The following is a 55,796-nucleotide window of genomic DNA, read 5'->3' on the forward strand; positions in this document are numbered from 1 at the left end:
AGCCGAATTACTCCGCCAAGCGATGCTCAACCAGATTGATCAAGGCGGTATGAGTGAGGGCGGGAGTATGAAATACGCCTATGCTCACCCCTTGTTCTGGGCTCCCTTCGTGGTTGTAGGGGATTGATTTAAGATCTATAACAATTGCTATTGATTACTTTGAGGGTTTTATGAAATTTATTCACTTCACGCTGGCTGCTGCCTTAGTTGCAATGACGCAAATGGCCTGCGCCGCTTCTTTAATTAGCGCAAAGGAAGCTGCATTGCCTCCAGCCTCTGGTGCATTAGCTACTCGCGGGATTTCTCGTGGGCCAGCTATCAAGCTTGCATCTCCAGAAGCGGATACTCCTGTAACTGCACCATTTGACTTTAAAGTCAGCTTTGAGCCGCGCGGTGATGCCAAGATTGATCCAAGCTCTGTCAAAGTGGTTTATATGAAATCCCCGTTCGTTGATTTGACACCGCGTTTGAAGAATGCCATTTCAGCAAATGGCATCGACTTTGCAAAAGCGGATGTTCCTCCGGGCACCCACACTATTCGTGTTTCAGTAAAAGACTCCGATGGCCGTGAAACTAATTCTGTATTGAACTTGGTAGTCAATAAATAATGAATTGTCCGTACTGCCTATCAGAGGTTTCTGAAGATGCCTACGTCTGCAAAACCTGCAGTCGTGATTTGTATTTGTTTAAGCCACTGATGGCAAAAGTAGCCGATCTAGAACAGCAAATTGCTCAGATACCCAATACCCAAGCCTATCAACTCAGAATTGAAGAGCTTGAGCTCTTGTTGGATGAGCAACAGCGCAAGCAAGTTAGGAGATCTGTTGGAAATTGGGTATCGGATATTCTGCTCTATCTGATCGTGCCACTGATTTTGCTATTGTTGGCGCATTGGTTGATTGCGGTTGTGTACGACACGAAGATGCTATATCTGCGGATAATTTCCATGGTTTTGCCGCTCCCATTTGCTTATGCATTATTTAAAGGGCATGCTCACAAATTGCTACCATGGTTCGTGGGCGTTGTTGTTCTGGCAATTGCTTCGGTCATTGGTATGAGTTGGATTACGAGTTTGGTTGATCACTCTCCTGTCTGGCCACAAAATCTCTTTGAGTGGAAAGAGGTGTTGGAATACTCAGCCAGCATCGCCTTTAGTTTCTTGACGGGCATGCTTTTAGGTGGTGTTGCCTACGCGAGTAAGCAGAGACGTCGTAAGGCGGCACTCTTGCAAACCCTTTCTGCGGGTAGTGCTTCGCTACAAAATATCCACGGACTGATGAAGTCGCTGCAGGAATATGGTGGTACCGTTGTAGCCCTGGGTACAACAGCAGTTTCCATTTATACCGGCTTAAAGGGCATCATTGGTAGCTAGGGTCTTACTCGCAATTGTCTTAAGCCATCTTGCCCTGAATGCATATGGGCAAGTATTTGATGTCCCGCATCAGTCTGATGCGCCCACAAGAACATTGTTGATGCCGGTCTCACAGCCAAAGGCAGTGGTCTTATTGTTCCCTGGTGGCGGCGGCATGTTGCGACTAAAGAAGGATGGCTCCACTAAAAGTCGACACACATTTGTGCGCTCCGCCAATCTTTGGGCTCAATACCGAATTGAAGCCGTTTTAGTGGACACACCCTATGATTTGGGCGATCTAAAGCGTGGCGATCGTCGCAATCAGCAAGATCATTTGGACCGGGTAGCTGAGGTTATTCGGTATTACAAAAGAAAAACCGATTTACCCGTTTGGATCTTTGGCCACAGCATGGGTACATCGACTGTTAGCAACTACGCAAATCAATTAAGTCCACAGTCAAAACAGTTAACTGGAATCATCATTGCAGGGACAATTAAAACAGCCTCGCTTGATGACAGTGTGGTGTTACCAGCATTAGCCATTCACCATGTCCAGGATGCTTGTCTTGGCTCCCTGTCGGAAAACTCTGCTCGCATTATCAATGGCAGACCTAAAAGCCTTACATCTCGACTAGAAATGATTGATGGTGGCATCACTGAAGGCAATGTTTGCGATTCCTTTGCATATCACGGCTTTAATCAAACTGAGCCAGAATTGATTCAGCGCGCTGCGCAGTTTATTCTGAGTCAATAACTTAGTGCGCTATCAGCAACTGCTGATTTGCTTGTACGACCAAAAATAGAGTCAACCCCACGCCTTTTTATTCGTTAAGAACGATCCACGTCCGTTTGGTGCGTGGATTTTTTATTGACCAATGGAGAAGAAATGACAAGAAATATTCAAAGGGGTATTCAGGGATTCGTGAGGACTGGCTTGACGACAGCAGTGATTGCATTGGCATCTTTAGGAATTGCAAATGCTGCGCCGATTAACGTCAATACAGCAACCCAAACCGAATTGGAAAGCATTAAGGGGATTGGGCCCGCAAAAGCGAAAACCATTATTGCGGAGCGATTAGATGGTGGTCATTTTCAGGATGCCAATGATCTACAGAAAAGGGTTCGTGGCATTGGAGTGCGATCGGTTGAAAAGATGGTGGATAACGGTTTAACCATTGAGGCTCCCAGCTCCTTTCGCGAGCCCAATGGCCGGACTAAAAAGGAGGGAGGGGCGACTAGCAGACGCCCTTCACGTCATCAAGCTAGTACTCGCAATCAGCAAGAGCCTGCGGCATCACGCCGCCGAAATTAAACCCTTTCGGGTCTAGGCTTGCTTGTGGCTAAAATGAAGCCATGAGTAAACCCGCTTATCTGACGATTTCACAAACTGTTGGCAATACACCTTTGGTGCGTTTGCAACGTATTCCTGGTTTAGAGAATGAGAATCGGAATAATGTCATCCTCGGTAAGCTTGAAGGAAACAATCCAGCGGGGTCGGTGAAAGACCGGCCTGCGCTGTCGATGATCATGCGCGCCCAAGAGCGCGGAGAAATTAAACCTGGCGACACCCTGATTGAAGCAACGAGCGGTAATACCGGCATTGCTTTGGCAATGACTGCAGCAATGCTCGGTTACAAAATGATTCTCGTCATGCCGGAGAGTCAAAGCATTGAACGCCGTCAAAGTATGGCGGCTTATGGGGCTGAATTAATTTTGACGGCTGCTTCGGGCGGGATGGAGTTTGCAAGGGATTACGCTTTGCAGCTTCAGCGTGAAGGCCGCGGCAGATTGTTGGATCAATTTGCAAATCCAGATAATCCAAGAGCCCATATCGAAACTACTGGTCCTGAAATCTGGCGAGATACCGATGGGCAAATTACCCATTTTGTTTCTGCGATGGGTACTACCGGAACGATTACCGGTGTATCAACCTACCTTAAGTCCATGAATCCCAATATTCAGATTATTGGCGCTCAGCCGGAAGAGGGTTCGCAAATTCCAGGTATTCGTAAGTGGGCACCAGAATACTTGCCTAAGATTTATGAAGGTGATCGAGTTGATCGCATTGAATATGTCACTCAAGCCGATGCTGAGGATATGGCGCGTCGTTTGGCTGCAGAGGAGGGTATCTTCTGCGGCATTTCTGCCGGTGGCGCTTTGGTGGTTGCCTTGCGCATAGCGCGTCAAGTCGAAAATGCAACGATTGTATTTATTGTCTGCGATCGCGGCGATCGCTACTTATCTACGGGTGTGTTTCCTGCTTAACTAGCGCGCACCCCCATTAGTTGGGCTTAGATTTTTTCTTGGCGCTAGATTTTTTAGCGCTTTTTATTTTTGATTTATCTAGGCTATCTTTAGCGCTTGAAGGTTTAGTCGTTGCATCCACTGGCACAGCGCTTTGATTCTTGTAGCCTAGCGCCTCAGCAAACTCTCCCACGCTTTGGGCATAAAAATAACTGCGGTTATATTGCACAATAGTCAGAAAATTATTTAAGCCAACAAAGTACTGTGCTTGATCAAGTCCATCCTTATCAGGGTAGGGCAGATCGATGATGAGAGCCTTGCTCTGAGGCTCTACACCACCACGCTGCAAATCGCCTTGTTGAGGGACCAAGATACCCTTTTCAATGAGCTCTGCAACCGTGTATTTCAGTTGAGGCTCTCCGTCAGCCAGTTGTTTAGCAGTGGCGATCGCATTTTCTTGAACAGGGAAGTAGATTGGCATGCCCGCTTGCCAGCCATGCATTTTCATAAAGTTGGCTACGCTGGCAATGGCATCCTTCGGGCTTTGTTTTAAATCGATGCGTCCATCCCCGTCACCGTCAACCGCAAAGCTACGGATGCTGCTCGGCATAAATTGGGGCAAACCAATTGCGCCTGCATAAGAACTATTTTGGTTGAGGCAGGTATTGAATCTTGCGGGATTCATGCCCTGGGTATTGTTCTTGGCAGGTAGTTTGCCTCCAGCTTCAGTCCAGCACATCAAAATCAATTCTTGGAGCTGGTCCTTAAAAAGTTGCTCGCGAGCAGCCTTATTTGGCGTATCTGGATAGCTAAAGGCCAGGGTAGACAGGACATCTTTGACTCGAAAATTCCCGGTTTGGCGACCGTAAATAGTCTCGATACCAATGATCGCCACAATCACAGCTGCTGGAACCCCGGTTTCTTGCTCGGTTTGGGCTAAAAAGACCTGATTTTCATCCCAAAATGTGCGTCCAGCCTTCAGGCGGACTGGCTCAACAAAGCGTTTGCGGTAAACCAGCCAGTTTTTCTTAAAGGTGCCGGATGGGGGTAATACCAATTTGCGGATGGAGGGAATCGTTTTAGCATCGAGAAAGCCCGTTTCTAGGGCTGGAAGCGGTATTTCTTGAGTCTGGGAGACCTGACTTAATAAGGCATTCAGATTTTGGCTATAGCGCGCCTCTATGGCTGCATCGTCCGCTTGGTTTACGATGGTCTGCTGGGGATTCGCCTGCTGTGTCGGGCTGCTTGTACAAGCGCCTAAGCTTAGGGCTAGCAGTAGGTAGGAGGCACGAAAGTGCATGCGCAGGGATTTAGGTGGTAGGTAATTAGGCACGTTTAATTAGACTATAAAAAATATTAGTTTTGCTATTGAGGATTTCAGCGAATGACAACAGGATACATAACTCATCCGGATTTTCTAAAACACGAGATGGGAAGTCATCATCCAGAGTGTCCCGAACGCATTCAGGCAATTAATGACCAGATGATCCGAAGCGGTGTCGATCGCTTTTTGCATCATCTAGACGCCCCATTGGCGAGCGAAGATCAGTTGGAGTTAGTGCATAGCCCAGATCATATTGCGTTTGTCAAAGAACAGGCCCCTCAATCTGGTTATGCCATGCTCGATGGTGACACCATCATGAATCCCCATACTTGGCAGGCAGCATTGCGTGCTGCCGGCGCTGCAATTGCTGGGGTCGATGCGGTCATGAAGGGTGAGGTAGAAAATGTGTTTTGTGCAGTAAGGCCTCCCGGTCACCACGCTGAGCCAACTCGCTCTATGGGTTTTTGTTTGTTTGATAACGTTGCCATTGCTGCGCGTTATGCCATGGAGGCCTATGGGATTGAGCGCGTTGCCATCATTGATTTTGATGTGCACCACGGCAATGGCACTGAGGCAGCATTCTTTAATGATCCCAATGTCTTAATGTGCAGCTTCTTCCAACACCCCTTTTATCCCTACAGCGGGCTTGATCACGCCAATAATATGGTGAACGTGCCCTTGCCAGCCGCTACTCGCGGTGATGTTGTGCGCTCAATTGTGGAAGAAAAGTGGCTACCAGCACTACGCAATTTTGAGCCACAACTCATCATTATTTCTGCTGGGTTTGATGCCCACCGCGAAGATGATTTGGGCCAAATGGGTTTGGTTGAAGATGATTATGTGTGGATTACCAAGCGCTTAAAAGAGATCGCCCATCAATTTGCAGATAACCGCATTGTGAGCTGCTTAGAGGGTGGCTATAACCTTTCCGCTTTAGGTCGTAGCGTAGTTGCCCATGTCAAAGCATTGGCAGATATTTAAAGATTCAAAGTAAAACTGTTATTGAAAGTAAAAGATGGCAAATATTTATGAACAAGGTTTAGATCGCAATCCTGCTAACTACACTCCAATTACGCCTCTGTTGTTTTTAGAGCGTTCGGCAGAAATCTATCCCAATAAAGTTGCGGTTATTCATGGGAAGTTGCGCCAGACCTGGGCTCAGACCTATGAGCGTTGCCGTCGTTTGGCAAGCGCCCTGCAAAAGCATGGCATTGGCCTAGGCGATACGGTTGCTGTCATGCTGCCAAATACACCCCCAATGGTTGAGGCGCACTTTGGTATTCCGATGGCAGGCGCGGTGTTAAATGCCTTAAATACCCGCCTTGATCCTGAGTCGATTGCTTTCATGCTCAATCATGGTGAAGCGAAAGTCGTGATTGTTGACCCAGAGTTTTCCGGGGTGATGAAAAAAGCGCTCGAGATTGCACGAAAAGAATCTGGCCGTGAGTTTTTAGTCATCGACGTCGAAGAAAAAGAGTACGACGTTCCTGGTGAAAAGTTAGGGAAGCTCACTTATGAGCAACTCTTGGCAGAAGGTAATCCAACCTTTGCTTGGCAAGTTCCTGCCGATGAGTGGCAGGCTATTTGCTTGAACTACACCTCAGGCACCACCGGTAATCCTAAAGGGGTTGTATATCACCATCGTGGCGCAGCGATTAATGCTGTTTCTAATGTGCTCGATTGGGATATCAATAAACATCCTGTGTATCTATGGACTTTGCCAATGTTTCACTGCAATGGCTGGTGCTTCCCTTGGACAATTGCCGCTCGTGCCGGTATCAATGTCTGCTTGCGCCGTGTGGATGCGCAACATATTTTTGCCGCCATTAAAGAGCATGGTGTTACGCACTACTGTGCTGCGCCGATTGTGCACAACTTATTAGTAAACGCACCAGATGAGCTGAAGGTTGGCGTTCCTGCGGGCGTCAAAGGGCTGATTGCTGGTGCCGCACCTCCTGCCTCCATTATTGAAGGTATGGAGAAGTTGGGCTTTGATTTAACTCACGTCTATGGCTTGACTGAGGTCTATGGTCCTGCTGCAGTTTGCGTTAAGCAAGATGAGTGGAATGATTTAGACATTAGTGAGCGTGCGCGCCTCAATGCGCGCCAAGGTGTGCGTTATCACATGCAACAGGCGATCGCGGTACTCGATCCCGAAACAATGCAGCCTGTTCCAGCCGATGGTGAAACCATGGGCGAGATTATGTTTAAAGGCAATATTGCAATGAAGGGCTACCTCAAGAACGATAAGGCCACCAAAGAAGCTTTCGAAGGCGGCTGGTTCCATTCTGGGGATTTGGCGGTTATGAATCCCGATGGTTATGTGAAGATGAAGGATCGCAGTAAGGACATCATTATTTCTGGTGGAGAAAATATTTCCTCGGTTGAAGTTGAGGATGTGCTCTATCGTCACCCAGCGGTGATTGCTGCTGCAGTAGTGGCCAAGCCGGATTCAAAGTGGGGCGAGACCCCGTGCGCATTCCTGGAAATCAAGCCTGGCATGGATGTCACGCCAGCCGACATCATCGCCCACTGTAAACAGCATCTGGCTGGCTTTAAGGTGCCTCGTGCAATCGTGTTTTGCGATCTACCAAAGACCTCAACAGGGAAGATTCAAAAATTTGAGCTGCGCAAGCAAGCAGGCTCGGCCACCGCTATTGATGTCTAGGTCAGTAGCGAGGGCGGTAAAATGAGGATTGCCCAAGTTTTTGAACGAATTTTGTATTAGTAGAAATGAAGGATTGTGAATTCAGATGAAGATCTTAGTTGCGGTAAAACGGGTGGTGGATTACAACGTCAAAGTGCGCGTGAAATCGGATAATTCTGGCGTCGATATTGCGAACGTCAAAATGAGTATGAATCCTTTTGATGAGATTGCCGTTGAAGAAGCGGTGCGCCTCAAGGAAGCTGGTGTAGCGACTGAAGTAGTCGTAGTCAGCGCTGGAGTCACGCAATGCCAAGAAACTTTACGTACTGCCTTGGCGATTGGTGCAGACCGCGCCATCCTAGTCGAGACCGATGCTGAGTTACAGCCATTATCCGTAGCAAAGATTCTCAAAGCGCTCTCTGAAAAAGAGCAAGCGCAAATCATCATCCTTGGTAAACAAGCAATTGATGACGATAGCAATCAGACTGGTCAAATGTTGGCTAGCCTCTTGGATATTCCACAGGCAACCTTTGCCTCTAAACTTGCGATCGCTGATGGCAAAGCAACAGTAACGCGTGAAGTCGATGGTGGTCTAGAGACTATTGCTCTCACATTGCCAGCTGTCATTACAACGGATTTGCGTTTGAATGAGCCACGCTATGTCACCTTGCCAAACATCATGAAGGCCAAGAAGAAAGTCATTGATATTGTCAAACCTGAAGATTTGGGTGTGGATATTGCCCCGCGCCTGAAGACGATTAAGGTGGAGGAGCCGCCTAAGCGCAGCGCTGGCGTGATGGTTGCTGATGTAGCAGCCCTTGTTGAAAAACTCAAAAATGAAGCGAAGGTGATTTAAATGGCCGCTCTTGTAATTGCTGAACACGATAATCAATCTTTAAAGGCTGCTACCTTGAATGCGGTGGCTGCTGCTCTGCAGTGCTCACCAGAGGTCGATATTTTGGTTGCTGGCAACGCATCGGATGCTGCTGCACAAGCGGCTTCCCAAATCGCTGGCGTACGCAAAGTGATTCAAATAGATGCAGCTAATTTGGCTGATCAATTGGCTGAGCCTTTGGCGGCTCAGATCCTTTCGTTGGCCAATGGTTACACCCATATCCTAGCTCCTGCTACTGCCTCTGGTAAGAATGTCTTGCCACGCGTTGCTGCCAAATTGGATGTAGCGCAGTTATCAGACATCACCAAGGTAGTGAGCGTAGATACTTTTGAGCGCCCCATCTATGCGGGCAATGCGATTGCTACAGTGCAAAGCTCAGACCCTGTCAAAGTGATCACAGTGCGTACTACCGGTTTTGATCCAGTAGCCGCGACTGGCGGATCTGCTGCCGTTGAAAAAGCTGTAGCTGCCCAGAGCGCAGACAAATCGACGTTTGTAGGTCGTGAGCTTACTAAATCGGATCGTCCTGAATTGACTGCTGCCAAGATTATTGTCTCTGGTGGTCGCGGTTTGGGTTCGGGCGAAAAGTATCAAGAGCTTGTAGTGCCATTGGCTGATAAGTTGGGTGCCGCTTTAGGGGCTTCCCGTGCCGCGGTGGATGCGGGCTACGTACCGAATGACTACCAAGTGGGGCAGACCGGCAAGATTGTTGCTCCACAGCTGTATGTGGCGGTCGGCATTTCTGGTGCGATTCAGCATTTGGCCGGTATGAAGGACTCCAAAGTGATCGTTGCGATTAATAAGGATCCAGAGGCCCCAATCTTCGGGGTGGCTGACTATGGTTTAGTTGCTGATTTATTCACCGCTGTACCTGAGTTAACAAAGGCGCTCTCTTAATTTGAGCGCTTTTTAAATCAATGCTGTATTCAATTTGAATTTAGAGGAGTTGTAATGCCATACGTTGCCCCTGTGAAAGACATGTTGTTTGCTATGAATGAATTAGCGGGGCTGGCTGATGTGGTGGCGTATCCATCCTATGCTGAGGCAGGTGCAGATATCGATTTGGCTCCAGCAATTTTGGAGGAGTCGGCTAAATTCAATCAAGATGTCGTGGCGCCACTCAATTGGCCTGGCGATCAAAAGCCAAGTTCACTAAAAGATGGGGTTGTCACTACTTCACCTGGATTTAAAGAGGCTTTTGAACAATTTGCTGCTGCAGGTTGGCAGGGCGTAATCCACCCCGCGGAATTTGGTGGTCAAGGCTTACCAAAACTCATTGCAACAGCGTGTTTTGAGATGGTTCACTCTGCAAGTCTTTCATTTGCTTTATGCCCAATGCTGACAGATGGTGCGATTGAGGCTTTACTTACTGCTGCAAGCCCAGAGCTACAAGAGCAATTTGTGCCAAACATGATTTCTGGCGAATGGACTGGCTCAATGTGTTTGACTGAGCCTCAAGCCGGTTCCGATTTATCGATGGTGCGCTCTAAAGCAGTTCCTGAAGGTGATGGCACCTACAAAATATTTGGTACAAAGATCTATATCACCTATGGTGAGCACGATATGGCAAAAAATATTGTGCATTTAGTATTGGCTAGAACGCCTGACGCACCTGAGGGTGTGAAAGGTATCTCTTTATTTGTGGTGCCAAAGTTCTTAGTGAATGCCGATGGCTCATTGGGCGAGCGCAATGATGTGCATTGCGTTTCTATTGAACATAAATTAGGTATCAAGGCGAGCCCAACCGCGGTGTTGCAATTTGGTGATCATGGTGGCGCCATAGGCTATCTGGTTGGCGAAGAGAATCGCGGGCTGGAGTATATGTTTGTCATGATGAATGCAGCCCGTTTTGCAGTCGGTATGCAAGGTATTGCGGTAGCAGAGCGCGCTTATCAAAAAGCAGTCCAGTACGCAAAAGACCGTGTACAAAGCCGTGACTTGGCGGGCTCCGCTGGGCCAGTTGCCATTATTCATCAACCGGATGTCAAGCGCATGCTGATGACCATGCGTGCTTATGTGGAAGCTTCGCGTGCCTTAGCGTATTACGCAGCGGCTGCCTATGATGCGCAGCATGCTGCGCCAGATGAGTCAGTGCGCAAAGCCAATCAAGCGATTTATGAGTTCTTGGTGCCGATTGTCAAAGGCTTCTCGACTGAGATGTCAATTGAAGTGGCGAGCTTAGGCGTACAAGTCCATGGCGGTATGGGTTTTATCGAAGAGACGGGCGCTGCACAGCACTATCGTGATGCCCGTATTTTGACCATCTATGAGGGCACAACCGCGATCCAGGCAAATGATTTGGTTGGCAGAAAAACAGTACGTGATGGTGGGGCAACTGCAAAAGTGCTTTCTCAAAAAATTGCCGATGTGGAAAAAGAGTTGGCCGCTAGCGGAAGTGCAGATGCCAAAGCAGTACTCAAGCAATTGAGCACTGGACGCGCCGCTTTTGATCAAGCGGTTGCATATATTTTGGCCAATGCCAAAACGGATGTGAAAGCAGTGTATGCAGGTAGCTTTGCATATTTGCGATTATCTGGGTTGGTTTTGGGCGGTTGGCAAATGGCCCGTGGTTTATTGGCTGCAGAACGCTTGCGTGATAGCGATCCGACTTTCTACAATACCAAGATCGCAACTGCTCGCTTTTTTGCCGAGAATCTCTTGCCACAAGCACAAGCTTTAGCAACTTCGATTGTTGAAGGCGGTCATTCCACAAATGCTTTAGAAGTGGAATGCTTCTAAGTTAAGCAATAAAAAAACCGCTCAGCAAGCGGTTTATGGATTTCATCTTGAAAGCTGCAGTTACTGGGATAGCTTTCTGGCTTCATAGAGCTGAGAAATAAAGAATTGCTCAAACGCGATAGCCAAAAATGTCATCAATACTCCAGCACCTAGTACTAGAGAAAAAATAACGGTGAGGACTACTAGCCAGCCGGATTTGGTTTGATCTTGCTCGGCAATGCCGGGATTAAATTGTGCGTCCCACTTTTCATCAGGACGAAGTCCGAAGGTGATGGTAGTTAACCAACTCGCTTCAAGGGCAATAAACCCAAAGGTCAGCAAGACCCAGCCTGGGGCAGAATGAAAATGGGCTTCTATAAGCAAGCCCCAGCCAATGATGCCGCCAATGAGCGCAACCAGTTGTGTCCATCCCCAGAAAGATTTAATGCCCTGTAAATAAAAACAATTTAAGCCGCTAGCAGGGAAAAATAATCCGAGTGCGCAAAAAATCAGTTTGGAATTTTTCATGGGTCTTCAGTAATTGGTGATGGATTTATGGATTGTTAATCGGGCGTTGACTAAAGCTCAAGACTTCACGATCTGTACCGATCATGAGTAGTTGGTCGCCATTGCGCACAATGCTACGGTAATCATTGAGCTCATATAAAAAATCGTTTTCTAATTCCATGCGCTGTGGTGTGCACGCCATTTTGGTGCTCGCAATGCGTTTGAGGCTAAAGCCCCTTGCATCTTCATCTAGTTCAGCAGTAAAGCGATTGCAACCTGTTGAGCCACTGATTCTCTGGCCACTGGCATCAAAGGTGATTTGAATGGGGTTGCTTGCTTCACCTTGAGGGATTTGGCGGGCACGAACCTCACCTTTATTGTTGGGGGCTAAATTCCAGCGGGTGAGTTCCCATTTGGTATTGCGTAGTTCGCTGCTAGGAGGGCTAATTTTGGCTCCACAGGGCGGAATAACGTTGGCGCAGGCACCTAAAAGGCCTAGGCTTGCGCAAGAAAAGGCGAGTAAAGACCGTTTCAGACTGCCTGTAGGAGTTGTAAATGGGGGTGTTTTACTCGGCATATTTTTATAAGTCACTGTTTTATATGAACTTTTTATATTCTGTAGCGTTCTATTCTACTGGCTTGACTGCTGAAATAGGTGGAAGAAGTAGGGGTTTTCGTCTAGAATATGAGGTTTTCCGCTTTACCGTACGTTTAGTTGGTGAACCGGAGCCCAAGATTTTTAGTAGAAATTTCATTGGGTTGTAATCAACCTGTTTTCATTTTAGATTTTAAGGAATAAGTATGGTCGTCATTCGACTGGCACGCGGCGGTTCTAAGAAGCGCCCTTTTTACAGCATCGTTGCTACTGATAAGCGCAACCGTCGCGACTCGAACTTTATCGAGCGTATTGGTTACTTCAATCCACAAGCAGCTGCATCTGAGCAAGCAATGCGCATTGCTCAAGATCGTTTGACTTACTGGACTGGCGTTGGTGCACAAGTATCTCCAACAGTGGTTCGTTTAATCAAGAACAATCCAGCTGTCTAATATTCTGTGGCTAAAGACTTCATCGATTCGATGGAGTCTTTTCTCATGAATTTATTGGTAGTTCTATTTTGGGAAGATAAGGTGACTTGCAAATGAGTGTGCCTTCCCTAAATGATTTGATTGAGCTTGGCGCTATTTCTGAAGCGCAAGGTTTGCAAGGCCAAGTGAAGGTAAGACCTCACTCTCCAGAGCCTGTTGCATTGCTCTCTTCTAAAACAGTTTGGCTATCTTTAATCCCTCGTCGGGACGCGGGTGTTTCTGCGTCTACTGAGCAGGCTTCTTTGACGCAATACAAAGTCAAGAGCGCCAAAATGCACAGCGGTAATGTGGTGGTAGCACTCGAGGGCGTGAATGATCGTGATCAAGCGCTTGCCCTAAAAGGTGCGCGCATCCTGGTTGCTCGTGATGCCTTTCCAAAGGCCGATGATGATTCCTATTACTGGGTGGATCTGATTGGATGTCATGCAGTCAATTTGCAAGACGAGTCTTTGGGTGAGGTCTTAGACGTCACGGAAAATGGTGCACATGGTGTAATTGCAATTGGTGATGCCACCAGCAAAAATATTCAATACTTAGTTCCATTTGTAAAAGAAGTAGTGCGAGACGTAGACTTGCTTAAAAAAACAATTACGCTAGATTGGCAGTCTGACTGGCAGTAAAACTCGTAGAGTCAATTGAAGAAATAACCCATGCGCTTTGATGTCGTAACCCTCTTCCCAGGAATGTTTTCTGCTTTAACGCAATGGGGTATCACTGGTCGTGCGTGCGAACAATCCCTTGCTAGCGTTCATCTTTGGAACCCACGCGATTTTTGTTCTGATCCACGCAAAACGGTAGATGATCGCGCTTATGGTGGCGGCCCTGGAATGGTAATGATGGCCAAACCTTTGGAAGACACTTTGGTGGGTATGAAAGCTGCTCACCAGGCCGGTGGGATTAAAACAGGCCCGGTTTGCTTGTTAGCGCCTCAGGGTGAGCGGTTTTCTCAAAAAATTGCCGGGGACATCCTCAATTACGGCAATTTCAGCTTTATTTGCGGTCGATACGAGGCTGTAGACCAGCGTTTTATTGACCGAAACGTCGATTTACAGCTTTCTATTGGCGATTTTGTGCTTTCTGGGGGTGAAATACCCGCTATGGCGATCATGGATTCAGTCATCCGTTTGATCCCTGGAGCCCTGGGAGACGGTCAATCGGCTACCCAGGATAGCTTTATGAATGGCCTTTTGGACTATCCGCACTACACTCGGCCCGAAATTTATGAAAATTTATCAGTTCCAGACGTGCTTTTAGGCGGACATCACGCTAAAATAGCGGATTGGCGTCGGCAAAAGTCTTTGGAGCTGACGTTCAGGTTAAGGCCGGATTTAATTGAATCGGCTAGAGCCAATGGGTTGCTAACCCGAGAAGATGAACAATTTCTTCGCTCGCTGTGAACATTCTCAGTAGTGATTTAAAAGTTTGGTTTTTTGGTTTAGTGAAATTGTTTTAACTGCATCCTCTATTAGGTCCGTTGCTACATGTCACGGGATGAAACGCTAATACGATGTTTAAGGATTAGAAATGAATTTAATTGCAAAAATTGAGCAAGAAGAAATTGCTCGCTTAAGTGCTAACAAAACTTTACCAAGCTTCGCGCCTGGTGACACAGTAATCGTTAGCGTGAACGTAGTTGAAGGTACGCGTAAGCGTACCCAGGCCTTTGAAGGCGTTGTGATTGCTAAACGTAATCGCGGACTCAATTCCAGCTTTATCGTGCGTAAGATTTCTTCTGGTGAAGGCGTTGAGCGTACTTTCCAAACATACTCACCATTGATCGCTAGCGTTGAAGTGAAACGTCGTGGTGATGTACGTCGCGCGAAGTTGTACTACTTGCGTGATCGTTCTGGTAAGTCAGCACGTATTAAAGAAAAGCTCCAAGCACGCGTTAAACCAACAGCTGTTGCTGCTGCTGAATAATTGCTGCTTTGAAGCAAACAAAAAAGGCGGCCTCGGTCGCCTTTTTTGTTGCCTTAGAATATGACTATGTCTAAAACCTCAATACCTGAAGAAGACGCAATCAATGTTGCTGCGCCCCCAGGTTTTAATGCGGAAGCGATTCCGGTTCACGAGGTGTGTGTCAACGATCAAAAAGTATCCCCTGCATTACTCGATCCTGCAGCCCTAAAGGCGCGTCTGCAATTCCAACCTGAATGGCAGCCAGAAATCACCGATGAAAACCGTCATGTCATTGCAGCCGATATCATTGCTCGTCGTCAGGCCGCAGGAAAAGTGACTAAGGCGGCAGTATTGATACCTTTGTTATTAAAAGAGGGGGGTCTCTCAGTACTACTGACTCAAAGAACCAATCATTTGCGTGACCATGCTGGTCAGATTAGCTTTCCAGGCGGCAGGATGGATCCTGAGGATCGCAGTCCAAATGAAACCGCGTTGCGGGAGAGTTGGGAGGAGATCGGCTTGGATCCTGAGCGGGTCGAGATCATCGGCCATCTTCCACAATATTTAACAGTTTCTGGCTATAGCGTCACCCCCGTAGTAGGATTGGTTAAGCCTCAGGCAGAATATGTCTTAGATGCATTTGAAGTAGCGGATGTTTTTGAGGTACCGCTCGACTTTTTGCTCAATCCAGCTAATCATCAGGTGAGATTGTGGCAAAGTGAGCAGGGCGGACGTCGTTTTTATTCTATGCCTTATGAGAACCGCTTTATTTGGGGTGCTACTGCGGGAATGTTACGTAACCTTTATCATTTATTAAAAGTATGACTTTCTTTTCTATTCTCTTCGCCCTCATTGCTGAGCAATATCGCCCAGTGACTGCCAGCCATTGGATTGTGCGCACTTGTAATCGTTGGTTAGATTGGGTTGCTGCAGAGTTTGGCGGTAAATCTGAAGGCGGTGCTAGCCCTGTTGGTGCGCGGATGGCCTGTTTAGTTGCCTTCGTTCTCCCAACCTTCTTAGTGTTTATTGTGTACGTCACCTGTATGGTGACCTATCCTATTTTGGGCTTTCTTTGGAATGTATTGATTGCCTATCTATTTTTTGGTTTCCGTCAGTTCAGTCATTCCTTTACTTTGGTGCATGAAGCGATTGAAGCGCATGACTTACCAGCAGCTCGTGCTGCCTTGGGTGAGTGGTATGGACCTGAATTGGATACCACCAATCTCTCTGAAACTGAAGTCATCTCATTAGCGCTCGAGCGTGCCATTATTGGTTCGCACCGCCATGTCTTTGGCGTGTTGTTTTGGTTCATGATGCCAATGGGTCCTGCTGGTGTTGTGCTCTATCGCTTGGCCGATACTGCTGCACAGCGTTGGTCAGAGCGTGGCGACTTTAACCTGAGCGAATCCGCTCGCCATTTCTTTTACGTACTCGATTGGATTCCAGCGCGCATCACTGCAATGGGCTTTGCGATCGTCGGTAATTTTGAAGGCGCGGTATACGGTTGGCGCTATCTAACCCAAAAATGGGGCGACTCTCTATCAGGCGTGATTTTGGCTGCAGGTAGTGGCGCGTTAGGTGTACGCCTTGGTGAGCCATTGAGCGAGCCTGATAGCGATGAGGCCTTGCGTATGGCAGAAGCTGGCGAACCCTTGGTGTACGAGGTAGGTCTTGAGCCTACTGAACGCACTATGCGCTCTGCAGTAGGCTTAGTCTGGCGTTTGGTTATCGCTTGGATGGCTTTGTTGCTAATGCTGACCATCGCTCTTTGGCTTGGCTAATTCCCTGAATTTGCGTATCGGCAGTTTTTGAATCTGAACGTAGTTGTCTAAATAGCGCCAGTCTTTCTGGCGCTATTTCGTTTCTGTCTACTGCAGCCCGTACTGCGCAATCTGGTTCTGATTGGTGGGCGCAGTTATGAAAGCGGCACTTGCCATGTAGATCCTTGAATTCTCGAAAGGCATGTTGGAGTTCGCTCACCGACATGTGGGCTAGACCAAATTCTTGAAAGCCTGGAGAATCTATAAGGGCGCCCAGTTTTCCAGAGGCATCTCTGCCCCAAGCCTGGGGCAATTCAAAATATCGACACGCGGTTGTCGTGTGCTTACCAGTATCGAGGCGCACTGAGTACTCTTGTGTAAGCGCGGCAGCATTGGGCACCCACGCATTGAGCAGACTAGACTTACCCATGCCTGACTGGCCTACAAAGACCGATACCTTACCTTGCAGAATAGGGCGAAGGGCGTCAATAGAGGCAGGATCAAACTTGGCTGAAACCTCGCTGACGGAGTAGCCCATGCGAGCGTAAGGCTCAATGATTTTGCGCGCATGCTCGAGGTTATCCGGCAGGTCGCATTTATTGAGCAAGATATGAAGGCCAATTTGGTGAGCCTCTGCGGCAACCACCGCTCTACCTAATAAGTCGGGAGAGAAAGCAGGTTGCGTTGCCAGTACAACCAAAATTTGGTCAACATTAGAAGCAATGATTTTGCTTTTAAATGCATCGGAGCGATACAGAATATTGTCGCGGGGTTCAATCTTGATAATGCGCGCTTGATCTGCAGAAGTCATCTCTAGCAAGAGGCGATCACCAACTGCGCCTACATGTTGCTTTGCCGGAGTGCTTACTTGTATTAATGGACCGCTTGGAGATTCATGGCCAAAGGAATCGGAAACCAGTCTTTGCGCAAGATAGTGTCGCCCATAAGAAGCGGTGAGTAGCGCGTGGAACTGTTCCATATTGATTCAGTGGCTCAGTAAATTAGTGGGCACGCTGGAGGTTGGCGATACGCAAGGGTGCTGGCGGATGCGAACTATAAAAAGCGGTGTAAATCGGATCAGGCGTTAATGTCGACGCATTGTCTTGGTAGAGCTTCACGAGAGCAGAAATTAAGTCTTTGGCAGAGGACTTTTCTGCCGCAAAATTATCCGCTTCATATTCATGTTTGCGGGATGCCAAGCTGCCTAAGGGTGTGAAGAAAAAGCTAAATACTGGGGATACCAGCATAAAGAGAGTCAATGCCAGGCCACCGTTATAGCCATTGAGGTTAGGCATAACGCCTAGATCGGTATAGAACCAGACCTGAGTGCTAATCCACCCTAAAAGTGCAAGCATTGCGAAACTCAGGGCAAAAGAGACGAACAGGCGTTTACGAATATGGTTGCACTTAAAGTGGCCCAGCTCGTGAGCTAGTACTGCCTCCACTTCACCCGGATTGAGTTTCTCAATCAAGGTATCAAAAAATACAATTCTTTTTGCTTTACCCATACCCGCAAAAAATGCATTGCCATGAGCACTGCGCTTGCTGCCGTCCATAACAAATAAACCTTGGCTTGCAAAATCACAGCGGGCGAGCAGTGCTTCAATTTGCGTTTTGAGTGGCCCATCTTCTAAAGCTTGAAAGCGATTGAATAGTGGGGCAATAAACGTTGGGAAGATCCATTGCATCAATAGGCTAAATGCCGTTAAGACAAGCCAAGTCCAAAGCCACCAGAGGTTTCCGGCTTGAGCCATCAGAGACAGAATGACCCACAGCAGTGGCAGGCCGATCACTGCGCCGACAGCAAGCCCTTTAATTAAATCAACAAAATACAATTTCTTGCTCATGCGGTTAAAACCAAAGCGCTCTTCCACATAAAACTGCTTGTACCAAGAGAAGGGCAGATCAATCAGGCCGGAGATAATGGCGATGGAGGAGAGCAAGGCAATTTGCTGGGTGATGCCTTCACCCAGCCATTGCAAGAGAGCAATATTGAGGAGCTCTAGTCCACCTAGGAGGGTGAAGCCAATTAAAATAACCGCGCTGACACCGTTTTCTAAAATACCTAAGCGTAATTTGGCAATCGTGTAGTCAGCTGCTTTTTGATGTTCTGCTAGGCTTACCTTTTCGGCAAACTCCATGGGTACGCTAGCGCGATGCTCGGCAACATGCCGAATTTGACGTTGGGCAAGCCAGTGGCGTAGGCCAAAACTGGCAATAAAAGCAATTAAAAAAACAATTGTGAAGGTCATGAGATCATTATAGATATGAGCGAACAAATCAATACGGCAGCAGCAAAAGCGGCGCCAGCCAATGAGCATCTCATCTGGGTGGATATGGAGATGTCTGGTTTAAACCCAGAAACCGAGCGCATCCTAGAAATTGCCATCATTGTGACCGATGCACACCTGAATACGATTGCCACTGCGCCAGTATGGGTAGTGCACCAGGATGATGCTGTTTTGGATGCAATGGATGCCTGGAATAAGGGTACCCATGGCCGCTCGGGTTTGATAGATAAGGTCAAAGCATCCACCTTAGACGAAGCCACGGTAGAGGCGGAATGCATCGCTTTTTTAAAGAAATACATTAAAGCGGGTATTGCCCCCATGTGCGGCAATACGATTGGTCAAGATCGCCGCTTTATGGCCAAGTACATGCCAAAGCTCGAGGCCTACTTTCACTATCGCAATGTCGATGTATCCACTTTGAAAGAGCTCTGCAAACGCTGGCATCCGGAGTTGGTAAAAGGCTTCACGAAAAAGCAGGCACATACTGCTTTGGCAGATATTGAAGAATCTATTGAAGAGCTAAAGTATTACCGAGAAAAATTTATCGTACCGCTCCCGCAATAAATCAAAAGGTCCACCGAAGCGGACCTTTTTTATGAACGAATGTTGGTTAACACCCCACCTATTTTTTGATGGCGCTCTTGGGTCTGAATGCCTTAATGACTTCTTCATTGGTCTCAATATAAGGGCCGCCAATCAGGTCAATGCAGTAGGGCACGGCAGCAAAAATACCGGGCACCACTGATTTACCTTGCTCATCCTTTAAGCCTTCTAAAGTCTCAGCAATCGCCTTGGGTTGGCCGGGCAGGTTGATTACCAGCGCAGCATGACCTTCAATCTCTCTTAAAACGGCGGTTTGTCTGGACAAAATAGCAGTCGGCACAAACTTGAGACTAATTTGGCGCATTTGCTCGCCAAAGCCAGGCATTTCTCGTGTGCCCGCTTCGCGGGTGGCTTCCGGAGTGACATCTCTACGGGATGGGCCGGTTCCGCCGGTGGTAAGCACTAGGTCGCAACCAAATTCGTCTACAAGCTCAACAATGCTCTCGGTGATGACTTCAGACTCATCGGCGATGAGTCGCTCATGGAAGGTGCAGGGATTGGTAACGGCTTTAATGAGCCAGTTTTGTAGGGCAGGGATACCCTCATCTTGATAGATGCCCTTGCTGGCCCTGTCAGAGATTGAAATCAGGCCAATTTTGAGTTCGTTCGGAGTGCTCCGTTCCCAAGCTTCGGTATGCTTCATGTTTCTATTCTAGCTATTATTAGGGCATGTTTACATATTCATCTAGCCAGTTTCAAGAAATCATCGATTTCATGCTCAAAGAGGCCAAAAGACGGGGTGCCTCTGATGCGGTAGCGGAGGTCTCTGAGGGTCAGGGGCTTTCGGTTACAGTTCGCAAGGGGGAGGTCGAAACCATCGAGCAAAGCTTAGATAAGCAGGTGGGGGTGACGGTCTTTTTAGGTCACCATCGTGGCAATGCCAGTACCAGTGATTTTTCTAAAGCATCTTTGAAGGCGACGGTGGATGCTGCGTATCACATTGCTCAACATACCGCAGAAGATTCCTGTGCTGGTCCAGCAGAAGCAGAGTTGTTGGAAAAAAATCCCCGAGATCTAGATTTATTTCATCCTTGGAGTATTGATGCAGCGCAAGCTGTAGAGATTGCGCGCACAGCAGAGGGCGCTGCATTTTCAGTGAGTAAACAAATTCAAAATAGCGATGGTGCATCGGTTTCTGCGCATCATGCCCATTTCATGATGGGGACTTCTCATGGCTTTATGGGAGGCTATCCTTTTTCTCGCCACTATATTTCGTGCGCACCAATCGCCAGTAATGGCGGCAAGAATCCGCATATGCAAAGAGATGACTGGTACTCGAGCTCACGCATTCCAGAGGAGCTTGCAGATCCAGCCGCAATCGGTAAATACGCAGCAGAGCGTGCCTTATCTCGCTTAAAGGCAAGGTCACTGACAACGCGTCGTTGCCCTGTTATTTTTGAAGCGCCATTGGCTGCTGGCCTGGTGGGCGGATTGGTACAGGCAGTCTCAGGCGGCGCACTCTATCGCCGATCGAGCTTCCTGCTCGATAGCTTGGGAAAACAAGTATTACCCAAGCATGTCAGTCTGTTTGAAAACCCGCATCTCAAAGCAATGACCGGCAGTGCGCCGTTTGATGAAGAGGGTGTCCGCACTAGTGCGCGCACGGTAGTGGATAAAGGCATTTTGGAGGGCTACTTTCTTTCAACCTATTCAGCTCGCAAACTGGGTATGAAAACCACCGGCAATGCCGGCGGATCGCATCACCTGACTTTGCAAAGTAAGAAAACGCCGAAGGGCGGCTTGCCTGCTTTGCTAAAAGCAATGGGTACTGGTTTACTGGTGACGGAGTTAATGGGGCAGGGCGTGAATTACGTAACCGGTGATTATTCGCGCGGCGCATTTGGCTATTGGGTCGAAAACGGTGTGATTCAATATCCTGTTGAAGAGGTAACGATTGCAGGTAATCTGCGCGATATGCTGCTCGATATTGAGTTAATTGGTAGCGATGGCCTCATTCGCGGCACCAAAGAAACAGGCTCGATCTTGATTGGCTCAATGACAGTTGGTGGAAAATAATATTCATTCAAATAGCTATAGGGAGATGGCGATGCAAAGACGTTCATTTTTAAAGAAGGCAACGATTGGTGCGGGAGTGGCCGCAATTGGGGCGCCTGCCTTAGCCCAAAGTCTGCCAACGCTCAATTGGCGTTTGGTCTCTAGCTTTCCTAAGTCTTTGGATACTTTGTACGGCACCCCAGAAGTGTTTGCCAATGCCTTGCGTAAGGCTACTGACGGCAAATTCAATGTCAAGGTTTTTGCAGCCGGCGAGGTTGTGCCCGCGCTTCAGGTCCTCGATGCGGTACAAAACGGTACCGTTGAGTGTGGCCATACTGCTAGTTACTACTACCTGGGAAAAAATAGTGCCTTTATTTTTGATACAGCTGCTCCATTTGGTTTAACTGCCCGTCAGCAGTCTGCCTGGATGCTGCACGGTAATGGTATGAAGTTGATGCGTGAGCTCTATGCCAGCTACAACATTGTGAATTTCTTAGGTGGGCAAACTGGTACTCAGATGGGTGGTTGGTTTAGAAAAGAAATTAAATCGCCTGAAGACTTAAAGGGCTTGAAGTTCCGTATTGCAGGCTTTGCTGGCCAGGTCCTCGCCAAGCTGGGAGTGGTTCCACAGCAATTGCCTGCTGGTGAAATTTATTCTGCATTGGAAAAAGGCACGATTGATGCTGCAGAATTTGTGGGCCCATACGATGATGAAAAATTGGGCTTAGCTAAAGTAGCTAAAAACTATTACTACCCTGCTTTTTGGGAGGGCGCTGCCGGACTTTCTTTCTTGGTAAACAAAAAGCAGTGGGATTCATTGCCCCCAGCTTATCAAGCTGCCTGGGAGGCTGCATGCTTTGAAGCCCATACCGACATGTGCGCTAAGTATGATGCCTTGAACCCACCAGCACTACAACGCCTTTTGCAAAATGGTGCGGTGTTGCGCAAGTTCAATACTTCCATCATGGATGCTTGCTTTAAGGCAAGTCAAGAAACTTACGCAGAAGAGTCTGCCAAGAATCCCCAATTTAAGAAAATATTTGAAGACTATCGCGCCTTCCGAAATATGGAGGCACAATGGTTTGGCGTTGCAGAACAAGCATTTGCGCAATATAGCTTTGCAAAAAAACTGTGATTGGCTTGCCGATCTAGAAACAAGGGCTCTCACGAGCCCTTTTCTTTTGGTAAGTCTAGCTAAAGTAAGGCTGATCTAGCCTTTTCACACTACACTTAGCAGATGACTACAGCATTACCTTTCGAACTGTGACGCTTGCCACTATTTGGGCGCGCATTCAGAAGCACCCGCTATCTCGAGTCGGTCCTGGCTTAGTCACCGGCGTTGCGGATGATGATCCGAGTGGCATCGTGACATATTCTCAAGCCGGCGCGCAATTTGGCTTAAATATGTTGTGGACGATGCCGCTAGCTTATCCACTCATGTCAACGATTCAGGTTCTATGCGCTCGGATTGGCCGCGTTACCGGCAGAGGTTTGTCTGCAAATATGAAGCTGGCTTTTCACCCAATGGTATTGGTGAGTTTGGTATTACTTCTGTTGATTGCGAATGTGCTCAATATCGCTGCTGATATTGCCGCAATGGGTGAGGTAGCACAATTAATCACTGGTATTAATTGGCACATCATGACAGGTGTATTTGTGTTGCTCACATTAACACTGCAAATATTGATTCCCTATCGTCACTATGTATTCTTTTTAAAGTGGCTTTCCTTGTCTTTATTGGCATATGGGGCCGTCCTCTTTACCGTACACGTTCCTTGGGGTGAGGTGATCTGGAGCACCTTTATTCCAAGCTTCACATGGAATGCAGACTCTGCAGCGGTAGTAGTAGGAATCTTCGGCACCACCATTAGCCCCTATTTGTTTTTCTGGCAATCCTCTCAAGAGGTAGAGGACATGAATCTGCAGCATGAAAGTAATCTTCTCAATCAGCAGGATCAGAGCCAAGCTCGTGGTGAATTAAGAAGGATTCAGTGGGACACTTGGAGTGGCATGTTGTATTCCAACGTTGCTGCATATTGCATTATTTTGGCTACCGCAGTGACGCTGCATGCCGCTGGTATTCGGGACATTAATACGGCCGCAGAAGCTGCTTCTGCTCTAAGGCCGCTTGCTGGCGATTTTGCATTTCTCCTCTTTGCCTTGGGAATTTTAGGGGTTGGTCTGATGGGGGTTCCTGTGCTGGCCGGGTCAGCTGCCTATGCTTTATCTGAAGTCTTTGGCTGGCGATCTAGCCTTGAAGATAGCGCTAAACAAGCGAGCCAGTTTTACACCGTGATCGCAGTGAGTATTTTGGGTGCGCTGGCTATTCAGTACTCGCCCATCAGCCCAATGAAGGCCCTCTTTTGGAGTGCGGTGATCAATGGCATTGTGGCAGTGCCATTGATGGTGGCAATTATGATCTTGTCTTCTAGGCCGCAGGTGATGGGTAGGCATGTGGCGACCTTCAGCATGAAACTGTTGGGCTGGACAGCAACCGCTTTCATGGCGGTAGCAGCAATCTACTTATTTGTTACTTGGTAAGATAGCTTGATGTTCGATTCTTTCATCAGCCCATTAACGCAATCTTTTCAGGCACACTCATTTGCCTTTTTTATCTGTGCCATCTTGAGTGTATTAGTAGTGGGCATCTCTAAGAGCGGCTTTGGTGCTGGCTTAGGCATTCTGTCTCTTCCTTTGATGGCTAGCCAGTCAAGCATTAATGAGGCTTTGGCTATTTTGCTACCGCTCTTGATCGCAATCGATTTGGTTGGCTTGCGCCGCTTTATTCGCAATGCCAATTGGAGAATACTTAAATTGATTTTGCCGCCCGCCATGCTGGGCTTGCTGTTGGGAATGATTTTTTTCACCTCCATCACCCCGCAGGTCTTAACACTTTCGATCGGCATCTTCACCTTGCTCTTTTTGATTCAGAATTTGGCAACGGAATACTTTGATGCCAAGGAGGCAAAACCTTATCCTTGGCTAGGCAGAGCAATGGGTTTGACCTCTGGGTTTACTTCCTTTGTGGCGCATATTGGCGGGCCGCCAATTACCGTCTTTATGTTGCGCGAGAGACTATTGCCGATGGTCTATACCTCTACGTTAGGCGTCTTCTTTACCTTTGTTAATTTTGGAAAATTAGGGCCGTATGCGTATTTAAATTTATTGAATTTTGAGCAATTAGCGACATCAGCACTGCTGTTGCCCTGTGTTCCTATCGGCGTTTACTCAGGCTTTTACATGGCCAAGCGGATTTCGATGAAGTGGTACTACCGAATCGTTCGTTTCTTTTTATTGGTGGCCAGTGTAAAGCTGATCGCCGATGGGCTTTTATAAGCTCGACTACTGAGGCTGAATCAGGACTTCTTGTAAAAAGCGCGAGATATCCACTAGCTCTTCGCGATTGACTGAGTGCTCCATGGGATACTCATTCCACTCCACCTTATAAGCCATCTTTTCCAGCATGGCGTACGAGGCTTCAGCTCGTTCCGGAACTACAACGGTGTCATATAGGCCATGCGCCATAAAAATGGGCGTATCTTGATTTGCAGAATGCTTTTCAATGCCAAGAGATGCAGCGAGCGGTAGGTAGCCAGACAATGCCATGATGCCAGCGAGTCTATGTGGAAAGCGCAAGCCGATGTGGAGTGCCATTGCGCAACCTTGTGAAAATCCAGCCAAAACAATGCGGTCATATGCAACGCCACGTTGAGCTTCTTTTTCAATTAGCTCGATAATTGCGGCAGCAGAGCGTTTGATTCCAGCAGCGTCTTCTTGATCCATGAGATTGCGACCAATAATGTCGTACCAGGCTGGCATAACGTAGCCGCTATTAACAGTGACAGGCATGCTGGGTGCGCTGGGGAAAACAAAGCGAATACCTGGACATCCCGTGAGATTGAGCTCAGGAACAATGGGAACAAAATCGTTGCCATCGGCGCCAAGGCCATGTAACCAAATCACAGCAGCAGTGGGGTTGGGGGCGGTTTCGAGTTCAATACAGGGCAACATGATGGTTACTTATTCCAAGGAGATTTGAAGAATCATTATCAACGGATATAGACCGTATCGCTAGACCCGGTCGGCAAATAAGGCTCATCCGCACTTTCACTGAGGTATTTGTCCATGTACCAGGTGTAAGATGGTTTACAGGTATCCCGATTATTGCAATAGGAGGTCCTAGTGAAGCCATTCTATATAGACTATCCCCAAGAGAAAATCGAGGAGCATCAGCATGCTTATCGATGCGCGTATTGCAAGATTCCGACCACAATCATTTTTGGCTTACTTGAAAACCATGCTGAGAATTGTGACTATCGTGCCCGGCAAGGTAAATGGGTGCAATTAGGAGCAAAACTCAAACCGCAGCAAACTCATTTTGACGAACCCCATGCCGACGAGGTTGATTGATGAAAACATATCCTATAGCGCTCGAGTTAACCGTTTGGTTTGATTTGGGTTTAAGTCAATACGAAGTCGTAGTGAATGAAGCTTCTAAAATTTCGATCAAGCGCACGGACGATGTATTGCATACGCGTGAGCTCTCAGCTGCAGAGGTGGATAGTTTGCTAGCGGCAATTGAAGCGGTGAGGGTGCCGATTGCACAAGAGCTGCCAGCAAATCCTGAAAATAAGGCCTCCTCAAGTTACGAGCTCATTATTGAGTCAGCCCATTTTTCTTTAGAATTTAATTGGGAAAACTTAGACGTTGAGGCGAATAGGTCAAATGCGTTTGAGTCCGTTACGAAGCTCGCGAGCCTAGTGCAAAGTCTGGACCTAGATCACTAAGCTTCAACCACAATAAAGTCGCCTTGCGATATTTTTTCTCTGAACTGAGAAAACGAAAACAGGGCTTTAATCTTTTTGGTATTTACCACTTCAATCTTGCCTTCGGGCGTGAGGTTGGCAAGATATTCACCTTCCGGAAACAGAGCTGCCGGGATAGTCTCGGTGTTGTGAATCTGGGCGCTGAGCACAAGGCTTTTGGTAATTTTTATACGCATGAGCCATCATAGATTCCAAAAATTAGCAGTAATTGTCCCTATGCACAATTTGGAAAATCAGATGCACCATTTCAGGGATTTTGAGTGCTGCTATGAGGTGCCTTAGCTAGCAAAGGAGGCAATGGCTTTGGCAAGCGCCAAGATCCTCTTGGCATCTTGGATATGAAGCTCTTCAATCAATTTACCGTTGAGCACTGCTATGCCTGCTCCTGATTGAATGGCTGCATCATAGGCAGCAATCCTGGCTTGTGCCTCACTGACTTCTTCGGGGGAGGGCCCGAATATTTCATTAGCCAGCGTAATTTGATTCGGATGAATTAAGGTTTTGCCATCAAACCCCATGTCTCTACCCTGAATGCAAGATTGTTTCAATCCTGCTTGGTCATCTAAAGAGAGATGAACCCCGTCTAAGACGCACAAACCATAGGCTCTGGCTGCCAGTACCGACAGTGACAGGGCGGTTTGGGTTTCTACTCTTTCTGGGGTATGGCGAGCATGAAGATCTTTTACAAGATCGGAGGTGCCCATAACTAAAGCTGCTAATCTCGGATGCGCGCTGGCAATTTCACTGAGCTTAAAAATCGCTAAAGGGGTTTCGATCATGGCCCAGATCCGAAGATCCGGGCGGGCATTGCAGGTCTCCAATATATCAACGACTTCTTGAATTTGCTTTGCTGACTCTACTTTAGGGAGCACGATCGCATCAGCCTTGGTATTTGCAAATGCCTTGAGATCCTCTGATCCCCAAGGAGTATTAAGGCCATTGATACGCACTACTGCCTCGCGATGACCAAAACCCGTCTCTAAAGCAGTGCGGATATTGTCGCGCGCAACCACTTTGGCATCTGGCGCTACTGCATCCTCTAAATCTAAGATGAGAGAGTCTGCTGCCAGGGTCTTTGCTTTCTCTAGCGCTCTGGTATTAGCACCAGGCATATAGAGTACAGAGCGGCGGGGGCGGTTGGTATTGATCATGGGGTAAGCGGCGAGTTGCTAGTAAATAAGAATGAATCAAAATATCATAGCCTAAGCGTATTTCAGTACCCAAGAGGAAAAAATGAATTCTGTTGAACAAGCCATTGAAACCCGTATGTCTGTCCGCGCCTTTACTCAAGAGCCTGTGTCCTCAGAGCGCATTCTAAAGTTGCTCAATCTAGCTGCAAGGGCGCCCTCTGGTACCAATACCCAACCCTGGAGGGCCTATGTTCTTGAGGGTCAAAAGTTAAGTGATTTATGTCATCAAGTCTGCGATGCCTATGATGCAATTGCGCAAAACCCAGAGCTTGAAAAGGAATATCAACCTGCCTATGACTATTACCCAAAGAAATGGTTTAGCCCGTACATTGATCGACGTCGTGAAAATGGTTGGAGCCTATACGGATTGCTGGGCATTACGAAAGGCGATAAAGAGAAGATGCATGCACAGCATCGCAAGAACTTTGAATTTTTTGGCGCTCCCGTAGGCCTCTTTTTCACGATTGATAAAGAACTTGGCAAGGGCTCCATGCTCGATTACGGGATGTTTTTGGAGAACTTGATGATTGCTGCTAGAGGTGTAGATTTGGATACCTGTCCTCAAGCTGCGTGGAATGCTTACGCAAAAATCATTCTCCCTTTTATCGGGGCTCAAGAAAATGAAATGCTGGTTTGTGGTGTGGCACTAGGACATGCGGACAAAAGCGCGATCGTCAACACCTTCCATACTCCCCGCGTGAGTGCCCAAGAGTTCACTACCTGGGTAAAGTAGCGGCTTCGCTCTAGGGATAACCTCTATAGGATATTCCCTAGATTTATTCATGAAGACCCTAACATTAAGGTGGTTTCTGCATGGACACTTATTAAAATTAAGCATCTTTACGTAGTACTTTTTAGGAGAAGTCATGTCTGATGCCATTGTTGCGCGCATAGAGGCAAACCCAAAATACCAAGAGCTGAAGCGAAAGCGCAGCACGTTTGGTTGGGCCCTATGTATTTTGATGTTTGTTGTCTATTACGGCTACATCGCCTTAATCGCTTTTGATAAGCCTTTCTTGGCACAGCCAATTGGCGATGGCGTGATTACCTTGGGTATTCCAATTGGTATGGGCGTGATTGTTTTCACCATTCTGATTACTGGTATCTATGTTCGTAGAGCCAATAATGAATATGACACCTTAACTGCAGAGATTCTGAAGGACGGTGTTAAATGAATCGTATTGAAAAATTACTCGGCGCATTAGCGCTATTCGTGTTGCCAGCATTAGCAATTGCCGCTGGCGCTGATATGGGTCAGGTTGAGAAGCAGGCGACCAACTGGGTAGCGATTGGAATGTTTGCGGCATTCGTTGCGGGCACTCTCTACATTACCAAGTGGGCTGCAACGAAGACAAAATCTGCAGCAGATTTCTATACTGGTGGTGGCGGTATTACAGGCTTCCAAAACGGTTTAGCAATCGCTGGCGATTATATGTCTGCAGCATCCTTTTTGGGTATTTCTGCTGCGGTGATGGCCAATGGCTATGATGGCTTGATCTATTCCATCGGCTTCTTGGTCGGCTGGCCAGTGATTACCTTCTTGATGGCAGAGCGCCTACGTAACTTGGGTAAATTTACCTTTGCTGACGTGGCTGGCTATCGCTTTCAACAAACCCCAATTAGAGCCTTTGCAGCATCAGGCACTTTAGTGGTTGTCGCTTTCTATTTGATCGCTCAGATGGTAGGTGCGGGCCAATTGATTAAATTGCTCTTCGGTCTTGAGTACTGGATGGCGGTGGTAATTGTTGGTTGCTTGATGATGATCTACGTGTTGTTCGGCGGTATGACTGCCACAACTTGGGTGCAAATCATTAAGGCATGCTTGCTATTGGCTGGCGTGACGTTCATGGCCTTCATGGTTTTGGCGCAATACGGCTTTAGCCCAGAAGCATTGTTTGCGAAAGCAGTTGAAGTGAAGACTGCGATTGCATCAAACGCCGGTAAAACTCCAGAAGAGGCTGCTAAAGCAGGCTTGAGCATCATGGGTCCAGGCGGCTTTATTAAGGATCCGATCTCAGCGATTTCTTTCGGTATGGCATTGATGTTTGGTACAGCAGGTTTGCCACATATCTTGATGCGTTTCTTTACCGTACCAGATGCGAAAGAAGCTCGTAAATCAGTTTTGTGGGCGACTACTTGGATTGGTTACTTCTACATCTTGATCTTCATCATCGGTTTTGGTGCGATTACTTTGGTATTGACCAACCCAGAAATGGCTGATGTAGCGAAGGGCGTTATTTTGGGCGGTGCTGGTACTGCAAACATGGCAGCAGTCTTGGTAGCTAAAACTGTGGGCGGCAACATGTTCTACGGATTCATCTCCGCAGTAGCTTTTGCAACCATCTTGGCAGTGGTAGCTGGTTTGACGCTGTCTGGTGCTTCAGCGGTTTCACATGACCTCTACGCAACAGTGATTAAGAAGGGTAATGCTGATAGCGCCTCTGAGTTGAAAGTATCTCGCTTGACTACTTTGACTTTGGGTGTGATCGCCGTGGTTCTTGGTATCGCTTTTGAAAAGCAAAACATTGCTTTCATGGTGTCTTTGGCTTTTGCGATTGCCGCTTCTGCAAACTTCCCTGTGTTGTTTATGTCAGTCCTATGGAAAAATTGCACTACCAAGGGCGCTGTGATTGGCGGTTTCTTGGGCCTCATTTCTTCTGTAGCTTTGACGGTCGTTTCTCCATCTGTATGGGAAGCAGTGTTGGGTAATCCTAAGGGTTCTGCATTATTCCCTTACTCTTCTCCAGCTTTGTTCTCGATCACGATTGGTTTCGTAGGCGTTTGGTTGTTCTCCGTTTTGGATAATAGCGAGAATGCGAAGAAAGAGCGCGCTGCATTTGCTGCACAGCAAGTACGTTCTGAAACCGGCTTTGGCGCTTCCGGAGCATCTGGTCACTAAGCAAGTCAGAATCAAAGTTGTACAAAAAACCAGGAGCAATCCTGGTTTTTTTTATGTTCTTTTGAAGGGAATGCTAATGGCCGAGTAGTTGGCGCAGCTTGATAAATGCCATACCCGTCATCACAGCATCATTGAGAGCATCGTGCGCATCTCTTACCGGTAGCCCAAGGTCTTTCATGAGGCTGTCAAAACGTAAATCAATCATGCCGCCTTGCTCGTTTGGCGGTAATTGTGCATTTTTGTATTCATAGTACAGCGCCGAGACTTCAATCTTGGGTTGCGGTAATCCTTGGCCTAGCATACGCCAGATCACTTTATGGAGCATAGCAATATCAAACTCAAGGTAGTAGCCAACAATAGGGCGGCTACCAATAAAGTTCATGAGCTTAGCTGCTGCTACTTCAGGGTCTAAACCGTTGGCCACATCTAACTCGCGGAGTCGATGAATCTTGACGCTCTCAGCGGAGACTTGTTTGTCAGGCTTCACCAGTAACTCCAGGCGCTCACTCGTCATGAGGGTATTACCAACAATTTTGACGGCGCCAATCGAGATAATTTGATCTTTGGCAATACTCAGCCCCGTTGTCTCGCAATCTAAGACCACCCATTCATTTGGTGGGGGCGCATCAAACATAAATCGATAGCGCTCATCAGCAAGGTGGTAAATAAGCCACTCTCGCCAGATGGAGTGATAGAGTTTTTTGAAGAGTCCCGGAGCTAGCTGACTCATGCAAATTCAAGATGGAAATGTTGTCGTAGGTATAGCTTGAAGCGTTTTACAACGCTCAGACTATCTTTAAGAAGATCTCTCTCTAGAGTGGATAAGCGGCTGATATCAATCTCACCACTCACCTCTTTTTGGGTTTCAAGCTCAATTAACCCACTTTTGAGCCTGAGCTCCATCAGGAGGTGCAAGGATTCAATCACTTCATTGCCCAAATCTTGGGGAAGCTTGTGCAGTTGGATGAGCTCTTGAACGCGTTCTGCCGTGGAATTGGCCCAAACATGGTTCTCCAACGCTAAGGAGCGCACCCCATGGGTAATTGCAAAGATACCTGCTTTTTTGAGGTTAATGCGATTTTCTGAAGAATCAGCCCCCAGGGTGAGTAAGCGATTCCACCAGCCAGCCTCAGAAGAGAAGCTTTCGATGGCCGATGCAAAGCGCGCCATCAAGAATTGGTTATCGGTCGCTAGCTGAAATAAACTTTGCTTCACATTTTGCAATAAGGCGGAATTGCCACTAATCGGATGGGAGTCCAGAAAGATCGCTAAGTTCATTAGGCTATCTGGAGTAGGCTCCATTAACCATTGTCGGGTGGTGCTGATAAAGTCAGTTTCAGACATCCGCCACTCTGGGTTGTTCACCATGATTTTTCCAGGACATTCTGGATAACCAAATTCAATGAGTGCTGCTGAAAAGCGATTACAGGCCTGGATAACTTCAGTGCTGATAGGAAAGGTATCGGCTACGATCAAGCCATTGTCTTGATCCGTTTTCAGAATTTGCTCGCCTCGACCTTCGCTTCCCATCACAAACAGGCAGCTATTGTTCAGAAGATCGGGACTGGCAATTAAAGACCAGGCGCGCTCGAAGAGTTTGGCATTGAGTTCCTGAACCAAGCGGGCAATCATGCTTACCCGTGTGCCATTGCGATGTAAGAGGCTAATGAGGTTGGTAATTTGTTCGGCAGGATCTTTTAGTTCGTCTAGCGTGTTGGCGCCTTGAATTTTTTGCACCACAATCGAAGAGCTGTTGGCAATAAAGCTCAATAAGTCGACTTGCTCTAAGGTTCCGATAGGTTCTTCCCCGCTCATTACGATCACACGGTGTACTGAGTGCCGAATCATAACGGCCAATGCCTCATACAGATGATCTGTGGCCTGTACGGTAATAAGCTTATAGTTGCTCAAAGGCCCAACCGCTGTCGACTCCAGGGGTAGTTTATTGAGAATAGCCCGTTGTAGATTGGTGATGGTAAAAATTCCTAATTTGGATACACCATCTCGCACCAAAACGTTATTTGTTCGTTTCTCACTAAAAATACGCACTACCTCAAATAGATTGCTACCGGCATCAACAATATGCACCTCTCTTAAAAATGCCTGACTGACTTGAGCCAAGCTCAGTGAGTTAATTTCATATTGGCTGCGACGTTCAGCGAGCGCATTTAATTTTTTTGAAAGGTCAGCAAAGAGAAGGGCGCCAAAGGTGGCATTCTCTGAAATCAATGCATTGACCGTTGCTTTAGCGAGTTGATAGCTAACAACTTCCTCGGAAGCAATAAATTGGCTGGATACTTTTCCAGCCATCAGCCCCCGACCATCGAAACAGTCATCGGGGCCATAGATGGCGACCTCTTCGCCATTCTCCAATTGCCGGACATATCCTTTGATCAAAATGAAGAGGTGGGTGGGAGCGGCCCCTACATCCAAAATGACTTCGCCTTCTTTAAAGTAGGCAATATCGACACTGTCTTTGACCAGTTGCTGCTCTTGGCTATTTAAACAGTCAAATGGGGAGGAGGAGAAGTTAAAGGCATTAGGCATACTTCATTTTATGAGCCTAAAGAAGCCTTGTGAAGGAGGGAAGGCCCTTAGGACTAGCTTTAAGGCGCCCTCTATGAGGCTGGCTAAGAGTCAATACTGCTTATTGGGGCCTAGAGCAAAAAAGGTGTTGATGGGGTGCTCAAAAGTGAATCATTCGTATGCCCAAAACTAATATCAACCCAGACTAAAACTTTAGTTCTAGAGCTCGCAAATTTGGCTTAATACTTTAGTTCTACAAGAGGCATTTTCGCAATTTATTCGATTAAGATCCTGCTTGTTAAAAAAATTCTTATTTATATTTAATTTACAAAAAGGAAATCCAGTGAATAAATTCAGTACCAATCTAGTCGTAGCCATAGCAGCCTTTTTGTTTGGCTTAGCAAGTGCTTCAGCCCTCGGTGAAGCAGGGTTGCATGGAAAGTCTAGCGTTACCTCAAATGCGATGACAGATGCCATGGGTAATATTTGCGCAACACAAGACTAATGCAATAGGGCTACTAATACTTTAGTTCTAGCTGATGAGGGATGTTGATCAAGATCAAGATTAATTCTGATCCCAGACTTTATAAATAAATTTCAGTAGCTATTCAAATTTCCATGACGGTTTTTTGAATATTGATAACCACCCTTAGGGGTGGTTTTTTTTGGTATCTCTGGCCATTAAAAATGGTAGCCAAGTCCAAAGATAAAATCGTATCCAGTGGCATTCGATGTTGATGTGACTGTTGCACCGTTATCAGTCAGAATGGTCACAGGTTTGGCTCTATTGACCGCATAGTTGCCTTCGCCAAACGCATAGATTGATTCAGATAAGAATTGCTTGTATCCCAAGCCGTAAACAGTGCCATTGGTTTTGGTTGATTGCTGCGGATAGTTCCCAGGGGAGTTAGCATTCGTTGTAGAGCCGGCATAGCCAATCTTTGCGTAGATTAAATGGGTTTTATCAATCACGTACCCAGGGATCAGGGTAAAGCTAAAGACGTTTGATACGTCATAAGTTCCAGTCTTCACTATCTGACTATTGCCAACGTTAGTAGCCAGCGTTGAACTTGCTGATTTTGAATGGCCAGGATAAAGGGCGGCACCAATTCCGATTAAGTAGCTCTCGCTCAGACCAAAGTTATAACCAACCCCAATCGCTGCTGCAGGGCCATTTGCATGATTCGCAGTTCCTGTATTTGTATATGATGGGACGCCAGGAAATGTGGTTGTGCCGTTAGCACTTTTAGGGATATAGCTTTCATAGCCGACGCCAATCTGAGCGTATGCACCAGCCCACGGATTTGATTTGGTTTGGGCATTAATGTTTGCTGAATGCATGATGAGGAGCGCCACGCCTATCGCGCTGCATTTGATTAATTTCATCTTATACCCTTTGTTTTCGGTGTTATTTAATTAGTAATAATTTGATGGCTTCAACAATTTCGCTGTAGCCAATTGGCTTATAGAGCACTTCAATATTTAACTGTTTAAATAATTGAATATGCTGAGGTGAGGTGTCTGCGGTAATGATGATTGCCGGAATATCGATGCCAAAACTATCTCGAAGCTGTTGAATTATCAAGTCTCCGGTCGTGGTCTCGAGGCGATAGTCACTTAAGATGCAGTCAATTTGATTGATGTCCGCTAACTGGTTCATCAGATCTTGACTATTTTCAGGTAGTGAGAGAACGACAAACCCATTTTGCGTCAAAGCCTGTTTGTAGGCGTCAAAAATAGTGTGATCATCTTCAAAAACAGCAATTGTTTTGGCTTCCAATAACAGCTCTTGATGACTGCCGCTTTCCCGCTGTATTGATTGGGACGCTGATTGTGGGCCAGTAGTGATTCCAAAGGTGGAGTATTGGGTTTGAATATTGAAACTTGTGCCTTTACCCAATATGGATTGAACAGATAGCTCAGTATCGGAGATCTTGCAGAGTCTTTTAACAATGGAAAGACCAAGCCCTAGGCCATCATGCATATTGCGAGTGCTATCAACTCTAAAAAATTCTTCGAATATTTTATCGAGAAGTGTAGACTCAATGCCGCAGCCTGTATCTTCAATAGTGATATGTAGACACTCATTTTTAGAAGATAGAGTAACCAGAATTGAACCCGTGGCAGTGTATTGAATGGCATTTGAGATCAAATTACCAAGGAGCTGTTGTAAAAGCAGCTTGTCCCCTTGAATTCCCATATTCATGAATTCAAATTGAAGTACTAAGTTTTTGTTTGTGGCGATGGGGGTATAGGTGTTGGATAAAAATCCAACCAGTTCTATCAGCTCAAAAGGTCTTTTAGAGGCATTGGATGCACCTGCATCCAGTTTGCTTAAATCTAGGAGTGACTTAAACATCGAGTTTAAGGTTTGAATACTCTTTCTGATCTGGAGAAAGTTGATCTTTTCTTTAGGGCTAAGCTTGTTTGGCTCAAATAGATCTAAGTAAATATTCACGGCATGTAGTGGCTGCCGAAGGTCATGGCTTGCAGTTGCAATAAATTTGGATTTTCCAATATTGGCAGAGACGGCGGCATTACGTTCCAGCTCTAAGGCCTTGTTCAGTGCTTGATTCTGAATTTGTAGGCTAACAGTTTTGATCCATGAGTTTGAAAAATACGAGGACATCTTGATGGCATATAAGGAAAATGCAAATTCACCCAAAAGAATGGGCCAGGGAAACATGAAGGGGGGTATGAGTGAGGCAATGAATTGGCCGATAAAGATGGGTAGAGCAAAGCATAAGAAGGTAGGGCGATGAATGGAATAGCCATACAGTCCAACAAACACTGCTGTAGAGCTCATTAATAGATAGAGGCACTGCAAATTAAACGGTAGGGTGGGAGCAACGATCAGCCAACCCAGTCCCCAGCACGCTGTTACCGATAGGACGCCCAGATTAAGGTTGCTAATTTTTTTCTTGGTGGAAAGCTGGGCATCCTTATTCCTGAAGAAGACCATATAGGCCCTAAAGGCAACGCATACGGCCATTACAGAAAGCCAGATTGTTAGGCTGCCTAGGGCGGCATCCTGGAATACCAGGGCACCAGTTAGTAGAGGCCCAATAACAGTGCCAGCAGTATTGGTCTTGGAGGCTGTTTCAAGAAATTGATACTTTTCTTCCAGTAGCAAATCTTCATGTTGGTGTATTGAGAATGAATCCATGCTCTATACCCATCCATTTTCTTTTGCTTTAATCACCGCCTGAGTTCTATTGAAGACTTTAATTTTCTTGAATATTTCACCCAAATGCACTTTTACGGTCTGCTCGCTGATATTGAGGGAGTATGCAATCATCTTGTTTGAGTCACCATTCGAGATATGCGCAAGAATTTCTTTTTGCCTATCTGTCAGTTGCGTCAACTCTGCTTCATTTGGACTAAGGCCCATGAGAGCGCAAAGGCTCTGATGAATGTAGGAGGTATCACTACTTTTAGGTATAAAAATACTGCACCCAGCCTCAAGGCATTCCGCTTCAATAGTGTCCTGTTCAAGCCCTGAAATTGCAGCAATAGCAATGACGTCATCTAGCTTTTTAAACTCCTTAATACCGGAGTACTGATTCTCGGAGTCGGGTATTAATAAATCCAATAGGATGACCCATTTAGACTTTTTGGAGCGGACAATCTTTAGCCCCTCTGTAATAGAGTTTGCAGAAAAGACTTGGTTACCTGAGGAGAAGAATTTTCGGGTTAAGAACTGATGTAATGCATCCCGATAAACCGGATGGTCGTCAACGATCAGTAGTGACACGGAATGCATGGCGACCCCTATTTTTGGTCTAATTATCGGGTGAGGAAAAAAGGTGATTAATTATGTCATTCATCATTTAGGCATATCTAATACTTTAGTTCTAGATTTAAGATTGACCGTGATCAATTATTCGGGGCTAACCCTTAATTGCCTCATCATATTAGGGATATTGCTTAGCGAAAGGCTTCAAAGATTTGTGTCAATTGAGTGACTAGAGCTAAAGTGCTATAGCTTAATTAGGGTGGTCTTCTTAGGATGAACCTAGTTCATTTTTAGAGGTCTACCATGTCCCAACATTCTTTCTTCGGCCGCCACCCAGTCATTACGCTGTTAGCGATTGCTTTACTCATTTGTGGTTCTGCTGCAATAGCCGGAACACAAATTCAATCAGGGGTTGCTTATGAGGCGGCTGCGAATCCAAGCAATCCCCATCGCATACCCGCTCATCTGGATCCAAAGTCTCAGGAGCTGTCTGATGAAATCAATGCCATTAAAGTGGAGCTGCGTGAGGAGCTAGCTGAGGTGAGCGAGACTGTACATAGTGTTGCATTTAAAGATCATCACGGCACATCGCAGCAGACAATCGATTTCACAACTGGCACATCCAATTAAGATTTGAAGAATTTTTGATATAGCATCACCATAGACTAAGCGGGGCTTAATGATGACGGCACTCAATTATTTATCAATCTTTGAAGCGCTTAGCCATGAGACGAGATTGCGTGTTTTTGATTTCATCTACCAATCAGGGGAAGCAGGCGCACGTCCGAAAGAAATGATTGATCAGTTTAGGGTGGATTCGGGTACCTTGGATTTTCATCTTAAAAAGCTCGTTGCTGCAGGGCTAATCATCCTGAAGGCAGGCAGCAAAAGAGGGGTCTATTGCCTTAGTGAAAATATTCCCGACGGCTTAACGCAACTTTTTGACTCAGCGAACGCAGATCGCTTATCGCTAATAAGAAATTCAACACCATCCGAGCTCACTAAGAGGGAATTTTTGCATTAGCGCGTTATAACAAGTAGCGCCAGATTAAATAAAGAAAAAGCCACCTACGGGTGGCTTTTAAATCTCATCAGGCGCTTGTTATTAGATTAGCCGGCACCCGGTTTGTAGCAAGTCTGTCCATATTGAGTAGCGCTAGGAGCTACTCCATTCACCCAATTTACCGTTGAGGTGTTAACTAGGGAGTATCCATTGCCACAGCTTAGACTGTTATTTACTGAATTGGGTTTTGCGAGACTATTGCCCTCAATGTAGGGGCTAAATGTAGCACCATCAAATTGGTAATCAAGGCCAAGGCGTGAATAGCTTGCTTGTACAGCCGCTGTAGCAAAGATACCCGTTTTATTAAATGAATAGCCTAATCCAGCGTTGCCCATCACATCCCTTGTTCCGCCTACATAAGCCACTCTGATGTTATCAATACCTATTGCATCCCTGTAGCTAATTCTCAAATTGACATCCGCACCATATACATTGTTGTTTGAATTAACGTTTAAAGAGCGTGCGCCTAGTAACAAATCTGGAATAAAGCCGTTACTGTATGCACCAAGAGCCCAAGATAAACCGGCATAAACGCGATTATCAACTCGATAGCTGGAGCTACTGTTTGGAAGTGAGCAGGACTTGGTTGGGTCAGACTGGACCGAGCCACAAGCTCCTGTTTGAGCGCCCGCAGTCATTTGGATGCCTAAATAAAGAATCAATGCGACCAGTGCGCTGGAGAGGGCTTGTTTCATATTCAACTTCCTTTTGTGTTCGTATTGGCAATATATTTGATGCCCAATAAATATGCAATGAATGATTGTAGCTATCTATCCGCATGGTGTTGAGTGCCCCTCATGCAGTAGTTCTTGCATCTGCAATGAAGGGGCTTTTAGGGCTGTGGGGGACCCTCTTAATATGGTTTAAATAGATCGCAGAGTAGAACAAAAATTAGCCTTTTAGAGGATGCGAAAGACGCATTATGGGGGTGGCCAATTAAATGCTCTCGGAAGTGCAAGCGAGTTTTCCAGATTTAATGGCTTGCAAAAACATTTCGTAATCGGCTTGATTCTGCTTGCTGTAGGCAATTGAAAAGTTCACAAGCGCATCATCCAATGCCTCGCCTTTTCCGCAATAGCCGGCCAGCATTGCAGCGTCTCCCGATCGCGCATGGGCATTGGCTAATGCCCAGCCAAAAAGTTTTGCAAAATCCGGAAATACTTTCGGATTAATACCATCGTCACCAATGGAGATACCGCCTTTCATATCCCGTAATTGGCGAACATAAAAGTCAATTTCAAATGTTTTTCCATATCCCAAGAAAAGATCTGGAGCGCCTTGGATGAGGCATTGACCATGGACTACACGCGCACCTTCAGTGGCATATTCAGTATCCGGAAAGAACGTGGTTAAAACTGACTTTTGTGCTTCTTTGACTTGTAAGAACAGTGGATCATGAGTATCTCGCCCCTCAAAGTAAAGCACCCAGCAAGCGGTGCCAACGCTCCCTACACCAACAACTTTGCGTGCCCAGTCAATCCATTTGTAGCTCAGCAGTAGGTGCTTTCGATCTGCTGCTAAAGATTCAATATAAGAGTTCAAGCCTTGATCATTTAATGCGGCTATATCGTTGCCATGATTCGAGAGTGTGAGGTGTTCGATTAGAGGTGGTTTCTCGATGAGTCTGATGCCATCCGGAGTGACCTCTGTTAGCTTTCCAATAAGACCTTGATTATTGTTCTCGCGTGCTTTTTTGAGAAGCTTATCAAGATATTGTTTGCTAATGGGATCAGCATATTTATTGGCTGCATCTTGAAGTACCCTTTCGTCTATATAAGCACGCTTGAGATCAATGAATGACATCTTTGCATACCGATGTAAATACTTGCGATAGGTACTGCAAATATTTCTGACAATCATTTCGCCATAATGCTGGTCTTGCCCTAGTGACTGGGATGCAATCATTGCGCTTGCCGCTAGACGTTTGAGATCCCAATCAAAATTACCAGGTAGCGTTTCATCAAAATCATTAATACCAAATACCAGCTGGTGTTCGGTAGTAGAGAAGAAGCCAAAATTACTGACGTGCATATCCCCGCAAAGTTGAACCTGAATAGCAGGGCTTGAAGTTTTCGCTAAATCCTTAGCCATGATGGCGGCGCCACCACGAAAGAAGGAAAATGGATCAACTGCCATGCGGGCATGGCGGATCGGAACGTATTCCGGAATGCGAGCGCTCGCCTGGCTGATAAGAATGTCAACTGCTGCTTGGCGCTTGTGCTCGACCTGAAATTCTCCGATCGATGAGCGACTCACGAGTTTGCGAACAGATTTTCCTAGCTCAAACCGCTCATGCGGACTGGGATTTTTGATGAGAATAGATTGATAGAGTTCACTAGCCATGCTGCAATCATGCCATAGACCTGGAGATCTATATTCCCTGTCAAAGTGAGGCTTGAGCTCACTAGCAGCATTGGTAAGAATCAGGCCGGCGCTTACCTGATAGCGATGCTCTGGATAACTGGGTATTCAGTAGGGTAGTCGTTAAAACAGAACCCTATTCTTTCCTCACTAAAAAATCCGACGAAGCGGGTTTTTCTGGAGGGAATGGCTGATTACAGGCCAACCGTATACGTTGCCATCACAGTTGTTGTTTGAACTGCTTGGTAAGGTTCTTGTCTATAGATTCCAGCGATACCTAAGCGCTGATTCTTCTCAATGTCATAGTAAGCACCCAATGTAGCTGTAGGCCTAGTTTTGATCGGGTTGGCATTGAAGTTTATTGGCGTTAAGTTATTTAACCCGGTGGCCGAATAGGTCCCATTGCTGGTATTGGTATCGGTTTCCACGCCAGCGCTAGCAAACGCGGTGGCTTGTGGGGTGAGCTTATATTGAGCGCCAACACCGGCTAATGCGGTTGTTGCGTTGGTATTAAGGGCGGAGTATGTCAGTGGGGCGGTTACCGAGGAGGTTGCCTGCTCGGTATAGCCACCCATGTTATTTTGGGTGTAACGCATACCAACGTAGGGAGCGACAATTACATCGGGAGTAACGCCAAAGCCATACTTCGCAGTTATCTGTGCGCCTTGACTATTGAGTTGTGATGACCCTGAACCAGGCTCACTTGTTCCAACCACTTGGCGTGTAACAGTCGTATTCTTTTGACCATACGCAGCTGATACCTTTACTTCTGTGCCGGTGCCATCTAAGCGCTCATTCCAAGCGCCAAATAAACCGATCAAAGGAGTGTTGTTACCAAGATTAACAGTCGAGCCGGCATTGTTAACTGACAAATTCTGGTCTGCATAGGCACCAATGCGGTAGTTGGGTGACAAGCGATAGGCAGCGATTAATAATGCGCTTGTGTTGTTCAAGCCATTTGCTGCTGATACCGCAGTATTACGACCACCTGCAGAGACGCAAACATCATTAGCGCCAAACACATTACAGTCGTAAGTAAAGCTATTTGCTAGTACAGAGTTTTGTAGGGTAAAGGTGTTTTGTAGGGCAGCAGAGGTATTGACGAGAGATTGCTGTGTCTCGGCAGTTGTAAACGCATATACATTAATGTATGCGTTATTGGAATCATAGGTAAATTTAGTAGCCGATGCTAGATTAGTGCTAAAGCTGCTAAAGGTGCCACTTAATCCTCCCGTTGCATTTACCAGGGAGTAGCGCGCTGCACCATACGTTCCCGCTATTGCCGTAAGGCTAAGAGCGCCTCCAAGTTTCGCAGTGCCTGAAACAATCACTTGATCCACAGCAGCTGGAGAAATTCGCAAGCCCAATGTGCCTGTTGAGGTTTGAACAAAGGTGCCACTAAAAGTATTAACTATTCCTGGTGCAGATGTATTCGCAGAACCAATACCCATCCAGCCACTATTTTCAAATCTAGCATATGGTCCAGCAGCAATAGATACTTGACCATCAATAATACCGCCAGCACCATTAACAATGAGGCTGCCAACTGAGGCACTGGCATCGGTAGCAGTAGTGGTTTTGATTGCATAATCCCCTGCAGCTGCGCGTAATGTTCCATAGTTCACTAAGGTTCCAAAACTACCTTGCATCAACGCAGCACTGCTACCACTACCACCTATCACGGATACGGTCCCGTAGTTGGAGATTACACCTCCATATTGGGTGGCTGTAGCACACCCGTCATAGCCACAGCTACTTCCACTCTGAATTCCGTTTGATCCATTGGTCGTGATTGAGCCAGAGTTAATCACATCACCACCATTACCAGATAAAGTGCTTAGCCTATTTCCTGAATTGGTGATGGGATCATAAATTGCAGTAGCCGGTGTACCTACAGCGATATTTCCAATATTAGCTTCGTATGCAGTGGTAATGCCGTTCTGAACATACACTCCAATAACATTTCCTTGGTACATAGAGTTCGCTGATGTCAAAGAGCTACCCACTTTAATCTCGGTCCACGTAATTTTTGGTTGACCAGTAGTGCCATCAATACTATTTAAATCTACAGTAGCAACATATGCCTTAACCTTATTTCCAGCCACATCTACGGCATCAGCCACTAAGTTATAGATACCTGGTTTTCCTGCGCTAGTAATGCCTTCAAAGTGGGTCACTAGCGATCCATCTGGGGATGAAAAGGTGTAGACCTTATCACTCGACTGGTTGTAGATATAGGCATAAGTACCAGCGGTTCCGTGATAGGTTCCAGTATATCCACCAGAAATTAAATTGTTATAGACACCATACGCAGTGTTACTTGCGACTGCTGTGATGTCATATGCAAACGAGTGCCCAACAAATGGCACAGAGGAATAGCTACCAGTTGCTGTGTTGTAGATAAACGAATTCCCCGTAGATAATTGGGTATCGAAATTACCTACTACCTGATTTCCAAAATTACTGTGAGCGATGGTATTTAAGATTGGGGATCCACCAGCTAGGCTGGTGGGTAGTAATGTTGTAATCGTGCCTGTGGCAGCGTCGGAAAAATAACCCAAATCTCCAGCCGCCCCATTTGCAGAAGCTGCTGTTTTATAGCTTCCTACCACTCTTAATATTCCAGCAGAGGAGCCAAAGCTAGGACCATAAGGCGTGCTACTAATTGCGCCTGGAAAATTAGATAGGTTTTGAGTGGCGGTTGGGTATGCTGATGCGGTCGAATTTGATAGAGTGCTGTCAAACAACAAGCCGCCAGTATCTCCCCCGGTCGTACTAAAGTTGCCGGTGATGTTTCTGTCCCGAATCCCTGTGACGGTTGTTACCGAGCTTCCTGGATATTGGTAAGACGTAAATCCTGGAGCGGTGGAGAGATCAATGGATGTGGCAAAGATTGATCCGGATAGTGAATTGAAAAAGATGGCGAACAGGAGTTGACGACAAGTTTGAGTTTTCATGCGACTAGCAGGTGAGCATTGTTAGCTAAAGCGCTAACGGAATGATGGATTGACGAATTATGGCAGATAGTAGTTTGTTTATTAATATGAATTCATATCTCTTGTTGTTTTGAATCGTTGGTTCGGATGATTTCACAATATAAAAAAGAAAAGCCTCTAGATTTTTCTAGAGGCTTTCATATGGCCGGTAGGTCGGGCGAGATTCTAACTCGCGACTAATTCTGGCCTGGCTACTGGTCAGCGGATCTCATAGTGAAGTCACCATTATCACTACTGTTGGCAGTTTTATTGAGCTCATAGTATATGGGTGAGGTGATGATGGCAATTGTGTTCTGGTCATCTGCAATCATTTCAGATCTATTTGGCGTAATAACAAATCGATATGTCTTACCGCTATCAAATTGATAGGTTTGAGAAAATACGCCGAAAGAGCCGGACATTGTGGCGTCCACCTTAAGAATATGTTTTCCAGAAGGTATATTCACTGTGCAATTACCTGCATTGGGGATGACGCAGACTTTAAGGTCGTCCACATAAACTTGGGCGCTTTTAACAAGTCCAAACCAAACCGTGCTTGTGCGATTAAAGATAAGCGTAACATCTCCACCGGGATTAACAGGGGCGGCACCTTGATACCCCATTCCCTGACAGCTGGCTAAGAGTGTGAGCAAGGCAATACTCAGCAATTTTTTGAGCACTATTGTGTCTCCAAAGTAAGTAATGTTAGGCATACATTACCTCAAATTAGCTTCTGTAATCTAAACGCCTGGACTCCAAAGAAAAAGCCACCCGAAGGTGGCTTTTGTATAACTGGTGGGTCGGGCGAGATTCGAACTCGCGACCAACGGATTAAAAGTCCGCTGCTCTACCGACTGAGCTACCGACCCAGTTAAGCCATAAATTATAGCAAGAAGTTTGCGGGCCTTCCTCGGGTCTGCGGGGTCTGCCCGTCAGGCCTTGTAATTACCTGATTGTTAGGAGTTGACCCGTCTGGCGACCGGTGGATTTTTAGAAAAATACTCCTTAATTCCCTTCAAAATGGCCTCAGCAATCCGGTCCTGGTAGCCATCGTCATTCAATCTCGCTTCTTCCTGGGGGTTGCTGATAAATGCGGTCTCAACCAGGATAGAGGGGATATCTGGCGCCTTTAGTACGGCAAAGCTAGCCTGTTCTACTTTTCCCTTGTGAAGGGGTGCAAATCCGCCAATTTGTCTCAGGATGGAGTTGCCTACTTGTAGCGAGTCTTTGATTTGCGCTGTAGTGGACATATCTAGCAAGAGATTGGCAACTTGCCGATCTTGGGTCTTGATATTGATTCCACCTATCAGGTCAGAGGCATTTTCTTTATTAGCCATCCATCTTGCTGCCGTGCTACTTGCTCCCATTTGTGAGAGCGCAAATACGGAGGCGCCTTTGGCATTTCTTTCAATAAAGGCATCCGCGTGAATCGATACAAAGAGGTCGGCCTCTACTCGTCTGGCTTTCTGTACTCTGACATGCAGTGGCACAAAATAGTCGCCATCCCGAGTAAGGTAAGGGCGCATATAGGCTTCACCCTCAATCTTGTCCTTGAGGCGCTTAGCAATGGCGAGAACCACATTTTTTTCTCTAGAGCCGGCTGTACCGATCGCTCCAGGGTCTTCACCGCCATGCCCTGGATCAATTGCAATCGTAATCAAGCGCTTGTATTTAGCTGGTGCAGGCGCTTCTTTGGTCTCTGGAATAGCTTGAGCCACTGGAGCTGCTGGCGCCTTAGCGAGTTCTTTATCTTTTTTGGTAGCGAACTGTGCAATGAAATCAATTTCTTCGTTGGATTTCTCAAGCGCACTCTCTTTTTTCGCGCTGCTTTTCACGAGCGCCATTAAAGGATCTGGTGGAGTGGTGGGGTAGAGGTCAAATACCATGCGGTAGTTGTATTCCGCGACGGGGTCAAGCGTAAAGAGTTGTGGCTTGATGGGTTCTTTTAAGTCAAACACCAAACGTACTACACCAGGCTGAAATTGCCCTACGCGAACCTGAGAGATGTATGGATCATTGGGCTTTACTTTAGCTACTAAATCTTTGAGTGTGGGATTGAGTTCCAAGCCTTGTACATCGACCACCAAACGATCTGGATTTGTCAGTATTTGTTGGGTGATGGGTAGGGGCGTATCAGACTCTAAGGTCACGCGGGTGTAGTCTTCGGACGGCCATACCCTTACTCCCAGGATCTTGGCGCCCCAGGCAATATCGATCTCGGTCAGTAATAGGGCAAAACTCAAAAGCTTGGCTGAAGTCTTCAGCGTTTGCCTTTTGGAGAGATTGACCTTTTTAGTACTCATGAATTAACTAGCGTGAATCTCTTGGAGTGCAGCTGCTCCTGATGAGCTCATCGCTTGGATCTTGATAGAACGTTCATTCTCATCATGCCCTGCTGTCAACTGAATTTGGATATCTAATGCAGGCAGAGTACCCTCGGCTTTTTCTGGCCACTCAATTAAACAAATCCCTGGCACATCAAAATGCTCAGCAAATCCCGCTTCTTGCCATTCCAATGGATCGCGCATACGGTACAAATCAAAATGATGAATGGTCACCGATTGATTTTGTAACTGTAGTGGATAAGGCTCGCATAATGTATAGGTAGGGCTCTTCACTTTTCCAGCATGACCCATTGCCTGAATCAAATAACGGGCAAACGTCGTTTTACCGGCGCCTAGATCACCCTCCAGTGAGATATTCAGGTGGGAGCCTGGTTGATGAGTAAGAAATTGCGCAAAACTGGCGGCCAAGTGTTTAGCAAGGGCGGCTGTGTCTAGCTCCTGCCTACAATATTGATCAATAGTGGTGATCGGGGTCTGGGTTGCCGGTGTTTGAGCCATTCCTCTAGTTTATTCAATAATTGCGCTACATTCTGTATTCCATATGCCTTTATCTGCCAGCCCTTCCTCTTTTGATGAGATCAATCTGCGTGATTGGTTAAATACCCAAGCAATTGCGCTGGGGTTTGATGGCCTGCGGGTTACAGATACGCATTTAGGCCCTGCAACAGAGCGATTGCAAGCGTGGTTGGCAGACGGGCGTCACGGTCAAATGGAGTACATGCAACGTCACGCCGATTTACGTAGCAATCCAGAGTTATTAGTGCCAGGCACTGTACGAGTCATTTGCGTCTCTATGAATTACCTCCCATCAGAAACTGATTTTGAGCAAGAGTGGGGGCGCTTAGAAGATCCCAAGCAAGCTGTTGTCTCCATGTATGCGAGAGGGCGCGATTATCACAAGGTCCTGCGCAATCGCTTACAACAATTTGCTCAATTAATTGAAGAGCGTATTGGTAAGTTAGGTTATCGCGTGTTCACCGACTCAGCGCCGCTGATGGAAGTTGAGCTCGCACGCAAGGCCGGCTTAGGCTGGCGCGGTAAGCACACGCTGCTATTGAACCGAGAATCCGGCTCCACTTTTTTCTTAGGCGAAATTCTGGTGGATGTACCACTGCCGATGGATGCGGAGATAGAAGAGCATTGTGGGACGTGCACATCCTGTATGGATGTCTGTCCAACACAAGCGATCACTGCGCCATATCAACTGGATGCGAGACGCTGTATTTCTTATTTGACCATTGAAAATCCAGAAGCGATTCCAGTCGAGTTTAGAAAAGCCATGGGTAATCGCGTGTACGGTTGTGATGATTGCCAACTGATTTGCCCTTGGAATAAGTTTGCTAAACGTACAGAGATGCCAGACTTTGCAAGACGACATGGTTTAGGGCAGGCTACCTTATTACAACTATGGTCGTGGACTGAATCTGAGTTTGAGCAACGCCATGAAGGTAGCGCCATACGCCGTATTGGTTATAGCCGTTGGCGCCGCAATCTAGCGGTAGCGATGGGTAATGCGCTTGCCCAAGATGTCGAGCGAGATGCCATGGTGCAAGCATTGAACGCTGCACTGCCTAATAGCGATCCTCTAGTGGCCGAGCATATTCAGTGGGCCTTGGGTCAGCAGCCGGTTTGAGCATAAAAAACGACTAGCTTTTACAATCAAGACATGTCATCTGCCGACCAGCCCTATATTGACCCTAGTGAAATTGCACTAGAAGAATCTGCTGCAGAACGTTTTAAAAATCCCAGCGATGCATTTTGGTCTGGCATTAAAGATGCTGCCGGCGCGCCCGCAATGGTCTTGTTTGCAGGCATGGTGGGCTTTGGCGCCATGGGTAAAACCAATGGCTTTGATATTTGGTTTACTACGGCGACGAGCTTCTTTATGTTTGCCTTGCCAGGGCAGGTGGTCTTATTAGAGATGGCCATTACTGGCTCCTCAGCCATCGCCATTGCCTTAGCAGTCACACTCACGGCCACCCGTTTTATCACGATGACAGTGACGCTCTTTCCGCAGTTTCATCAAAGAGATCGCAACCGTAGTCTTTATGCATCAGTGCACCTTCTGGCAATGACAGCGTGGGCCATCTCGATGCGCGAGTTTCACTCCATTGAAACGCGTCATCGCCTCAGTTACTTTATGGGTCTGGGTTTGTTGTGTTGGTTAATCTCCATTCCCGGAACGATCTTGGGTTACTTCCTGGCTGGCATGGTGCCAGCACCGGTGACCTTGGGCCTGGTGTTTATTAATCCCCTGTTCTTCTTACTTACCTTTACGGAAGTGAAGCCGTGGATTAATCGTTTCGCGATTTTATTGGGCTGCATTTTTGGCCCTATCTTCTTCTTTATTGATCGTGATACCAGCTTGTTAACCGCCGGTTTGGTCTCAGGCACGATTGCTTACTTGATTGATCGCAAATTTTTGCGTAAGAAAGCAGGGGTTATTGGCTGATGAATACGATTCAGGGCGCCCTTACTGGTTGGGGTTTGTGGATTGCCTTAGTAGGCGCTTGCTTGGGCACTTATTTTTGCCGCGCAATTGGTGTCTCACTTTCACAACGTATTAACCAAGATAGCGAGATCTTTCGCTGGTTAGCTGCCGTTACTTATGCCATGGTTGCAGCGCTGACTGTCCGCTTACTTGTGATGCCGCTGGGTCTCTTAGCAACGGTGCCTTTATGGATCCGAATGCTCATTTGCGTCTTGAGTATTGCGGTCATGATGTCTAGACCAACGCGCCGTTTAGTCCCGGCGCTACTGACGGGCACTATTTTGATGGTGTCCTACGGAGTGATTCGCTAAGTTCCCCGGCGAATCACTACCCCCCTTTATTTTAAATATGCGCCGCCAAAATTTTGGCGATATGTACCGCCTCTCTTTGCGCGCCATCCGCAATCTGGTGACGACAGCTCGTGCCATCGGCTACTACCCAACTATCGGGTGATTTGCGAATGCTAGGCAATAAGCTCGCTTCAGCCATCTGCTTAGAAACTTCAATGTGCTCAGCCTCGTAGCCAAAACTACCGGCCATGCCGCAGCAGGAAGACTCAATCAGCTTGGGTTCTGCGTTTGGAATGAGTTTGAGTAATTCCATTGCTGGTGTAACAGCAGCAAAAGACTTTTGATGGCAGTGACCATGAAATAGGATTGGTTTACTTGCCGCTTTCAGTGTGAGATTGAGCTTCCCAGCTTTAGCTTCGCTAGCCAAGAACTCTTCGAGCAGTTGCGCTTGCTGAGAAACACTGACAGCGCGTTCACCAAAGCCCATCACCAGCGCCTCGTCCTTTAGGGTGAATAGGCAAGACGGCTCCAGGCCAATAATAGGAATGTTCTTCTGAGCATAAGGCGCCAGATGATCAACTAATTCTCCTAGGGTAGCCTTGGCTTTATCAACCATGCCAGAAGCAAGATAGGTTCTGCCACAGCAAAACTCTTTTGAGCAAGCGTTATCGTTTTTCTGGTCTTTTTGACTTTGACTTTGACTTTTATGGGGAATATGCACGCGATAGCCGCCTGCCTCAAGCACTTTGAGTGCAGCCTGCAAATTCTCATCTTCGAAGTACGCATTAAAGGTATCGGCTAATAAAACAACACCCTTGCCACCAGCAGGATTTGCTAATTGTTCTGCTGTGTACTGATAAGCGTTACCTTTTTTCTGATTCCAGAAAGTTTTACTTTTCCAGATTGGCAGACTTCTTTGTGCGGAGATGCCCATGATCCATTCTTGCAGTTGCGCAATGGGAGCTAGGTGATTGCGAAGATTGAGTAAGCTTGGCAATAGTGGAATGGCGCTAATGATGCCCGCATAGCGCGGTAGATACGCTACTGCCAGATCCCGTAAGGAGTGGCCAACCCGTTTCTTATAAGCGGATAGGAACTCAATTTTCATTTTGGCCATATCTACGCCAGTAGGGCACTCGCGACGACAAGCCTTGCAGCTAACGCACAGCTCCATCACTTCTTTAATGGCATCACTTCCTAATGGTAAGCCCTCATCTTGAATATCCAGTTGATTGGAGAGTGCAAGGCGGAGTGTGTTGGCTCGACCCCTCGTCAAATGCTTCTCATCACGGGTGACGCGATAGCTTGGGCACATGACCTCTGCATCAAACTTGCGGCAGTGACCATTGTTATTACACATTTCCACTGCCTTAGCCAGACCCATCGCTGGGTCGCCACCCGTACCGGGCGCGCTGGTTTCTTCGGTGACAGGATTGTTTTGTACATTCCACGCAGACCAATCGAGTGCAGGTTGTAATGGAATGACTTTATAGCTAGGCGGAAATCTAAAGTTACTAGCATCATCCATTTTGGGTGGATCGATGATCTTGCCAGGATTGAATAATCCCTTAGGATCAAAAGCATGTTTGATTTCTGCGAGGGCTTCGGTAATCTTGGGGCCAAATTGCCAGGAGATCCATTCGCCACGACATAGACCATCACCATGCTCACCGCTATAAGCCCCTTTGTATTTGCGGACCAAGGCAGAGGCTTCCTCAGCAACGGCACGCATCTTCTGCGCGCCATCTCTACGCATATCGAGGATGGGGCGTACGTGCAATGTGCCAACCGATGCATGAGCATACCAAGTGCCACGTGAACCATATTTGGAGAACACCTCAGTGAGTGCCTGGGTGTAATCAGCCAAACTTTCCAAGGGCACTGCGCAGTCTTCGATAAAGCTAACTGGCTTGCCATCTCCTTTGAGGCTCATCATGATGTTCAAGCCTGCCTTGCGAACTTCCCAGAGGTTTTTTTGGAGAGACGCATCAGGCATTGAAACAACCGATCCTGGTAATCCCAGATCGCTCATGAGTTCTTGTAAGGCTTTGAGCTTTTCTAGGAGGGGCGCATGTGACTCACCAGAAAATTCAACCAGAAGAATCGCCTCTGGCGTTTGCGCAGTGTGATCGATTAATGCGGTCTCGATGGTTTTCTGAAAACTCGGATTACTGCGTGCTAAATCAATCATGGTGCGATCGACTAACTCGACAGCGGTAGGGCCCAGTTTCACAATATGCTGGGCACTATCCATGGCTTTATAAAAGCTGGCAAAGTTCACTATCCCAAGCACTTTATGTTTTGGTAAAGGGGCCAGTTTTAATTTCAGTGATTTGAAATACGCCAAGGTACCTTCACTACCCACGAGTAGATGTGCAAGATTGACGCTGCCATCTTGTGTATAGGGCAGCTCACTTTGAGGGTGAAAAATATCTAGGTTATAGCCGGCAACGCGCCTTAAGACTTTTGGGAAACGTGCTTCGATCTCAGGTTGCAGGGTATTGGCCAGGCCTTTTACAAAATCACCTAATTGCTTTGCTACTCCAGCGCTATTGGCGTAGTTGCTAAAGTTGGCAATTCTGCCATCTGCTAGCCAAGCATCAATGCCTAATACGTTATGCACCATATTGCCGTAAGCAATCGAGCGGCTTCCGCAAGAATTATTACCAGCCATCCCGCCAAGAGTCGCTTGCCCTGCGGTAGAAACATCTACCGGATACCAGAGCCCATATTGTTTGAGTGAGGCATTGAGATGATCTAGCACCATGCCTGGCTCCACTTCAACATAGCCTTTATCTAAATTGAGGTCGAGAACATTTCTAAAGTATTTGGTGTTATCAATCACCAGGGCTGCGCCTGTTGTTTGACCGCATTGACTGGTGCCACCACCACGGGGCAATACAGGTACACCCAGTTCTGCAGCAATCTGAATCGCACTGGCAATATCTTGTGCGGTTTTTGGTACAAAAACCGCCACAGGCATGGCTTGATAAATCGATGCATCAGTGGCATAGCGCCCACGGCTAGCGCTGTCTGTCATCACTTCACCAGAGGTTTCTTGGCGCAAGCGTTTAGCCAGCAGGGCCTGGTCCACCATGAGTTCTTTGAGGTTTAGTGGTTTATTCATGGCTTTGCTGTCTCCGCAGGCATTTCTGATTTCAGTAATTGCACAACAACATCCCGTTTATTCATGACGTGTTGGATCATGATCTTGCGCATTCTTTTGCTATCTCTAGCTTTGAGGGCGTCGAGCATTTCTTGATGTTCTTCGACAGCCTTCTCCCACTTCACACCATCTTGATTAGAGCGAAAACGTAAGGCCTCAATGCGCGCATTTACTTGGGTAAAGAGGCGGGAGAGAACTGGATTATTTGCCGCTTGGTTAATCAGGTGATGAATGCGCAAATTGAGTTGGTAGTAACTTGATAAATCTCGACGGGCATAAGAGGCCATCATTTCGTATTGCAGAGCTTCTAATTCTGAAAGCGTGGCATCGCTAATATTTTGCGCAGCAAGTTCTCCTGAAAAGCCTTCAAGATCAGCAATCACATCAAAAGTATTAACGACATCATCCAAACTTAATTGCAGGGCAATTGCACCGCGATTGGCGATGAGCTCAACCAAACCATCTGCTGCTAAGCGGCGTATCGCCTCGCGAATCGGCGTGCGGGATACGTTGAGGCTCTCCGCCAGCTCCCGTTCATTGAGCTTGCTTCCAGGAGGGATCTTCCCCTCCACTAAAAGCGAGCGGAGCTTTTGGAAGGTTGCCTCATGCAAATTGGTGGAGTTGGGTTGTTCGGTGAGGCTCATGCTGGAATCCTTTTAACCCTATATTTGTATACAAAAAAGCGAATAAGCCATCATAAACCATAAATATGGGCTTAATTTGACTATTTTTTATTAAAAATTGTATACAAAATAGAAAATTGGCATACACTGAGGGTCGAAATTATCTATAAACACACCATAAGTGAGACAAAGCATGTTGAAACTTGATAACCACGCATCAGGACGCCATTTTTTACATATTCCTGGTCCAAGCCCAGTTCCCCCTCGCATTTTGCGAGCGATTAGCTATCAAACCATTGACCATCGCGGTCCAGAGTTTGGTGCATTTGGTCTCAAGGTGCTGAGTGGTATTCAGAAGATTTTTAAAACTGAGCAGCCTGTCATTATTTATTCCGCCTCAGGTACGGGATCTTGGGAAGGTGCGTTGGTAAACGTTCTCAATCCTGGCGACAAGGTCTTGTTTTATGAAACTGGCCAGTTTGCTAATTTATGGCAAGCGCTAGCCAAGCGTCTTGGTTTGAATGTTGAAGTAGTGGGTAAGCCGGGGCAAGATTCTTGGCGTTGGGGTGTTGATGCTGCCGTGATTGAAGAGCGCTTGCGCAAGGACACCCAGCATGAAATTAAAGCAGTCTGTGTTGTGCATAACGAAACCTCTACAGGTGTGACATCGAATATTGCTGCCGTACGCAAGGCCATTGATGCGGCGAAGCATCCAGCCCTATTGCTGGTCGATAGCGTATCGGGCTTGGGTTCTGCGGACTATGAGCACGATCAATGGGGTGCGGATGTGACGGTCTCTGGCTCACAAAAAGGTTTGATGTTGCCTCCGGGTATTGGCTTTAATGCCTTATCGCCTAAAGCAATTGAAGCTAGTAAGCGTAGTACTTATCCAAAATCGTATTGGGCTTGGGATGAAATTCTAGAGTCCAATAAAAATGGCTATTGGCCAACTACACCGAGTACAAATCTCATGTACGGTTTACATGAAGCGATCGACATGATGTTAGCTGAAGGATTGGATACGATCTTTGCACGTCACCAACGTTTGGCCGCTGCTTGTCGTGAAGCTGTTAAAGCATGGGGTCTGGAAATTCAGTGTCAAGATCAAGACTGCTATTCACCGGTATTGACCTGTATTGCTACTCCAGAGGGGATGGATGCAGATGTATTGCGTAAACATGCTCTTGAGAAATTCAATCTGTCATTGGGCACTGGTCTTGGCAAGATTAAAGGGAAGGCATTCCGTATTGGGCATTTGGGCGACTGTAATGAACTCAGTTTGATGGCCGCTTTAAGTGGTGTTGAAATGAGTTTGGGCTCAATGGGCTACAAGCCCAAGGCCAGCGGCGTCGTTGCCGCCCAAGAATTCCTCAAATAATCAAGTATTTGGGCGGGGATAGGGTGTAGTTTGGCCGGCAGGGCAGTGCCTGGCTGCACCCCTTATAATTCAAGTACTTATATAGATAGCATTTTCATCATATAAACCATATTCGAAACAGAAAGATTAAACATGTTGGCAACTAAACCATACCTCACACAAGCTGATGTTCAAAAGATTTTGGATGCAGCAAACAAGCATGCCGCAGCAAATAAATGGGCTGTAACCATTGCCGTTTGTGATGATGGTGGTCACGTACTCGGCTTAATTCGGCGTGATGGTTGTGCTCCAGTATCAACTTACATTGCTCAAGAAAAAGCACGTACTGCTGCAATGGGTAAACGCGAAAGCCGTGTTTACGAAGAAATTATTAATAACGGCCGCACCTCTTTCTTATCTGCCCCACATATTTCGGGCATGTTAGAGGGTGGGGTCAATATCGAGGTAAATGGGTTTACCATCGGCGCAGTCGGCGTTTCCGGCGTTAAATCGACCGAGGATGCTGAAACCGCTAAGGCCGGCATTGCGGCCATCCTGTAAGTTACCTTGACAAATACTGCTACTGAAATACATTCATCTACAGGGGTTGGCGAAACTGCCACCCCTCCAGCAACAATCACTTTTGCTGATTTTGGTTTAGACCCGCTGATTCAAAAAGCGGTTGCTGAACAGGGTTACAACACCCCAACACCGATTCAAGCGCAATCTATTCCGCACGTATTGGCGGGCAGCGACCTCATGGGAGCAGCTCAAACAGGTACTGGTAAAACAGCTGCTTTTGTCTTGCCGATCATCCAGCGGATTTTGCGTCATGCAAGTAACAGCGCTTCTCCTGCGCGCCACCCCATTCGCGCTCTGGTGTTGACGCCAACACGTGAGTTAGCAGTGCAAGTTGCCGAGAATGCGGCGAGCTACTCCAAACATACCGATCTGCGTACAGCCGTGGTTTATGGTGGCGTGGATATGAAAGAGCAGGTTGCTGTCCTGCGCAATGGTGTCGAGATCCTGATTGCAACGCCAGGCCGTTTGTTAGATCACATTGGCTCGAAAGTTGCCAACCTCTCACAAGTTGAGTTATTAGTCTTGGACGAAGCTGATCGCATGTTAGACATGGGATTCTTGCCGGACCTGCAGCGCATCATTAATTTGATTCCTGCGCAAAGACAGACGCTATTGTTTTCAGCAACCTTTTCGCCAGAAATTAAAAAGCTTGCTCAAAGTTATTTGCGTACACCTGTAACGGTTGAAGTGGCGCGTCAAAACGCGGCCGCTGATACGGTCAAGCAAGTCGTACATTTGGTTTCTTCTGCAGATAAACAGCGCGCCATTGTGCGTGTTCTCGAGGCTCGCACTCGCCAAGGTTTATCCCGTCAATGCATCATCTTTACGAATAGCCGTTTGGGCTGCGCTAGATTATCGCGTGCCTTAGAGCGTGACGGCATCAAGGCTGGTGCTATTCACGGGGATAAGAGTCAGGGTGAGCGCACTTTAACGCTTGATGCCTTTAAATCTGGTGCCATCGAGGCTCTCGTGGCAACCGATGTCGCAGCGCGCGGTTTAGATATTCCAGATATGCCTTGCGTGATTAATCATGAATTACCTTACAACGCCGAAGACTTTATTCACCGCATTGGCCGTACTGGTCGCGCTGGTAGCAAGGGCGACGCGATTGCCTTGGTGGACGATAGCGAGAAGCGTTTGTTAGATGACATTGAAAAACTCATGAAGCGCAAGCTAGACGTAAAGCCCTTGCCTGATGGTCCTGCTTCATCTAGCAGAAGTGCAAGCTCAGCTCCAGCAAAAATGTCTGACCCATTTTTCTATCAGCCTTATGAGCCAGGTGCAGCACCGCAGTCTTCTGCAAATGCACCCAAGCCAGAAGAGAAGAAGGCCGGGATTGTGCCAGCAAAGCCAGCGGTAGGTGCTTTGCTAGGTGGCTTTAAGAAAAAGTAAGCAAATTTGTAGTTAGCTTTTCCAGGCGTGAGTGGCTGCCAAAAGCCACTCCGCAATCGTGATGCCTTGACCGTCCGGCAAATTCCTTAAGCCCAAATGTTGTGCTGCTTTGCGCAGTTCTGCAAGAGCATGTGGTGCATCCTCAGTATGGATTTGGGTTGCCAAAGTTTGCTTGCTCAGCTTTTCGCCATGCTCATCTAAGACCAAGGGTAGGTGGAGGTAATTGGGCCTTACATACCCCAAAACTTTTTGCAAATGGATCTGCCTAGCCGTGTTGCTGAGTAAATCTGCACCACGTACGATATGCGTAATACCTTGCCTGGCATCATCAACTACTACGGCAAGTTGATAGGTGAACAAACCATCGCTTCTACGCAATACAAAATCACCTACTTCTTGATTGAGGTTCTGCTCTTGCACGCCTAAGGCAAGATCTTCAAAAGTAATTTGACAATCTTGGGGCAGAGCAATGCGCCACGCAACTTTATCCTCATGGGTATGAGTCGCGGCATCTGCTTTGAGGTCGGCTGGCCTGCAGATGCCGGGGTAAACCATTTCCTGATTGCGGGCTGACGTAATGCCCTGCTTAGCTAGATGCTGAGCAATAGATTGTCGTGAGCAGGTGCAGGGGTAGAGTAGCTTGGCAGCTATCAG

At 46.9% G+C, this 55,796-nt stretch carries 58 protein-coding genes and 1 tRNA gene (1 of these 59 running past the window's edge); 35 read left to right on the forward strand and 24 right to left on the reverse strand.

From position 1 onward, the window contains the following. The first annotated feature begins 170 nt into the window (after nt 1-170). The 5 genes from ICN24_RS06400 to cysM all read left to right on the forward strand — a co-directional run bounded on the left by ICN24_RS06400 (nt 171) and on the right by cysM (nt 3,616). Nucleotides 171-608 (forward strand): hypothetical protein, encoded by a 438-nt coding sequence (locus tag ICN24_RS06400; RefSeq protein WP_216222273.1) that lies wholly within the window; start codon nt 171-173, stop codon nt 606-608. Further along, nucleotides 608-1,372: a hypothetical protein gene (locus tag ICN24_RS06405; protein WP_216222274.1), complete on the forward strand. Its 765-nt coding sequence runs from the start codon at nt 608-610 to the stop codon at nt 1,370-1,372. The genes ICN24_RS06400 and ICN24_RS06405 overlap by 1 nt, the downstream gene beginning before the upstream one ends. Next, the gene (locus ICN24_RS06410; RefSeq protein WP_216222275.1) at nt 1,362-2,105 is read left to right on the forward strand and encodes an alpha/beta hydrolase; all 744 of its coding nucleotides are present in this window, start codon (nt 1,362-1,364) and stop codon (nt 2,103-2,105) included. The genes ICN24_RS06405 and ICN24_RS06410 overlap by 11 nt, the downstream gene beginning before the upstream one ends. Before the next feature lie 132 nt (nt 2,106-2,237). Next, the gene (locus ICN24_RS06415) at nt 2,238-2,663 is read left to right on the forward strand and encodes a helix-hairpin-helix domain-containing protein (RefSeq protein WP_216222277.1); all 426 of its coding nucleotides are present in this window, start codon (nt 2,238-2,240) and stop codon (nt 2,661-2,663) included. Between the two features lie 41 nt (nt 2,664-2,704). Continuing rightward, the gene (cysM, locus tag ICN24_RS06420) at nt 2,705-3,616 is read left to right on the forward strand and encodes a cysteine synthase CysM (RefSeq protein ID WP_216222279.1); all 912 of its coding nucleotides are present in this window, start codon (nt 2,705-2,707) and stop codon (nt 3,614-3,616) included. Nucleotides 3,617-3,632: 16 nt separating this feature from the next. Here the strand turns inward: cysM and ICN24_RS06425 are convergent, their stop codons facing one another. Further along, nucleotides 3,633-4,895 carry a lytic transglycosylase domain-containing protein gene (locus ICN24_RS06425; protein WP_216222281.1) on the reverse strand — a complete coding sequence of 421 codons (1,263 nt, stop codon included), beginning with the start codon at nt 4,893-4,895 and terminating at the stop codon, nt 3,633-3,635. Nucleotides 4,896-4,979: 84 nt separating this feature from the next. On the opposite strand from ICN24_RS06425, the gene ICN24_RS06430 reads away from it, so the two are divergent. The 5 genes from ICN24_RS06430 to ICN24_RS06450 all read left to right on the forward strand — a co-directional run bounded on the left by ICN24_RS06430 (nt 4,980) and on the right by ICN24_RS06450 (nt 11,200). After that, nucleotides 4,980-5,900, forward strand: coding sequence for a histone deacetylase family protein (locus tag ICN24_RS06430; RefSeq protein ID WP_216222282.1), 921 nt, complete (start codon nt 4,980-4,982; stop codon nt 5,898-5,900). Nucleotides 5,901-5,934: 34 nt separating this feature from the next. After that, nucleotides 5,935-7,587, forward strand: a complete 1,653-nt coding sequence (locus ICN24_RS06435) for an acyl-CoA synthetase (RefSeq protein ID WP_216222283.1) — start codon at nt 5,935-5,937, stop codon at nt 7,585-7,587. 85 nt (nt 7,588-7,672) lie between these two features. Then, nucleotides 7,673-8,422 carry an electron transfer flavoprotein subunit beta/FixA family protein gene (locus ICN24_RS06440; RefSeq protein ID WP_216222284.1) on the forward strand — a complete coding sequence of 250 codons (750 nt, stop codon included), beginning with the start codon at nt 7,673-7,675 and terminating at the stop codon, nt 8,420-8,422. Then, the gene (locus tag ICN24_RS06445) at nt 8,423-9,358 is read left to right on the forward strand and encodes an electron transfer flavoprotein subunit alpha/FixB family protein (protein ID WP_216222285.1); all 936 of its coding nucleotides are present in this window, start codon (nt 8,423-8,425) and stop codon (nt 9,356-9,358) included. Nucleotides 9,359-9,412: 54 nt separating this feature from the next. Continuing rightward, on the forward strand, nt 9,413-11,200 hold the full coding sequence (locus tag ICN24_RS06450) for an acyl-CoA dehydrogenase (RefSeq protein ID WP_216222286.1): 1,788 nt from the start codon (nt 9,413-9,415) through the stop codon (nt 11,198-11,200). Nucleotides 11,201-11,260: 60 nt separating this feature from the next. Here the strand turns inward: ICN24_RS06450 and ICN24_RS06455 are convergent, their stop codons facing one another. Next, nucleotides 11,261-11,707 (reverse strand): hypothetical protein, encoded by a 447-nt coding sequence (locus tag ICN24_RS06455; RefSeq protein WP_216222288.1) that lies wholly within the window; start codon nt 11,705-11,707, stop codon nt 11,261-11,263. 25 nt (nt 11,708-11,732) lie between these two features. Further along, a complete protein-coding gene (locus ICN24_RS06460; RefSeq protein ID WP_216222290.1) occupies nt 11,733-12,263 on the reverse strand; it encodes an META domain-containing protein in 531 nt (176 codons plus the stop codon). 224 nt (nt 12,264-12,487) lie between these two features. On the opposite strand from ICN24_RS06460, the gene rpsP reads away from it, so the two are divergent. The 6 genes from rpsP (at nt 12,488) to ICN24_RS06490 (ending at nt 16,452) form a co-directional block, all read left to right on the forward strand. Next, nucleotides 12,488-12,733 carry a 30S ribosomal protein S16 gene (gene rpsP, locus ICN24_RS06465; RefSeq protein WP_128112547.1) on the forward strand — a complete coding sequence of 82 codons (246 nt, stop codon included), beginning with the start codon at nt 12,488-12,490 and terminating at the stop codon, nt 12,731-12,733. Between the two features lie 92 nt (nt 12,734-12,825). After that, on the forward strand, nt 12,826-13,392 hold the full coding sequence (gene rimM, locus ICN24_RS06470; RefSeq protein ID WP_216222291.1) for a ribosome maturation factor RimM: 567 nt from the start codon (nt 12,826-12,828) through the stop codon (nt 13,390-13,392). Between the two features lie 30 nt (nt 13,393-13,422). After that, complete coding sequence (trmD, locus tag ICN24_RS06475) at nt 13,423-14,169, forward strand: tRNA (guanosine(37)-N1)-methyltransferase TrmD (RefSeq protein WP_216222293.1); 747 nt, start codon at nt 13,423-13,425, stop codon at nt 14,167-14,169. 127 nt (nt 14,170-14,296) lie between these two features. Further along, complete coding sequence (gene rplS, locus ICN24_RS06480; RefSeq protein ID WP_216222295.1) at nt 14,297-14,692, forward strand: 50S ribosomal protein L19; 396 nt, start codon at nt 14,297-14,299, stop codon at nt 14,690-14,692. A gap of 66 nt (nt 14,693-14,758) precedes the next feature. After that, a complete protein-coding gene (locus ICN24_RS06485) occupies nt 14,759-15,496 on the forward strand; it encodes a CoA pyrophosphatase (protein WP_216222297.1) in 738 nt (245 codons plus the stop codon). Further along, nucleotides 15,493-16,452 (forward strand): CobD/CbiB family protein, encoded by a 960-nt coding sequence (locus ICN24_RS06490; RefSeq protein ID WP_216222298.1) that lies wholly within the window; start codon nt 15,493-15,495, stop codon nt 16,450-16,452. Before ICN24_RS06485 ends, ICN24_RS06490 begins: the two co-directional genes overlap by 4 nt. On the opposite strand, the gene rsgA is transcribed toward ICN24_RS06490, so the two are convergent. Continuing rightward, the gene (gene rsgA / locus ICN24_RS06495) at nt 16,397-17,410 is read right to left on the reverse strand and encodes a ribosome small subunit-dependent GTPase A (RefSeq protein ID WP_216222299.1); all 1,014 of its coding nucleotides are present in this window, start codon (nt 17,408-17,410) and stop codon (nt 16,397-16,399) included. The genes ICN24_RS06490 and rsgA overlap by 56 nt on opposite strands. A gap of 22 nt (nt 17,411-17,432) precedes the next feature. After that, nucleotides 17,433-18,683, reverse strand: a complete 1,251-nt coding sequence (locus tag ICN24_RS06500) for a M48 family metallopeptidase (RefSeq protein WP_216222300.1) — start codon at nt 18,681-18,683, stop codon at nt 17,433-17,435. A gap of 15 nt (nt 18,684-18,698) precedes the next feature. On the opposite strand from ICN24_RS06500, the gene orn reads away from it, so the two are divergent. Beyond that, on the forward strand, nt 18,699-19,286 hold the full coding sequence (gene orn / locus ICN24_RS06505; RefSeq protein WP_216222301.1) for an oligoribonuclease: 588 nt from the start codon (nt 18,699-18,701) through the stop codon (nt 19,284-19,286). A 58-nt stretch (nt 19,287-19,344) separates the two neighbouring features. On the opposite strand, the gene mog is transcribed toward orn, so the two are convergent. Continuing rightward, the gene (gene mog / locus ICN24_RS06510) at nt 19,345-19,968 is read right to left on the reverse strand and encodes a molybdopterin adenylyltransferase (RefSeq protein ID WP_216222302.1); all 624 of its coding nucleotides are present in this window, start codon (nt 19,966-19,968) and stop codon (nt 19,345-19,347) included. Nucleotides 19,969-20,039: 71 nt separating this feature from the next. Between mog and pmbA the strand changes: the two genes are divergently transcribed. The 4 genes from pmbA (at nt 20,040) to ICN24_RS06530 (ending at nt 24,656) form a co-directional block, all read left to right on the forward strand. Beyond that, the gene (gene pmbA, locus ICN24_RS06515) at nt 20,040-21,341 is read left to right on the forward strand and encodes a metalloprotease PmbA (protein ID WP_370623118.1); all 1,302 of its coding nucleotides are present in this window, start codon (nt 20,040-20,042) and stop codon (nt 21,339-21,341) included. Between the two features lie 31 nt (nt 21,342-21,372). After that, nucleotides 21,373-22,455 carry a TRAP transporter substrate-binding protein gene (locus ICN24_RS06520; RefSeq protein WP_216222305.1) on the forward strand — a complete coding sequence of 361 codons (1,083 nt, stop codon included), beginning with the start codon at nt 21,373-21,375 and terminating at the stop codon, nt 22,453-22,455. 128 nt (nt 22,456-22,583) lie between these two features. Further along, a complete protein-coding gene (locus tag ICN24_RS06525; RefSeq protein WP_216222307.1) occupies nt 22,584-23,861 on the forward strand; it encodes a divalent metal cation transporter in 1,278 nt (425 codons plus the stop codon). A gap of 9 nt (nt 23,862-23,870) precedes the next feature. Beyond that, the gene (locus ICN24_RS06530) at nt 23,871-24,656 is read left to right on the forward strand and encodes a sulfite exporter TauE/SafE family protein (RefSeq protein WP_216222309.1); all 786 of its coding nucleotides are present in this window, start codon (nt 23,871-23,873) and stop codon (nt 24,654-24,656) included. A 6-nt stretch (nt 24,657-24,662) separates the two neighbouring features. On the opposite strand, the gene ICN24_RS06535 is transcribed toward ICN24_RS06530, so the two are convergent. Then, entirely contained in the window at nt 24,663-25,331 is a 669-nt protein-coding gene (locus ICN24_RS06535; RefSeq protein WP_216222311.1) for an alpha/beta hydrolase, read from the reverse strand. Between the two features lie 171 nt (nt 25,332-25,502). On the opposite strand from ICN24_RS06535, the gene ICN24_RS06540 reads away from it, so the two are divergent. Together ICN24_RS06540 and ICN24_RS06545 are read left to right on the forward strand one after the other, a co-directional pair. Beyond that, nucleotides 25,503-25,730, forward strand: a complete 228-nt coding sequence (locus ICN24_RS06540) for a hypothetical protein (RefSeq protein WP_216222313.1) — start codon at nt 25,503-25,505, stop codon at nt 25,728-25,730. Then, nucleotides 25,730-26,107, forward strand: a complete 378-nt coding sequence (locus ICN24_RS06545; RefSeq protein WP_216222315.1) for a hypothetical protein — start codon at nt 25,730-25,732, stop codon at nt 26,105-26,107. Before ICN24_RS06540 ends, ICN24_RS06545 begins: the two co-directional genes overlap by 1 nt. On the opposite strand, the gene ICN24_RS06550 is transcribed toward ICN24_RS06545, so the two are convergent. Then, the gene (locus ICN24_RS06550; RefSeq protein ID WP_216222317.1) at nt 26,104-26,322 is read right to left on the reverse strand and encodes a hypothetical protein; all 219 of its coding nucleotides are present in this window, start codon (nt 26,320-26,322) and stop codon (nt 26,104-26,106) included. The genes ICN24_RS06545 and ICN24_RS06550 overlap by 4 nt on opposite strands. A 102-nt stretch (nt 26,323-26,424) precedes the next feature. Next, entirely contained in the window at nt 26,425-27,297 is an 873-nt protein-coding gene (locus ICN24_RS06555; protein WP_216222318.1) for a CoA ester lyase, read from the reverse strand. A gap of 82 nt (nt 27,298-27,379) precedes the next feature. Here ICN24_RS06555 and ICN24_RS06560 point away from each other — a divergent pair, with 82 nt between their 5' ends. The 3 genes from ICN24_RS06560 to ICN24_RS06570 all read left to right on the forward strand — a co-directional run bounded on the left by ICN24_RS06560 (nt 27,380) and on the right by ICN24_RS06570 (nt 30,235). Next, complete coding sequence (locus ICN24_RS06560) at nt 27,380-28,069, forward strand: nitroreductase (protein ID WP_216222320.1); 690 nt, start codon at nt 27,380-27,382, stop codon at nt 28,067-28,069. 133 nt (nt 28,070-28,202) lie between these two features. Continuing rightward, nucleotides 28,203-28,511, forward strand: a complete 309-nt coding sequence (locus ICN24_RS06565) for a DUF485 domain-containing protein (protein WP_216222321.1) — start codon at nt 28,203-28,205, stop codon at nt 28,509-28,511. Further along, nucleotides 28,508-30,235, forward strand: a complete 1,728-nt coding sequence (locus ICN24_RS06570) for a cation acetate symporter (protein ID WP_216222323.1) — start codon at nt 28,508-28,510, stop codon at nt 30,233-30,235. Before ICN24_RS06565 ends, ICN24_RS06570 begins: the two co-directional genes overlap by 4 nt. A gap of 73 nt (nt 30,236-30,308) precedes the next feature. On the opposite strand, the gene ICN24_RS06575 is transcribed toward ICN24_RS06570, so the two are convergent. After that, a complete protein-coding gene (locus ICN24_RS06575) occupies nt 30,309-30,965 on the reverse strand; it encodes a 3'-5' exonuclease (RefSeq protein WP_216222325.1) in 657 nt (218 codons plus the stop codon). Continuing rightward, nucleotides 30,962-32,782, reverse strand: a complete 1,821-nt coding sequence (locus ICN24_RS06580) for a DUF294 nucleotidyltransferase-like domain-containing protein (protein WP_216222327.1) — start codon at nt 32,780-32,782, stop codon at nt 30,962-30,964. Before ICN24_RS06580 ends, ICN24_RS06575 begins: the two co-directional genes overlap by 4 nt. Before the next feature lie 322 nt (nt 32,783-33,104). On the opposite strand from ICN24_RS06580, the gene ICN24_RS06585 reads away from it, so the two are divergent. After that, nucleotides 33,105-33,266, forward strand: a complete 162-nt coding sequence (locus ICN24_RS06585) for a hypothetical protein (protein WP_216222329.1) — start codon at nt 33,105-33,107, stop codon at nt 33,264-33,266. Nucleotides 33,267-33,442: 176 nt separating this feature from the next. Here the strand turns inward: ICN24_RS06585 and ICN24_RS06590 are convergent, their stop codons facing one another. Genes ICN24_RS06590 through ICN24_RS06600 form a run of 3 tightly spaced genes read right to left on the reverse strand, consistent with a single transcriptional unit; the run spans nt 33,443 to nt 36,524 of the window. Continuing rightward, nucleotides 33,443-34,147, reverse strand: a complete 705-nt coding sequence (locus ICN24_RS06590) for an outer membrane protein (RefSeq protein ID WP_216222331.1) — start codon at nt 34,145-34,147, stop codon at nt 33,443-33,445. A gap of 22 nt (nt 34,148-34,169) precedes the next feature. Further along, nucleotides 34,170-35,927: an ATP-binding protein gene (locus tag ICN24_RS06595; protein WP_216222332.1), complete on the reverse strand. Its 1,758-nt coding sequence runs from the start codon at nt 35,925-35,927 to the stop codon at nt 34,170-34,172. 3 nt (nt 35,928-35,930) lie between these two features. Further along, complete coding sequence (locus ICN24_RS06600; protein WP_216222335.1) at nt 35,931-36,524, reverse strand: response regulator transcription factor; 594 nt, start codon at nt 36,522-36,524, stop codon at nt 35,931-35,933. Nucleotides 36,525-36,800: 276 nt separating this feature from the next. Between ICN24_RS06600 and ICN24_RS06605 the strand changes: the two genes are divergently transcribed. Both ICN24_RS06605 and ICN24_RS06610 read left to right on the forward strand, forming a co-directional pair. Next, complete coding sequence (locus ICN24_RS06605; protein WP_216222337.1) at nt 36,801-37,127, forward strand: hypothetical protein; 327 nt, start codon at nt 36,801-36,803, stop codon at nt 37,125-37,127. Nucleotides 37,128-37,176: 49 nt separating this feature from the next. Then, nucleotides 37,177-37,521, forward strand: coding sequence for a helix-turn-helix domain-containing protein (locus ICN24_RS06610; RefSeq protein ID WP_216222338.1), 345 nt, complete (start codon nt 37,177-37,179; stop codon nt 37,519-37,521). An 86-nt stretch (nt 37,522-37,607) separates the two neighbouring features. Here the strand turns inward: ICN24_RS06610 and ICN24_RS06615 are convergent, their stop codons facing one another. The 7 genes from ICN24_RS06615 to tsaE form a co-directional block, all read right to left on the reverse strand. Continuing rightward, nucleotides 37,608-38,255 (reverse strand): hypothetical protein, encoded by a 648-nt coding sequence (locus ICN24_RS06615; RefSeq protein WP_216222339.1) that lies wholly within the window; start codon nt 38,253-38,255, stop codon nt 37,608-37,610. A gap of 241 nt (nt 38,256-38,496) precedes the next feature. Further along, nucleotides 38,497-39,903: a DUF2252 domain-containing protein gene (locus tag ICN24_RS06620; RefSeq protein WP_216222340.1), complete on the reverse strand. Its 1,407-nt coding sequence runs from the start codon at nt 39,901-39,903 to the stop codon at nt 38,497-38,499. A gap of 212 nt (nt 39,904-40,115) precedes the next feature. Beyond that, a complete protein-coding gene (locus ICN24_RS06625; protein WP_216222341.1) occupies nt 40,116-42,878 on the reverse strand; it encodes an autotransporter outer membrane beta-barrel domain-containing protein in 2,763 nt (920 codons plus the stop codon). A gap of 230 nt (nt 42,879-43,108) precedes the next feature. Beyond that, complete coding sequence (locus ICN24_RS06630) at nt 43,109-43,609, reverse strand: hypothetical protein (RefSeq protein ID WP_216222342.1); 501 nt, start codon at nt 43,607-43,609, stop codon at nt 43,109-43,111. An 80-nt stretch (nt 43,610-43,689) separates the two neighbouring features. After that, nucleotides 43,690-43,765: transfer RNA gene (locus tag ICN24_RS06635), tRNA-Lys, on the reverse strand. 87 nt (nt 43,766-43,852) lie between these two features. Beyond that, a complete protein-coding gene (locus tag ICN24_RS06640) occupies nt 43,853-45,199 on the reverse strand; it encodes an N-acetylmuramoyl-L-alanine amidase (RefSeq protein WP_216222343.1) in 1,347 nt (448 codons plus the stop codon). A 3-nt stretch (nt 45,200-45,202) separates the two neighbouring features. Continuing rightward, a complete protein-coding gene (gene tsaE, locus ICN24_RS06645; protein WP_216222344.1) occupies nt 45,203-45,739 on the reverse strand; it encodes a tRNA (adenosine(37)-N6)-threonylcarbamoyltransferase complex ATPase subunit type 1 TsaE in 537 nt (178 codons plus the stop codon). A gap of 43 nt (nt 45,740-45,782) precedes the next feature. On the opposite strand from tsaE, the gene queG reads away from it, so the two are divergent. From queG to ICN24_RS06660, 3 genes are read left to right on the forward strand one after another with little or no spacing between them, the layout of a single operon-like run. Further along, a complete protein-coding gene (gene queG / locus ICN24_RS06650; protein ID WP_216222346.1) occupies nt 45,783-46,874 on the forward strand; it encodes a tRNA epoxyqueuosine(34) reductase QueG in 1,092 nt (363 codons plus the stop codon). A gap of 33 nt (nt 46,875-46,907) precedes the next feature. Then, nucleotides 46,908-47,693: an AzlC family ABC transporter permease gene (locus ICN24_RS06655; protein WP_216222348.1), complete on the forward strand. Its 786-nt coding sequence runs from the start codon at nt 46,908-46,910 to the stop codon at nt 47,691-47,693. Continuing rightward, on the forward strand, nt 47,693-48,043 hold the full coding sequence (locus ICN24_RS06660; RefSeq protein ID WP_216222350.1) for an AzlD domain-containing protein: 351 nt from the start codon (nt 47,693-47,695) through the stop codon (nt 48,041-48,043). The genes ICN24_RS06655 and ICN24_RS06660 overlap by 1 nt, the downstream gene beginning before the upstream one ends. Before the next feature lie 31 nt (nt 48,044-48,074). On the opposite strand, the gene ICN24_RS06665 is transcribed toward ICN24_RS06660, so the two are convergent. Next, entirely contained in the window at nt 48,075-51,149 is a 3,075-nt protein-coding gene (locus ICN24_RS06665; protein WP_216222352.1) for an FAD-binding and (Fe-S)-binding domain-containing protein, read from the reverse strand. Next, nucleotides 51,146-51,832, reverse strand: coding sequence for a GntR family transcriptional regulator (locus ICN24_RS06670; RefSeq protein WP_216222354.1), 687 nt, complete (start codon nt 51,830-51,832; stop codon nt 51,146-51,148). The genes ICN24_RS06665 and ICN24_RS06670 overlap by 4 nt, the downstream gene beginning before the upstream one ends. A 172-nt stretch (nt 51,833-52,004) precedes the next feature. On the opposite strand from ICN24_RS06670, the gene ICN24_RS06675 reads away from it, so the two are divergent. The 3 genes from ICN24_RS06675 (at nt 52,005) to ICN24_RS06685 (ending at nt 55,142) form a co-directional block, all read left to right on the forward strand. Next, a complete protein-coding gene (locus ICN24_RS06675) occupies nt 52,005-53,189 on the forward strand; it encodes an alanine--glyoxylate aminotransferase family protein (protein ID WP_216222355.1) in 1,185 nt (394 codons plus the stop codon). A 135-nt stretch (nt 53,190-53,324) separates the two neighbouring features. Next, nucleotides 53,325-53,729 (forward strand): heme-binding protein, encoded by a 405-nt coding sequence (locus ICN24_RS06680; protein ID WP_216222697.1) that lies wholly within the window; start codon nt 53,325-53,327, stop codon nt 53,727-53,729. Nucleotides 53,730-53,735: 6 nt separating this feature from the next. Beyond that, complete coding sequence (locus tag ICN24_RS06685) at nt 53,736-55,142, forward strand: DEAD/DEAH box helicase (protein ID WP_216222357.1); 1,407 nt, start codon at nt 53,736-53,738, stop codon at nt 55,140-55,142. Nucleotides 55,143-55,154: 12 nt separating this feature from the next. Here ICN24_RS06685 and gluQRS read toward each other — a convergent pair whose 3' ends face one another. Next, nucleotides 55,155-55,796: the 3' portion of a tRNA glutamyl-Q(34) synthetase GluQRS gene (gluQRS, locus tag ICN24_RS06690; protein ID WP_216222359.1), read on the reverse strand. 261 nt of this gene lie beyond the right edge of the window; the window shows 642 of its 903 coding nt (coding positions 262-903); its start codon lies beyond the right edge, outside the window; it ends in the stop codon at nt 55,155-55,157.

It is taken from the genome of Polynucleobacter sp. UK-Kesae-W10, assembly GCF_018881575.1.
In the GTDB taxonomy this organism is placed as follows: Bacteria; Pseudomonadota; Gammaproteobacteria; order Burkholderiales; family Burkholderiaceae; genus Polynucleobacter.

What these genes read in the sequence shown, in the direction of transcription:
- ICN24_RS06605 (WP_216222337.1), top strand. Translation starts at nt 36,801, where the DNA reads ATGTCCCAACATTCTTTCTTCGGCCGCCACCCAGTCATTACGCTGTTA.
- ICN24_RS06620 (WP_216222340.1), bottom strand. Translation starts at nt 39,903, where the DNA reads ATGGCTAGTGAACTCTATCAATCTATTCTCATCAAAAATCCCAGTCCG.
- ICN24_RS06425 (WP_216222281.1), bottom strand. Translation starts at nt 4,895, where the DNA reads ATGCACTTTCGTGCCTCCTACCTACTGCTAGCCCTAAGCTTAGGCGCT.
- ICN24_RS06445 (WP_216222285.1), top strand. Translation starts at nt 8,423, where the DNA reads ATGGCCGCTCTTGTAATTGCTGAACACGATAATCAATCTTTAAAGGCT.
- trmD (WP_216222293.1), top strand. Translation starts at nt 13,423, where the DNA reads ATGCGCTTTGATGTCGTAACCCTCTTCCCAGGAATGTTTTCTGCTTTA.
- ICN24_RS06485 (WP_216222297.1), top strand. Translation starts at nt 14,759, where the DNA reads ATGTCTAAAACCTCAATACCTGAAGAAGACGCAATCAATGTTGCTGCG.
- orn (WP_216222301.1), top strand. Translation starts at nt 18,699, where the DNA reads ATGAGCGAACAAATCAATACGGCAGCAGCAAAAGCGGCGCCAGCCAAT.
- ICN24_RS06625 (WP_216222341.1), bottom strand. Translation starts at nt 42,878, where the DNA reads ATGAAAACTCAAACTTGTCGTCAACTCCTGTTCGCCATCTTTTTCAAT.
- ICN24_RS06500 (WP_216222300.1), bottom strand. Translation starts at nt 18,683, where the DNA reads ATGACCTTCACAATTGTTTTTTTAATTGCTTTTATTGCCAGTTTTGGC.
- ICN24_RS06575 (WP_216222325.1), bottom strand. Translation starts at nt 30,965, where the DNA reads ATGAGTCAGCTAGCTCCGGGACTCTTCAAAAAACTCTATCACTCCATC.
- ICN24_RS06600 (WP_216222335.1), bottom strand. Translation starts at nt 36,524, where the DNA reads ATGCATTCCGTGTCACTACTGATCGTTGACGACCATCCGGTTTATCGG.
- ICN24_RS06435 (WP_216222283.1), top strand. Translation starts at nt 5,935, where the DNA reads ATGGCAAATATTTATGAACAAGGTTTAGATCGCAATCCTGCTAACTAC.
- ICN24_RS06570 (WP_216222323.1), top strand. Translation starts at nt 28,508, where the DNA reads ATGAATCGTATTGAAAAATTACTCGGCGCATTAGCGCTATTCGTGTTG.
- ICN24_RS06595 (WP_216222332.1), bottom strand. Translation starts at nt 35,927, where the DNA reads ATGGATTCATTCTCAATACACCAACATGAAGATTTGCTACTGGAAGAA.
- ICN24_RS06450 (WP_216222286.1), top strand. Translation starts at nt 9,413, where the DNA reads ATGCCATACGTTGCCCCTGTGAAAGACATGTTGTTTGCTATGAATGAA.
- ICN24_RS06615 (WP_216222339.1), bottom strand. Translation starts at nt 38,255, where the DNA reads ATGAAACAAGCCCTCTCCAGCGCACTGGTCGCATTGATTCTTTATTTA.
- ICN24_RS06530 (WP_216222309.1), top strand. Translation starts at nt 23,871, where the DNA reads ATGTTCGATTCTTTCATCAGCCCATTAACGCAATCTTTTCAGGCACAC.
- rimM (WP_216222291.1), top strand. Translation starts at nt 12,826, where the DNA reads ATGAGTGTGCCTTCCCTAAATGATTTGATTGAGCTTGGCGCTATTTCT.
- tsaE (WP_216222344.1), bottom strand. Translation starts at nt 45,739, where the DNA reads ATGGCTCAAACACCGGCAACCCAGACCCCGATCACCACTATTGATCAA.
- ICN24_RS06590 (WP_216222331.1), bottom strand. Translation starts at nt 34,147, where the DNA reads ATGAAATTAATCAAATGCAGCGCGATAGGCGTGGCGCTCCTCATCATG.
- ICN24_RS06560 (WP_216222320.1), top strand. Translation starts at nt 27,380, where the DNA reads ATGAATTCTGTTGAACAAGCCATTGAAACCCGTATGTCTGTCCGCGCC.
- ICN24_RS06520 (WP_216222305.1), top strand. Translation starts at nt 21,373, where the DNA reads ATGCAAAGACGTTCATTTTTAAAGAAGGCAACGATTGGTGCGGGAGTG.
- ICN24_RS06555 (WP_216222318.1), bottom strand. Translation starts at nt 27,297, where the DNA reads ATGATCAATACCAACCGCCCCCGCCGCTCTGTACTCTATATGCCTGGT.
- rpsP (WP_128112547.1), top strand. Translation starts at nt 12,488, where the DNA reads ATGGTCGTCATTCGACTGGCACGCGGCGGTTCTAAGAAGCGCCCTTTT.
- rplS (WP_216222295.1), top strand. Translation starts at nt 14,297, where the DNA reads ATGAATTTAATTGCAAAAATTGAGCAAGAAGAAATTGCTCGCTTAAGT.
- ICN24_RS06535 (WP_216222311.1), bottom strand. Translation starts at nt 25,331, where the DNA reads ATGTTGCCCTGTATTGAACTCGAAACCGCCCCCAACCCCACTGCTGCT.
- ICN24_RS06655 (WP_216222348.1), top strand. Translation starts at nt 46,908, where the DNA reads ATGTCATCTGCCGACCAGCCCTATATTGACCCTAGTGAAATTGCACTA.
- pmbA (WP_370623118.1), top strand. Translation starts at nt 20,040, where the DNA reads ATGCTCAAAGAGGCCAAAAGACGGGGTGCCTCTGATGCGGTAGCGGAG.
- ICN24_RS06660 (WP_216222350.1), top strand. Translation starts at nt 47,693, where the DNA reads ATGAATACGATTCAGGGCGCCCTTACTGGTTGGGGTTTGTGGATTGCC.
- ICN24_RS06460 (WP_216222290.1), bottom strand. Translation starts at nt 12,263, where the DNA reads ATGCCGAGTAAAACACCCCCATTTACAACTCCTACAGGCAGTCTGAAA.
- queG (WP_216222346.1), top strand. Translation starts at nt 45,783, where the DNA reads ATGCCTTTATCTGCCAGCCCTTCCTCTTTTGATGAGATCAATCTGCGT.
- ICN24_RS06455 (WP_216222288.1), bottom strand. Translation starts at nt 11,707, where the DNA reads ATGAAAAATTCCAAACTGATTTTTTGCGCACTCGGATTATTTTTCCCT.
- ICN24_RS06430 (WP_216222282.1), top strand. Translation starts at nt 4,980, where the DNA reads ATGACAACAGGATACATAACTCATCCGGATTTTCTAAAACACGAGATG.
- rsgA (WP_216222299.1), bottom strand. Translation starts at nt 17,410, where the DNA reads ATGGAACAGTTCCACGCGCTACTCACCGCTTCTTATGGGCGACACTAT.
- ICN24_RS06405 (WP_216222274.1), top strand. Translation starts at nt 608, where the DNA reads ATGAATTGTCCGTACTGCCTATCAGAGGTTTCTGAAGATGCCTACGTC.
- ICN24_RS06580 (WP_216222327.1), bottom strand. Translation starts at nt 32,782, where the DNA reads ATGCCTAATGCCTTTAACTTCTCCTCCTCCCCATTTGACTGTTTAAAT.
- ICN24_RS06565 (WP_216222321.1), top strand. Translation starts at nt 28,203, where the DNA reads ATGTCTGATGCCATTGTTGCGCGCATAGAGGCAAACCCAAAATACCAA.
- ICN24_RS06610 (WP_216222338.1), top strand. Translation starts at nt 37,177, where the DNA reads ATGATGACGGCACTCAATTATTTATCAATCTTTGAAGCGCTTAGCCAT.
- cysM (WP_216222279.1), top strand. Translation starts at nt 2,705, where the DNA reads ATGAGTAAACCCGCTTATCTGACGATTTCACAAACTGTTGGCAATACA.
- ICN24_RS06640 (WP_216222343.1), bottom strand. Translation starts at nt 45,199, where the DNA reads ATGAGTACTAAAAAGGTCAATCTCTCCAAAAGGCAAACGCTGAAGACT.
- ICN24_RS06675 (WP_216222355.1), top strand. Translation starts at nt 52,005, where the DNA reads ATGTTGAAACTTGATAACCACGCATCAGGACGCCATTTTTTACATATT.
- ICN24_RS06665 (WP_216222352.1), bottom strand. Translation starts at nt 51,149, where the DNA reads ATGAATAAACCACTAAACCTCAAAGAACTCATGGTGGACCAGGCCCTG.
- mog (WP_216222302.1), bottom strand. Translation starts at nt 19,968, where the DNA reads ATGAAGCATACCGAAGCTTGGGAACGGAGCACTCCGAACGAACTCAAA.
- ICN24_RS06400 (WP_216222273.1), top strand. Translation starts at nt 171, where the DNA reads ATGAAATTTATTCACTTCACGCTGGCTGCTGCCTTAGTTGCAATGACG.
- ICN24_RS06490 (WP_216222298.1), top strand. Translation starts at nt 15,493, where the DNA reads ATGACTTTCTTTTCTATTCTCTTCGCCCTCATTGCTGAGCAATATCGC.
- ICN24_RS06415 (WP_216222277.1), top strand. Translation starts at nt 2,238, where the DNA reads ATGACAAGAAATATTCAAAGGGGTATTCAGGGATTCGTGAGGACTGGC.
- ICN24_RS06670 (WP_216222354.1), bottom strand. Translation starts at nt 51,832, where the DNA reads ATGAGCCTCACCGAACAACCCAACTCCACCAATTTGCATGAGGCAACC.
- ICN24_RS06545 (WP_216222315.1), top strand. Translation starts at nt 25,730, where the DNA reads ATGAAAACATATCCTATAGCGCTCGAGTTAACCGTTTGGTTTGATTTG.
- ICN24_RS06630 (WP_216222342.1), bottom strand. Translation starts at nt 43,609, where the DNA reads ATGCCTAACATTACTTACTTTGGAGACACAATAGTGCTCAAAAAATTG.
- ICN24_RS06440 (WP_216222284.1), top strand. Translation starts at nt 7,673, where the DNA reads ATGAAGATCTTAGTTGCGGTAAAACGGGTGGTGGATTACAACGTCAAA.
- ICN24_RS06550 (WP_216222317.1), bottom strand. Translation starts at nt 26,322, where the DNA reads ATGCGTATAAAAATTACCAAAAGCCTTGTGCTCAGCGCCCAGATTCAC.